Below are 55321 nucleotides of genomic sequence, written 5' to 3'. Positions count from 1 at the left end.
GACAGCCTCGGCCATGCCGCCGGCGACCTGCTGCTGCAGCAGGTCGCGGAGCGCCTGGTGGCCTGCGTGCGGGCGGAGGACACGGTGGCGCGCGTCGGCGGGGACGAGTTCGCCGTGGTGCTGGCCAAGCTGGCGCTGCCGGGGGACTGCGAGGTGGTGGCCGCCAAGATCATCGGCGCGCTGGCCATCCCGTTCGACCTGGAGGGCACGCCGGTGGAGGTCTCCGCCAGCGTGGGCGCCGCGGTGTACCCCGCGCATGGCGACACGCCCGGGACCCTGGTGGCCCATGCCGACGCCGCCATGTATGCCGCCAAGACCGCCGGCAAGAACCGATTCAGCTGGGAGATTCCTCGCGCCGATGTTCCAGGCGGGAGCGTTGCCTAGGCCCTACCCCGGTTCGGCGGTCGGGCTGGGGGCGCCCGGCTCGGCGCGCTGGCGAGCCGCCGCCATTTCGGCGTAGATGCGGTCGATCAACCCGCGCAGCACCACGATGTCCTCGTTGCGGTCGTGCATGCGCGTGCTCATGATGATCGGCGACACGGCCTGCGGGTCGCTCAGGGGGCGGTAGACCACCTCGTCAGGCCGCAGCCGGCTCACGCCGGTGGGCACCACGCAGATGCCCATGCCCGCCGCCACCAGGCCCAGCGCGGTCTGGATTTCCTGGACCTCATGCACGTTGGCGGGTTGAAGGCCCTGGTCGCGGAACAGCGACAGCACCTGGTCCGCGTAGCTCGGACGCGGTCGCTTCGGGTAAACCAGGATGTCGTAATTCTCGAGCGCGGCGAGAATGACCGGCTTTTCTGAAATCGCGAGACTATGCTCCAAGGGTATCGCCACCACCAGGCGTTCCTCGCGCAGCACCTCCCGCTGGATGCTCGGATCGTCCAGCCGGACGCGTCCGAATCCCACGTCGATGCGCCCGGCCTTCAGGGCCTCCGTCTGGTCCAGCGTCGACATCTCCTCCAGCGCGATTTCCACCTGCGGCAGTTCGGCCCGGAACAGCCGCACCAGCCGCGGCAGCGCGCCGTACATCGTCGACGCGACGAAGCCGATCACCAGCCTGCGCTCCATTCGCGCCACGCGGCGCGTGGCCCGCGCGGCCTGGGCCGCCTGCTCCAGCAGGCGCGTGGCATGGCTGTAGAAGAAGCGCCCCGGCTCCGTCAGTTTCAGCGGGCGTGAGCCGCGCTCGAACAGCGGCGTCCCCAGTTCCTCTTCCAGATCCTGGATCTGCCGGCTCAGCGGGGGCTGCGAGATGTGCAGCCGCCCGGCGGCTCGCGTGAAGCTCTGCTCGTCGGCGACGGCAACGAAGTAGCGCAGGTGTCGCAGTTCCATTCCATACCTTAAGAGTATGTATACAGTCTAAAAGCATCTTGGACTTGGCACCAGCAAATTCCTAGGATTCGGTCCATTCCTTCCCACCCCCCCCTGAGGAGACAACCCATGGATACGAAGACCATCGACCAGCTGCTGGACCGTTTCGAGAAGACCGGCGTCGTCGGCGAGGGCGATGCCCGCATCAAGCAGATCGTCCATCGCCTGGTGCGTGACCTGATGGTCGCCATCGAAGAGCTGGACATCACCCCCGAGGAGTTCTGGTCGGGCCTGAATTTCTTCGCGGAAGCCGGCCGCAACGGCGAACTGGGGCTGATCGCCCCCGGCATCGGCCTGGAGCACTTCCTGGACCTGCGCATGGACGAGGCAGAAGCCCGTGCCGGCCTGAAGGGCGGCACGCCCCGCACCATCGAAGGCCCGCTGTACGTGGCGGGCGCTCCCGTGGCGCAAGGCGAGGCGCGCCTGGACGACGGCCAGACCGCTGGCGAAGTGGTGGTGATGCAGGGCGTGGTGCGCGGCATCGACGGCCAGCCCATCCCCAACGCCCAGGTCGAGGTGTGGCATGCCAATGACAAGGGCAACTACTCCTATTTCGACCCGACCCAGAGCGCCTTCAACCTGCGTCGCACCCTCATCGCCGACGCGCAGGGCCGCTACAAGTTCCGCAGCGTGATGCCGGTGGGCTACAGCTGCCCTCCGGGCGGCGCCACCGACCGCCTGCTGCAGAAGCTCGGCCGCCACGGCCATCGCCCGGCGCACATCCACTTCTTCGTGTCGGCGCCCGGCCACCGCAAGCTGACCACGCAGATCAACATCGAGAACGACCCGCATCTCTGGGACGACTTCGCCTTCGGCACGCGTGAAGGCCTGGTGCCCAAGGTCTACACGAACAACGACCGCGCAGCGATGAACGCGCTGAACGTCGACAAGCCGTTCTACGAAATCAAGTTCGACTTCACGCTGCATGCCGAGCAGCCCAGCGCGCCGACCGCGGACATCGCCCGTCCCCGCGCGGCCGCCTGATACGGCGACCCGGGCGCCGCCGGCGGCGGCGCCCATCCCCCCGCAAGCACCTTCTCCTCCCGGCGCACGCCCGTGCCCGGGTCGGGCGAAGCCTTGACTGAATCAGCCCGCATGACAGGGCATGGAGACAAGCATGAACACTTCCGCATCCCTTGAAGGCGTCAAGCAGCGCCTGGCCGGCATGTTGGTGGAGGACACCGACCGGCACGTCTACCGCCTGCATCGCAGCGCCTTCACCGACGAGGCCCTGTTCGACCTGGAGATGAAGCACATCTTCGAGGGCAACTGGATCTACCTGGCCCACGAGAGCCAGATCCCCAACCCGAACGACTACCTCACCACCTACATCGGCCGCCAGCCCATCGTCATCACCCGCAACAAGGGCGGTGAGCTGAACGCGATCATCAACGCCTGCTCGCACCGGGGCGCCACGCTGTGCCGCCACAAGAAGGGCAACAAGGCCAGCTTCACCTGCACCTTCCATGGCTGGACCTTCAACAACTCCGGCAAGCTGCTCAAGGTGAAGGACGCCAACGGCGCCGGCTACCCCGACACCTTCAACCAGGACGGCAGCCACGACCTGAAGAAGGTCGCCCGCTTCGAGAGCTACCGCGGCTTCCTGTTCGGCAGCCTGAATCCCGATGTGGCGCCGCTGACCGAGTTCCTCGGCGAGTCCACCAAGATCATCGACATGATCGTGGACCAGTCGCCGGAGGGCCTGGAGGTGCTGCGCGGCTCGTCGACCTACACCTTCGACGGCAACTGGAAGCTGCAGGCCGAGAACGGCGCCGACGGCTACCACGTGAGCTCGGTGCACTGGAACTACGCAGCCACCACCAACCAGCGCAAGCAGGCGGCCGCGGGCGACACCATCAAGGCGATGGATGCCGGCAGCTGGGCCAAGCAGGGCGGCGGCTTCTATTCGTTCGAGCACGGCCACATGCTGCTGTGGACGAAGTGGGCCAACCCGGAAGACCGGCCCGCCTACCCGATCCGCGACCAGCTCGTGGCGCAGTTCGGCCAGGCCCGCGCCGACTGGATGATCGGGCACTCGCGCAACCTGTGCCTGTACCCGAACGTCTACCTGATGGACCAGTTCAGCTCGCAGCTCCGCGTGCTGCGCCCGATCAGCGTCGACAAGACCGAGGTCACCATCTACTGCATCGCGCCCAAGGGCGAGGCGGCCGAGGCGCGCGCCCGGCGCATCCGCCAGTACGAGGACTTCTTCAACGCCACCGGCATGGCCACCCCCGACGACCTCGAGGAGTTCCGGGCCTGCCAGCAGGGCTACGCCGGCATCGCGCTGGAGTGGAATGACATGTGCCGCGGCTCGACCCAGTGGGTGGCCGGCCCCGACGCCGCCGCCAAGGAAATCGGCCTGAACCCGACGCTGTCGGGCGTGAAGACCGAGGACGAGGGCCTCTACACCGTGCAGCACCGCTACTGGCTGGAGACGATGCAGCGCGCCGTCGCCAAAGAAGAAGCCCGCCAGGCCACCGGCGCGCAGCACCCCGTGTGCGAGCACAGCCATGCCTGTGACCACGCCTGAAGGAGACACACCATGATGACGATCGAACAGGTGCAGGCCTTCCTGTACCGCGAGGCCCGGCTGCTGGATGACCGCCAGTGGGACGAGTGGCTGGCCTGCTACCACCCGGCTGCCGAGTTCTGGATGCCCTCGTGGGACGACGACGGCCAGCTGACCACCGACCCGCAGCGCGAGATCTCGCTGATCTATTACCCGAACAAGGGCGGGCTGGAAGACCGGGTGTTCCGCATCAAGACCGAACGCTCGGCGGCCAGCATGCCCGAGCCGCGCACGGGCCACAACATCCACAACGTCGAGATCGTGTCGGCGAAGGGCGAGCAGGTCGAGGTGCGCTTCAACTGGCACACCCTGAGCTACCGCTACCAGACGGTGGACAGCTACTTCGGCACCAGCCACTACACGCTGGACCTGAGCAGCGGCCAGCCGCTCATTCGGCGCAAGTACGTGGTGCTGAAGAACGACTACATCCACCACGTGCTGGACGTCTATCACATCTGACGCTGCCGACGCCGGCGGCCTGCAGGCGCAGGCGCCGGCCATGACGAGGAGACAAGCCATGCCCCACCAGATTGCCCTTTGCTTCGAGGACGGTGTCACCCGCTTCATCGAGGCCAACCCGACCGAGACGGTGGCCGACGCCGCCTACCGCCAGGGCGTGAACATCCCGCTGGACTGCCGCGACGGCGCCTGCGGCACCTGCAAGTGCCTGGCGGAGTCCGGCCGTTTCGAGATGGGCGAGTACATCGAGGACGCGCTCAGCGAGGAGGAGGCGGCCCGTGGCTACGTGCTGACCTGCCAGATGCGGGCCCAGGGCGACTGCGTGGTGCAGGTGCCGGCCTCCTCGTCGGTGTGCCGCACGCCGCAGGCGGCGGTGTCCGCCGCCATACGCGAGGTGCGCCAGCTGTCGCCGAGCACGGTGTCCCTGACGCTGCAGGATCCGTCGCTCGACAAGCTGGCCTTCCTGCCGGGCCAGTACGTGAACCTGCAGGTGCCGGGCACCGACCAGACGCGGGCCTACTCGTTCAGCTCGCTGGTGAAGGACGGCACCGTGTCGTTCCTGATCCGCAACGTGCCGGGCGGCCTCATGAGCGCCTACCTCACCGGCGCCGCGAAACCGGGCGACCGCATGACGCTGACCGGCCCGCTGGGCACGTTCTACCTGCGCGCCATCCAGCGCCCGCTGCTGCTCCTGGCCGGCGGCACCGGCCTGGCGCCCTTCACCGCCATGCTGGACAAGATCGCCGCCGAAGGCAGCGCCCACCCGCTGCACCTGGTCTACGGCGTCACGCACGACACCGACCTGGTGGAGATGGACCGGCTGGCCGAGTACGCGCAGCGCATCCCGAACTTCAGCTACACCGCCTGCGTCGCCAGCCCCGAGAGCACGTACCCGAACAAGGGCTACGTCACCCACCACATCACGCCGGCGCAGCTGAACGACGGCGAGGTCGATGTCTACCTGTGCGGCCCGCCGCCGATGGTGGAGGCGGTCAGCCAGTTCATCCGCGAATGCGGCGTCCAACCGGCCAGCTTCCACTACGAGAAGTTCGCGGCCAGCGCCTGAGGACCCTGCCATGCATCCCCGTTTCAACGACAAGGTCGCCGTCATCACCGGCGCCGCGCAGGGCATCGGCCGGCGCGTGGTCGAGCGCATGCTCGAAGAGGGCGGTCGCGTGGCGGCCGTCGACCGCTCCGAGCTGGTCCACGAGCTGCGCAGCCTGCCGGGCGCCGCCGACCGGCTGCTGACGCTGACGGCCGACCTGGAGCGCAACGCCGACGCCGAGCGCGTGATGGCCGAGACGACCGGGCGATTCGGCCGCCTGGACATCCTCGTGAACAACGTCGGCGGCACGATCTGGGCCAAGCCCTTCGAGCACTACCGCGAGCACGAGATCGAAGCCGAGGTGCGCCGCTCGCTGTTCCCCACGCTGTGGTGCTGCCATGCCGCGCTGCCGGCCATGCTGGCGCAGGGCAGCGGCGCCATCGTCAACGTCTCGTCGATCGCCACCCGTGGCGTCAACCGCGTTCCCTATGGAGCGGCCAAGGGCGGCGTCAATGCGCTCACCGCCTGCCTGGCCTTCGAGAACGCCGGGCGCGGCATCCGCGTCAACGCCACCGCCCCCGGCGGCACCGAGGCGCCGCCGCGGCGCATCCCGCGCAACACCGAGCAGCCCACCGAGCAGGAGAAGGCCTGGTACCAGCAGATCGTCGACCAGACGGTGGAGTCCAGCCTGATGAAGCGCTACGGGACCATCGACGAGCAGGTCGGCGCGATCCTCTTCCTCGCCTCCGACGAGGCCAGCTACATCACCGGCGTCACGCTGCCGGTGGGCGGCGGCGACCTGGGCTGAAGGGCCCGGTCTTTCCTCCCCACACAAGAAATCATTCAGGAGACAAGCATGAGACACATCGACGTTCACAAGGTCGCCGACGAGGCGCGATTCAACCGCTTCCACGGCATGGTGCTGTTCTGGTGCGCGCTGATCATCATCTTCGACGGCTATGACCTGGCCGTGGCCGGCATCGCGCTGCCGTCGATCATGAAGCAGATGGGGGTCCAGGCCACCCAGGCCGGCTTCATGGTGAGTTCGGCGCTGTTCGGGATGATGTTCGGGGCCATCTTCATGGGCACGATCGCCGACCGCATCGGCCGCCGATGGGCCATCGTCGCCTGCATCGTGCTGTTCAGCCTCTTCACGGCGGCGGCGGGCCTGACGGACGACCCGGTGATGTTCAGCGTCACCCGCTTCCTGGCCGGCCTGGGCATCGGTGGCGTCATGCCCAACGTGGTGGCGCAGATGACCGAGTACTCGCCGCGCAAGGTGCGCTCGACCATGGTCACGCTGATGTTCAGCGGCTATGCGGTGGGCGGCATGCTGGCTGCGGTGCTGGGCAAGGGCCTGATCGAGAGCCACGGCTGGCAGTCGGTCTTCCTGGCCGCCGCCGCGCCGGTGGTGCTCATCCCGTTCATTCTCAAATCGCTGCCGGAATCGATGCCCTTCCTGCTGAAGAAGGGGCGGCATGACGAGCTCAAGGCCATCATCGCCCGGCTCGACCCGGCCTTCAAGCCGACCGCCGAGGACCGTTTTGCGCTGCCCGCCGTCGACAAGGCCACGGACGCGCCGGTGAGCCAGCTGTTCCAGGACGGCCGCGGCTTCAGCACGGTGATGTTCTGGACCGCGTTCTTCATGTGCCTGTTCATGGTCTACGCGCTCAGCTCCTGGCTGACCAAGCTGATGGCTGGTGCCGGCTACAGCCTGGGCTCGGCGCTGACCTTCGTGCTGACGCTGAACTTCGGCGCCATGGTCGGCGCGATCGGCGGCGGCTGGCTGGCCGACCGCTTCAACATCAAGTGGGTGCTGGTCTCGATGTACGTGCTGGCTGCGGTGTCGATCACGCTGCTGGGCGTGCCGATGGCCACCGGGGCGCTGTTCGTCGTGGTCGGCCTGGCCGGTGCGTCGACGATCGGCACGCAGATCGTGACCTATGCCTATGCCGGCCAGTTCTATCCCATGGCGATCCGCTCCACCGGCATCGGCTTCGCCTCCGGCATGGGCCGCAGCGGCGCCATCCTGGCCCCGATCGTGATCGGCTCGCTGGTGGCGATGGCCCTGCCGCTGCAGCAGAACTTCATCGCCATCGCGATCCCCGCGGTGATCGCCGCAGTCGCCGTGGCCATGATCAACCATGGTCGCTCGGCCTCGGCCCGGGCGCAGGCCGCGTCGCCCGCAGTCGCCATGACCGCCTCCCAGTGAGCCGGTTCCAGGCGCATCCCATGATCCCACCGGCAGGGCGCGGCGCGCCGGCCGGTGTCCCACGCAGACACGCTCCATGACCACCCCCTGCATCATCACCGTCGCGATCACGGGCTCGCTGCCCCAGAAGCGCGACAACCCGGCCGTGCCCATCACCGTCCAGGAGCAGATCGAATCCACCCACGAGGCCTTCGAGGCCGGCGCTTCCCTGGTGCACCTGCATGTGCGCAACGACGACGGGACCGCGACCTCGTCGCCCGAGCGCTTCGCGCAGGTCATGGACGGGATCCGCAAGCACTGCCCGGACATGATCATCCAGTTCTCGACGGGCGGCCGCTCCGGCGCCGGCCGCGAGCGCGGCGCGCACCTGGCCCTCAAGCCCGACATGGGCTCGCTGGCCACCGGCTCGGTGAACTTCCCGACCCGGGTCTACGACAACAGCCCGGACCTGGTGGAGTGGCTGGCCACCGAGATGCGCGAGCACGGCATCAAGCCGGAGATCGAGGCCTTCGACCTGTCGATGATCTTCCAGGCCGCGAACCTGCAGCAGCGGGGCCTCATCCAGGGCCCCCTGCATGTGCAGTTCGTGATGGGCATCCGCAACGCGATGCCGGTCGACCGCGAGGTGCTGGAGTTCTACGTGCGCACCCTGCAGCGCGTGGCCCCGGGCGCCACCTGGACCGGCGCCGGCATCGGCCGCGACCAGATGACGATGGCGCGCTGGTCGCTGGAGCTGGGTGGCCACTGCCGCACGGGCATGGAAGACAACGTGCGCCTCGACAAGGACACGCTGGCACCGTCCAACGCGGCGCTGGTGCGTGCCGTGGTCCGGCTGTGCGAGGCGCACGGCCGCCCCGTCGCCAGCGCCCGGCAGGCCCGCCAGCTGCTCGGCCTGCACTGAACCGGGCGCCCTTGCGAGGTCAGGCCGGCGGCCATGACCTCGCGGCGGTTCAGTTTGCGGTGATGTTGGCGGCCTTGATCACGGCGCCCCAGCGGGCCGTCTCGGCCTCGATCAGCGCGCCCAGCTCCTCGGGCGTGGAACTGACGGCGGCCATCCCCATCTCGACGAACTTCGCCTTGACTTCCGGCTTGGCCATGATGCGCGCGATCTCGGTGTGGAGCCGCTCGACGATCGGCCTGGGCGTCCCGGCCTTCACCACGATCGCGTCCCAGCTGCTGGTGTCGAGCTTGCCCATGCCCTGCTCCGACAGCGTGGGAACGCTGGGCAGGATCGGCAGGCGGTTCGGGCCCACGATGCCCAGCGCCCGCACCTTGCCGGTGTTGACCAGCGGAGCGGCCACGCTGCTGGTCATGAACATGAACTGCACGCGATTGCTCAGGAGGTCGGGCACCGACTGGGAGAACGACTGGTAGGGCACATGCGAGGCCTGGACCTTCTCCTGGTTCTTGAACAGCTCACCCGCCAGGTGGGCCGGAGTCCCGTTGCCGGTAGAGGCGAAGTTCAGCTGGTTGGGTTTCGCGCGCAGCAAGGCCACGAACGACTTCATGTCGGTGGCCGGCAGGTCGTTGTTGACGACCAGGACGGTACCGATGCGGCTGATCTGCGAGACCGGCTGCAGCTCCTTGGCCAGATCGACCTTCTGGGCCGGCAGCAGCGCCGACGCCGTCGTCACCGGCGTGAGGAGGCAGTAGAGCGTGTAGCCGTCCGCGGGTTGCCGCAGGAGCTCCTGGAGCGCCACCAGGCCGATGGCGCCCGGCTTGTTCTCGACCACGACCGGCTGCTGCAGGGCCGTGGCGAGGTAGGTGGCCACGACGCGCGAGGACAGGTCCGGTGGCGAGCCGGCGGTGTAGGGCACGAGCAGCCGCAGCGGCTTGACGGGCCAGGCCTGGGCCAGGCTGGCGCCGGCCAGGCTCGCGCCCAGCGCAAGGACCGTCATGCCGCGCAGCACGCTGCGCCGTTGGCTCGAGTGAGAAGGGGTCATGGCTTGTCTCCTTGTTGTCATCATGAAATTGCGGGTCCGGGGGCCTGGCGCACGGCGCGCTCAAGGCATGTCTTTCTTCGTGTAGACCAGCGTGACCGAGGCGTCCTCCGGGATGGGGGGCAGCGAGCGGTCCCACTGCTCGAAGCTGTCACGCATCTCGGCCAGCTTGTCCGGGTGGCGGTGCATCTGGTTGGCGCGCTCCCGCGCGTCGGCGGCGAGGTCGAACAGGTACTCGTGTCCCTCCACGCGCAGGTACTTCCAGTTGCCGCGGCGCAGTGCCCGCTGCTGGCGGTAATTCATGCGCCAGCACAACTGGCGCTCCTGCACCCGTGCGGCATCGCGCAGGTGGGGCAGGATGGACAGGCCGTCGAACGGGTGGTCCAGCTGCGGCCGGGCCTGGGCGGCTTCCAGCAGGGTGGGCACCCAGTCCATGGTGATGATCATTTGCTCGCTCACACCGCCAGCCGGGATCACGGCCGGCCACCGGACGATGTAGGGAACCCGGATGCCGCCTTCGGTCAGGTCCATCTTTCCACCCACCAGGGGCCAGCTGTCGCTGAAACGCTCACCGCCGTTGTCGCTGGTGAAGACCACCAGCGTGTTCTCGTCCAGCCCGAGGCGCTTGAGCTCGGCCATGATCTTGCCGATGCCTTCGTCCATGTGGTGGATCATGCGGTGGTAGGTCTGCACCGAGCCGCCATCGAGGTGGAAGGTCTTGCCCACCAGGGTCTTGGCCAGCGCGTGGTCCTCCCGGGTTTCCCAGGGCCAGTGCGGGGCCGTGTAGTGCAGCGACAGGAAGAACGGCTGGTCCTGGCCGGCGCAGCGCTGGATGAACTCCACGCTGCGGTCCGACAGCAGGTCGGTCAGGTAGGTGTCGTCGTCCACCGGCACGCCGTTGTGCCAGAGGTCCTTCTTGCCGTTCGGCGCCGTGTGGGTGAAGTAATCGATGCCCCCCGACATGAGCCCGAAGTGCTCGTCATAGCCGCTCTTCAGCGGCCCGAAATGCGGCTCGTGGCCCAGGTGCCATTTGCCGACCAGGGCGGTCCGGTAGCCGGCTTCGCGCAGCAGGGACGGCAGCGTCTGGTGCGACGGCGGCAGGCCGTGCGTGCTGCGCGTGGCGTTGGGGCCATGCAGGGGTTCGTCCTGCGCGCCGCGGAAGTGGTACTGGTAGCGGCCGGTCATGAGCGCGAACCGCGTGGGCGAGCAGACGGGCGAGTTGGCATAGCCCTGGGTGAAGCGGATGCCTTCGCTGGCCATCCGGTCGAGATGGGGCGAGACGGGCTCGCGTCCGCCGTAGCAGCCGAGGTCGGCATAACCGAGGTCGTCGGCCAGGATGAAGATGATGTTGGGCTTTCCGGTCACTGCAAGGTCTCGCGATTCGGTGATCAAGGCGGGCTGACAAGCCCTGCGCCGGGCGGCAGTGTCCCCGGAAAGGGCATGCAAGAATAGGTTGAAAATCGTCTTACCCATAACCAATGAACATGGATTGACCATGCAGCTGTACCAACTGCGTGCACTGGTCGCGGTCGCCGATGCCGGCAGCGTCAGCGCGGCGGCCCGCAGCCTGGGCGTGTCCCAGCCCGCCGTCACGCGGGCACTCAAGCAACTGGAGATCGACGTCAGGGCCACCCTGCTGTACCGCCACAGCGCGGGCGTTGCCCTGACCGACTACGGCACCGCCTTGCTGGCCCATGCCCGCCTGATCGTCAAGGCGGCGGACAAGGCGGACCAGCACATCTCGCAGATGGTCGATGCGCGTGGCGGCACCTTGTCCGTGGCTTCTTCCGCCACGCCCTTCATGCTGGTGCTCCCGAGCGCGCTGGAGCTCGTCCGGCGACAGTTCCCGGGGCTCGACGTGCGCCTGCAGGAGGCTGTCTACCCCACGGTCCTGGGCCTGTTTCGCGACGGATCGATCGACTTCGCGATCGGGCCGGTGCCCGCGGAGGGCCTGGGCGCCGAGTTCACCTGCCAGCCGCTGTTCGAGGTCGCGCTGACCGTGGTCCTGCGGCGGGGGCATCCGCTGGCCAGGCGGAAGTCGCTTCAGGCCCTGACCGACCTGCAGTGGATCCTCAGTGGCCCGAAGAACGGCCCCGGGGCCATTCACGACCGGGCCTTCCGGGACGCCGGCCTGGAGCCGCCCGTGTGCCGCACGCACTGCGAGTCGGTCGCTGCGGCCGTGCACTTCGTTGCCCACAGCGATGCCGCCAGCTTCGTGCCACGCCCCATCGCCGAAGCGTTCGAGCAAAGCCGGCTCGTCACCCTCGTGGACATCGCGGAGCCCACCCCGCCGATGCGGATTTCCCTGGTGCAGCCCAGCCAGTCGATCCTCACGCCGGCAGGCCAGGCGCTGTACTCGGCGATCCGTACGGTCAGCCGGTCGCTGCCGGGCGCGAAGCCCCTCTGAGTCCCCACCGGGGAGTCGCCGGTCTGATCGATTCAGTCGATCGGTCCATCCGAAACACGTCATTGGACGAGCGAGACGGGGCTGCTTAGGATCCATGCGCCTGGGCCGGGCACATGCCAGCCAGGCCACCGGGGCACGGCCACACGCGGCCCTGGCGCCCGGCGATCGCCCACGCTTTCCTTCAACACGACCGATACCGATGCTTCCCTTGAATACCGTGCGACAGGGCCAGGGCCCGCTGGTGATCCTCAGCCATGCCTTGGGCTGCGACCTGACGATGTGGGACGGTGTCGCCGACGCCCTGCAGGACCGCTACACCGTGCTGCGCTATGACCACCGGGGCCACGGACGCTCGCCCGCCACCGGCGAGGCCTACACCATGGCCGACCTGGCCGATGACGCCGCGGCATTGATCCGGGCCCAGGGCGAGCCGGCGCATTTCGTCGGGCTGTCCATGGGCGGCATGACGGCCCAGGCCCTGGGCGCGCGCCACCCCGGGTTGGCCCGCAGCCTGGTGATCGCGAACTCGGCCAGTGCCTATGACGAGGCCGCGCGCGCCCTGTGGCAGGCACGGATCGACACCGTCAAGGCGCAGGGGATGGCCGCGATCGCCGAGGGTGCGATGCAGCGCTGGTTCACCCCCGAATTCCGGGCGGACCAGGCGCAGGGCGGCGCCGCGCGCGTGGCCGCCTTGCGCGCTGTCCTCGAGGCGACCGCCCCGGGGCCGTACGCGGCGGCCTGCGACGCGGTGGCCCGCATCGAGCTGGACGCCGGCAATGCGACCATCGACTGCCCGACCCTGGTCATCGCCGGCAGCCGTGATGAGGCGACGCCGCCGGCCCTGTCGGAGCGCATCGCCCAGGCCATCCCGGGGGCTCGGCTGTGCAGCATCGACGCGGCCCACCTGAGCGCCGTCGAGAAGCCGCAGGTCTTTGCCGACTTGCTCGATGAGTTCTGGCGCAGCCTGGCGGCCTGACGCGGCGCCGGCGGGCCGGCTGGACAGGGCAGGGCGCGGCCTACGGCCGTTGCCAATCCAGTTCGCGCAGGCGACGCGCGAACTCCTGCGCGGCCGCGCTGCGTGAGGCGCCGCGGCGCCACAGCAGGCCCGCACTGCGCACCATGCCCGGCGCGTCCAGCGCGAGGGCGCGCAGGTCGGGGTACTGCCAGGTGGCCCGCTCGGGCACGAGGGTCGCCAGGTCCCGGCTCCACCGGCACACGCCCAGCAGGGCCTCCACCGACTCCATCTCCACCGGCACCGTGGGCGTCACCCCCGCGAGGCGGAATTGCTCGTCGATCTGGCGCCGGGTGGCATAGCTGCGCGACAGCAGCGCCAGCGGCACACCCGCCAGCGCCTGCAGCGGGTGCGTCGCTCGCGTGGCCAGGGGGTGCTGCGGGTGGACGGCCAGCATGAGTCGCTCATCGAACAGCGGCTCGGTCTCGATGTCCTCGTGCACCGTCGGATGGAAGCCGATCCCCAGGTCGATCTCCCCGCGCAGCAGCTGCTCCTCGATGGGCCCGGCGCGCAAGGCCCTCACGACCACGGACACGCGCGGGTAGTCGTGGTGAAAGGCGGCCAGGGTGGTCGGCACCACCGTGTTGAGGAAGGTCGGGAAGATGCCCATCGTGAGCTGGCCGGACTGCAGCCCGGTCAGGTCGGCCAGCGCCATCCGCCCGGCTTCCAGCTCCTTCAGGGCCCGCAGCGCGTAGTCCCGGAACTGCGCTCCGGCCTGTGACAGGCGCAGGCCCCGGCCCAGGCGGTCGAACAGGGCCACGTCCAGCTCCTGCTCCAGCTGCCGCAGGCCATGCGAGAGCGTGGACTGCGTGACGAACAGGTTCTGGGCGGACTGCGTGAGGTGCTCGGTCTCCGCGATGTCCAGGAAGTAGCGCAGCTGACGGATTTCCATGGCCGGGATGGTAGCCCGATCGTTCGACTGAGGCGAACGCTCCATCGGAAATTAATCATTGGATTCATTCTTTGGGCCCACTTACGCTCCCTCGTCATCGAGCCCCAGGGCTCCCTCACACCCGCAGATTCCCCATCCACCATCACAAGGAGAGACAAGTGAGCAAGAACGAATTCACCGTGGCGCAGCTTCTGGACCGCGTCAACACCGTGCACATCGCCGAAGGCAATCCGCGGGTCCGGGCCCTGGTGGCCAGCATCGTGAGCGACCTGTTCAAGACCATCGACAGGATGAACGTCACTCCCGACGAGTTCTGGGCTGCGACCGACTGGCTCAGCCGCCTGGGCGCCTCCGGCCAGATGGGCCTGATCACCGCCGGCCTGGGCTTCGACCGCCTGCTGGACATCAAGCTGGACGAGGCGGATGCCCAGGCCGGCCGCGCCGCCGGCACGCCCCGCGCCATCGAGGGCCCGCTGTATGTGCCCGGCGCACCGCTGTCCAAGGGCGAAGCCTGGCTCAGCGAGGACAGCCCCTCCAAGGGCGAGGTGTTCGTGATGGAGGGCCGTGTGCTCGACACCGACGGCAAGCCGGTGGCGAATGCCCTGATGGACGTCTGGCACGCCAACGAGGTGGGCGGCTACTCCCACTTCTTCCCGGGCCTCAAGGAGTTCGAGCTGCGCCGCAAGATCGAGACCGACGCCCAGGGCCGCTACCGCTTCCGCTCCGTCCTGCCCCCGGGCTATGCGATTCCCCCCAACAGCCCGACCTCGGAGCTGTTCGACGCGCTGGGCCGCCACGGCCATCGCCCGGCGCACGTTCACTTCTTCATCGTGGCCCCGGGCCTGCGCACCCTGACCACGCAGATCAACGTGCCGGGCGACACTTACCTGGACGACGACTTCGCCTTCGCCACCCGTGACGGCCTGGTGATCGACCTGCAGCGCGTCGCCGCGCCCGCCGGCTACGAATCCCTGGGCATCGCCGCCGGCACGCCGGTCGCCCTGTCGAAGTTCGATTTCGTGATGCAGAAGGCCCGCGACGAGGACGAGGCCAGCCCGCTCACCCGCATGGCCCGCGTGGCTGCGGCCTGACCGGCGCGGACCCCGGACAAGGAAAGGCACATTCGCATGGATCGTCGCTCCCTCCTCAAGACCGGCGGCATCGCCGGTGTCCTGGCCGCCGGCGTCGCGCCCGCGGTGCACGCGCAGGCCACGGTGCGCTGGCGCCTGGCCTCGAGCTTTCCCAAGTCGCTGGACACCATCTTCGGCGGCGCTGAAGTCTTCGCACAGAAGGTGCGCCAGATGTCGGGCGGCAAGTTCGAGGTGTCGGTGCACCCGGCGGGCGAGCTGATGCCCGCCCTGAGCGTGCTCGATGGCGTGCAGAACGGCACGGTCGAGGCCTGCCACACGGCCTCGCTGTACTTCTTCGGCAAGAACGAGGCGTTTGCCATCGGCACCAATGTCCCCTTCGGCATGAACACCCGGCAGATGACCGCCTGGATGCTCGATGGCAACGGCATGAAGCTGATGCGCGAACTCTTCGCCAAGTACAACATCGTCAACTTCCTGGGCGGCAACACCTGCGCGCAGATGGGGGGCTGGTTCCGCAAGGAGATCAAGTCGGCGGCCGACTTCAAGGGCCTGAAGTTCCGCGTGGGCGGCTTCAACGGCAAGATCCTCGAGCGCATGGGCGTGGTCCCGCAGAACATCCCCGGGGGCGACGTGTACGCCTCCCTGGAGAAGGGCACCATCGACGCCGCCGAATTCGTGGGCCCCTATGACGACCAGAAGCTGGGCTTCCACAAGGTGGCGCCCAACTACTACTACCCGGGCTACTGGGAAGGCACGGGCCAGGTCGACTTCCTGATCAACCAGAAGGCGTTCGAGGCGCTGTCCCCCGAGAACAAGGCCATCGTCGAAAGCGCGTCGCTGGCGGCGCACCAGACCATGATCTCGCGGTACGACAGCCGGAACCCGACCGCGCTCAAGCAGCTGGTCGCCAGTGGCGCCAAGCTGCGGCCCTTCCCGCAGGACGTCGTCGCCGGCGCGCACAAGCACGCGCTGGCGCTGTTCGACCAGCTGAGCGACACCAATCCCGACTGGAAGAAGATCTACACCGACTACACCCGGTTCGCGGCCGACGCGCACATGTGGTTCCGCTTCACCGAGACCCCGTTCGACCGCTACATGCAGTCGGTGAAGTCTCCGGCCTGACGACGCCCGGCGCCACGGGCCACCACGGCGCCCCGCCGGCGGCATGCCGCCGGCGGGGCGCCTCTCGTTTCAGCTGGCCTGGGCCGCCGAAGCCGTCGCCGTGATCGGCAGGCGACTTCCGGCCGGCTTCGCGCCCTGCGCCACCAGCTCCCCCAGGAGATCGGCGGTCGCTGCGCTCAGCGTCCATCCCAGGTGGCCATGCCCGGTGTTGTAGAACACGTTGGCCTGCCGGCCCCGGCCGACGCGGGGCATCATGTCCGGCATCATCGGCCGCAGGCCAGCCCAGGGCACCACCTGGCGCGTGCTGACCCCGGGGAAGCATTGCTGCACCCACTCGACCAGCGGCCTGATGCGGTCGGCCCGGATGTCGCGATTGAAGCCGTTGAACTCAGCGGTTCCCGCCACCCGGAAGCGGTCGGCCCCGAGGCGGCTGGTGACCAGCTTGGTCTCATCGTCCAGCAGGCTCACGGTGGGCGCCGCCGCCTGGCTGGCGTCGTCCAGCAGGTTCACCGTGATCGAGTAGCCCTTGACCGGATAGACGTTGATGCGGTCGCCCAGCTGCGCCGCCAGCGCCCGGCTGCCCACGCCGGCGCACACCACGACGGCGTCGAAGGATTCGGTCCGCGAGCCCGTGCCGTCGTCCAGGTCCACGCGCGCGCGGCGGCCGTCGCAATCGAGTGACAGCACGTCCTCGCCGTAGAGGAATTTCACGCCCATTCGCGCGCAGGCCGCGGCCAGGCCCTGCGTGAACTTGTGGATGTCCCCGGTGGAATCGCTCTCGGTGTAGTAGCCGCCGTAGTAGTCGCCCGCCAGCGTCGGCTCGATGGCGCGCATTTCCTGGGGCGTGACGGCCCGGCGCTGCAGGCCGCCGGCGGCCAGCAGCTGCGAGACCTTCCCCGCATGCTCGAAGCCCTTGCGGTCCCGGTAGATGTGGAGGATGCCTTCGCGGCGATGGTCGAAGTCGATGCCTTCGGCCGCGGCCCAGGAAAACAGGTGGTCCCGCGCGACGATCGCCAGGCGCGCCGTCTCGATGGTGTTGGACTCGTACTTGGGGATGCTGGCGATGAACTCGGCGAACCACGAGATCTTGTGCCAGGAGGGTTTGGGGTTGACCAGCAGCGGCGCATCCTGGCGCAGCATCCACTTGAGGCCCTTGAGGAGGGTGGACGGATGGGTCCAGGTCTCGGCGTTGGACGCCGAGAGCTGGCCGCCGTTGGCGAACGAGGTCTCCATGGCGGCATAGCGGTGCCGCTCGATGACGGTGACGCCGTATCCGCGTTGGGCCAGGGCGTAGGCGGTGGTCACGCCGGTGATGCCGCCACCGATCACTGCAAAGGTCTTCATCAGGTTGCTCCAGACGTCGAGAAGGGAGTCCGCCGCGCCAGTCGCGCGTCGAACGCCCCCTCTGTTCGGAACCTGAGAGATTCACCTGCGGTCGCGAGGCGCCGCGGGCTTGCTCCTTCGGTGCGCCGGCGGACGAGGCCAGCGGCTCTTCAGAGTATTCGGGTGCGCGGGCCGGTCCTGGGTACCTGAGAGTTTCCGGGGCGGTTGCTCCTTCGGCGCCGCGCCGTGACGCGGTCTCTCCCGGCTCGCGCAGTGGTGGAGGGGTCAGGCGCCAGCGGGCTCCTTCAGGTATCGGGCCACCAGGCCCGCCCAGAAGCGCGCGCCCGGCTCGATGATCTCGTCGTTGAAGTCGTAGCCCGGGTTGTGGACCATGCAGGCGCCCGGGGTCCCCGGGCCGCCGTTGCCGACATAGACATAGCTGCCAGGCACCTTTTCCAGCATGAAAGCGAAGTCCTCGCTGGCGGTCAGCGGCTGGCCCTCGGGATTCACCCGGTCCGGCCCGAACAGGTCCAGCGCCACCTGGGTCGCCAGGCGGGTTTCGTCCGGCGTGTTCACCAGCACGGCGTAGCCGTCACGCCAGTCGATGTCGGCCTTCACCTTGAAGCTGGCGGCCTGCAGGTTCACCAGGTCGCAGATGCGCTCCTTGAGCAGCGTGCGCACCTGCGGGTCCAGGGCGCGCACGCTCAATTCGAGCGTGGCGAGGTCCGGGATGATGTTGTTGGCCGTTCCGGCATGCATGGCGCCGACGGTGACCACCGCGGATTTCAAGGGGTCCACGTTGCGCGACACCACGGTCTGGAGCGCCGTGACGATGGCCGCCGTGGCGACCACGGTGTCGGCGGTGGTCTGCGGCATGGCCCCGTGGCCGCCCACGCCGCGCAGCGTGATGGTGACGTTGTCGCTGGACGCCATGGTCGGCCCCACCCGGAAGTGGAAGGACCCGGCCTCCAGGCCCGGCATGTTGTGGAGCGCGAACACCGCGTCGCAGGGGAAGCGCTCGAACAGGCCGTCCTCCATCATGCGCAAGGCGCCACCGGCGCCTTCTTCCGCGGGCTGGAAGATCAGGTTCAGGGTGCCGTCGAAGTCCACGTCCTCCGCGATCAGGCGGGCCGCCGCCAGGAGGGTGGCGGTGTGGCCGTCATGCCCGCAGGCATGCATCACGCCGGCATGGCGGCTGCTCCATTCGCGCCCGTTGTCCTCGGTGATGGGAAGCGCGTCCATGTCGGCCCGCAGGCCCAGGGCCCGGGAACCGGCGCCGCGCTGCAGGCGGCCCACCACGCCCGTGCCGCCGATGCCCGTCGTGACCTCGTAGCCCCAGCCGGCCAGCTTGGCCGCCACCAGGGCCGCCGTGCGGTGCTCCTGGAAAGCCATCTCGGGATGGGCGTGGATGTCGCGGCGGATCTGGATGAACTCGCCGACGCGCTGCGACAGCGAGTGCCCCAGGTAGGTCTCCTTCATGGCCGCACTCACTGGGGCTGCAGGTTCATCGAGCGGGCGATGGCGCGGTACTTGTCGGTGTTGTCGGCGTAGACCTTGCCCATCGCCGCCAGCGGCTGCGGTCGCGGCACGATCATGGCCTGCGCCTCCAGGGCCGAGCGGACGCCGGGGTCGTTGGCCACTTCGCTCAGGGCCCTGTGCAGGGCCTGCACGATGGGCTCGGGCGTGTCCTTGCGCACGAAGTAGCCCGACCAGGTGTCGAAGACGAAGGTCTTGAGCGGCGCGGCATCGTGCAGCGGCGGGGCCTTCTTCAGAGGCTCCTGGCGATCGGCCGACAGCACTGCCACCGCCTTGAGCTTGCCCTCGTCGACGAGCGCGATCTGGCCCTTGCCGTAGGGGGAGATGAACACGTCCACCAGCCCGGCCATCAGGTCCTGGAAGGCCGGGGCCGCGCCCTTGTACGGCACGTGGGTCATCGGGATGCCGGTCTGCCTGGACATGTGCTCGCCCAGGAGGTGGTACATGGAGCCGGGGCCCACGCTGGCATAGGTCAGGGGCTTGCCGTCGGCCGCGCCCTTGCGGGCATAGGCCAGCAGCTCGTCCCCGTTGCTGGCGGGCAGGTCCCTGCGCGCGAACATCGCCATCGGGTTGATGGTGATCATCTGGACCAGGCGGAAGTCCTCGGGCTTGTACTTGATGGCGGCGTTCGACAGGGGCGCCAGGATCAGCTCGTTGGGCGAGCCCTGGAAGATGACATGGCCGTCGGCCGGGCTGGCCAGCACCTTCTGCGCCGCGATGCCGCCGCTGGCGCCGCCCAGGTTCTCCACGATCACCGGCTGGCCCAGGTGCTTGCCCAGGGTGGTGCTCAGGGTGCGGGCGACCACGTCGGACACGCCGCCCGCCGGGTAGGGAACCATCAGCGTCACCGGCTTGGACGGGAAGGTCTGCGCGGCGGCGGCGCCGGCCAGCGACAGGCCGGCGAGGGTGGCCGCGGCGCGGCGGAGGAAGTGGCGTTTGCTGGCGGTCATGGAGCGGGTCTCGTGTGCGGGGGTTGCCTGCCGGATCAGCAGGTAAGACCCATGCTAGGGAGGGGAAAACGATGTGTCCAATGCATTATTTTCCTGTTCATCATTCGGGGAGCGCATCTTTCTTGCTTTAGCGTGACATGAACATCCGCCACCTCGAACACTTCCTGGCTGTCGCCGAAACCGGGTCCTTCAGCCGCGCGGCGGAGAAGCTGCACCTGACCCAGTCGGCACTGAGCCGCAGCATCCAGGCGCTGGAGTCCGAGGTCGGCGGGCTGCTGCTGGACCGCGTCGGCAAGCGCAACGAGCTGTCGGTGCTGGGCCGCCAGCTGCTGCAGCGGGCGCGGCGCATCGTCCTGGAGGCCTCCGAGCTCAAACGCGGTGCCGAGTTGATGCGCGAGTCCCATGCCGGCGTGATGCGGGTGGGCCTGGGCTCCGGGCCCGGCGCCATCCTGATGACGCCGCTGATGTGCCACATGGCGCTGGCGCATCCCCAGGTGAGGGTCAAGGTGGTGCGGGGGCCGACGCAATTGCAGCTGATCCAGCTGCGGGACCGCCAGCTGGATGCGCTGGTGGTGGACATGCGTCTGGTTCCGCCGGCGGAAGACCTGAACATCGAGCCGGTCGCCGAGATGGCCGGCGGCTGGATGGTGCGCAACGGGCACCCCCTGCTGAGGGAGAAGGTGGTGACGCTGGATGACCTGCTGGCCTATCCCATCGCCTCCACGCCCCTGTCCGATGAGGTGGCCCGGCTCCTGGTCGGCCAGTACGGCCCCAAAGCCAATCCGGCGCAGTTCCGGACGCTGGAGTGCGATGACATCGAAAGCCTGATCGACGTGACCGAGCGCACCGATGCGGTGCTGCTGGGCGTGCTGGCGACCGCGCGGGAGCGGATCGAGGCGGGCTCCCTGGCCGTGCTGCCGGTGCGGCCCGTCCTGAAGGCGACCGCACGGTTCGTCTACGTGACCCTGGCCGGGCGCAGCGAAGCGCCGGTGATGTCGCTGCTGCGCCAGTTCGTGGCGCAGCGCATGGTGGATTGACGCCTGGGCGAGAGGCCGGACTGCGCGTCGAATGGCGGGCCAAAAAAAAGTCCTTGGCATGCAAGGACTTTTTCGAATGTGTGGTGGAGAGGAGGAGGATCGAACTCCCGACCTTCGCATTGCGAACGCGACGCTCTCCCAGCTGAGCTACCCCCCCACGGAGAGCTTCATTGTAACCCCAAGTCCGGCGGCGGATCGGCCTGCGCGCCTTTTTGCGCGCGCGTTGCGAACTGTTGAGTCCTTTGGTGTTCATGGTTAGGATGCGCAGGACAGACCCGTTGTCCACAGGGCCAGCAACTCCAGGGAGAGTCCCGGGCGGCCCGTCAGGCCGCCGCAGCGCATGCTGCGAAGGAGTCCCTCATGGACGGCGACCGCAAGATTTCCCCCAGCGTCCCGGGGCTGTCCCCGCCCTCCGCCGGGCGCATGCGCAGCTTCTCCGACCCCACCCACGACCGCGGCACGCCCGCCGAGGCCGACCTGTTCGGCCCCGCCATCGGCGAATCGCCGGGCGCCGTGGCCGTGGCGATCGCCGGCCAGTTCCCGCGTGAGGCCGACGCGCCAGCGCGGGCCGAGATCGCCGCGCGCGTGGCCGTGCGGCTGGTGGCCGCGGCCTCGCACCTGACCGCGGCCCAGCGCACCGCCGCGATGCAGGCCCTGGTGGCCGGCGCCGGCGGCTGGCGCGAGGCCTTCGAGGCCCTGGCGCGGGCCGGCGAGTCGCTGTCCCCGCCCGTGATCCGCGACCTCATGGCCGGCGTGGCCGAGGGCCTGGGCGGCCGCCACCTGGCCGCCGCGACCCGCAGCGAACTCGTCGCCACCGTGGTGCGAGCCACCGCGCTGGACGCCAGCCCCGGCCTGGCGCCGGTCCCGGCGGCGGCCTGCGTGGAGGCGGTCCTGTCCACCTTCGGCCTGGCCAGCGCCGGCCCGGCCCTGCGCCAGGCCTGCCTGGACGACGTGCTCGAGGCCTTCGCCAGCGTCCCGCGCGGCGACATAGAGGACGGCACGCTCACCGCCCTGGTGGAGGCCTATGGCCTGGCGCTGGAGCTGGACGGCCAGGGGCGCGACCTGCGGGGTTGGCTATTCGATGCCCTGGCCGAGGCGGCCTCGGCCGGCCGGCTCGACGCCGACGGCTTGGGCGAGGCCATCGAGGGCCTGTCCGAAGCCGCCGCCGGCGGCGACGCGGGCAGCGGCCTCGGCCCCTGGCTGCTGGCCCGCACCCTCGAGGCCCGCGCGCAGGTGCAGGGTGACCGCTTCGTGGCGATGGTCGCGGCCTGCGTCCTGGCGCAGGCCCGGCCCACGCTGCAGGTGGAGATGGCGCACGCCCTGTGCGGCCAGGCGCTGGCCGCCGCGCCGCAGCTCGAGGCCCAGGCGCTGCACGACGCGCTGCGGGGCCTGGCCGAAGGCATCTGCGACGCCACCCAGGCCGACTTCGACGCGCCTGTCCAATTGGCCGCCCCGCACCCCTTCGAGCGGGCCGTGCTCGGGCGCGTGCTGATGCACCTGCCGATGCTCGCACCGCCGCAGCGCGAGGCCGCCCTGGCCGGCGTCCTGGCCGGCTTCCAGGGCAGCGAGCCGGACGAGGCGCAGGCCGGGGCCGCCCGCCAGGCCCTGGTGGACGTGCTCGCGCGCCACCTGCCGGGCCTGTCCGCCGAGCCGGCCGCCGCCGTGGTCCGCACCGCGCTGCAGGTGCTGGGCATCGAGGCCGGCGACGGGCCGGCGACGGCGCGCTTCGCGCAGGAGGTGCTGGCCCTGTCGCTGTCCCGCGCGCCGCACCTGGTGCTGGTCTCGATCGACCGCCTGGTGGCCGCCCTGGGCGGCGCGCCCGTGCCGCCGGACGTGGGCGGGGCCCTGCTCCAGGTGGTGCTCGCGCCGCAGGCTCCCCTCGCGGCGGAGCCGCGCGCCGAGGCGGTCCAGGCGGTCGTCGAGGCCGTCGGCGGCGTGGACCTGACGCTGCCCGCGCTCGGCATGCTGGTGCAGCGCCTGGCCGGTGCCGCCCCGGCGCTCGGGGACGAGGCTTGCCTGGCGGCGATGCAGGGCCTGGGCCTGGGCCTGGCGGGGCCGGCCATGCCGCTGCCCCTGCGGGAACGGCTGGTCACCTGGCTGGCCACCCTGCCGGCCACGACCGAACGGGCCACGGTGACCCTGCTGATGGAGGGCCTGGCCACCAGCCTCGACGCGGCCGACAGCCCCCACCTGCAGGCGTGGCTCGCCGCGCGCCTGCCGCTGGCCGGCGGCGGGGCGCAGGGCCTGCGGCGGCTCGACCTGGCCATCGGCCTGGACCGCGCGATCCATCCCTTCGAGGACGACGCCGTGGCCCACCGCCGGCGCGTGGACCTGCTCATGGACATGGGCGAGGGCGCCGAAGACGCCGACGATGCCGGTGCCGCGGGCGGCGCGCCCGGCCGGCCCGGCCGCGAGCCGGGCGCCGGCACGCAGGACCGCAAGCACCCGCGCCGCCCGGGCGCCTGAGTCGTCCCGCGGCGCGCTATAAAGCCGGGGTTCGAGGAGACCCCGCATGAAGTACGACGACACCGAGTGGCTGGAGCAGCAGTACAACAACCGCGCCCGCGTGCCCGAGCACGGCGAGCACCTCGCCCGCTGGGCGCGTGACTCGCAGCGGGTGCGCGCCAGCGCGCCCTGCACGCTCGACATCGCCTACGGCCCCACGCCCGGCCAGGCACTCGACGTGTTCCCCGCGCAGCGCGCCCGCGCGCCGGTGGTGGTCTTCATCCACGGCGGCTACTGGCGTTCGCTGGACAAGGCCGACCACTCCTTCATCGCGCCCGCGTTCACCCAGGCCGGCGCCTGCGTGGTGGTGCCCAACTACGACCTGTGCCCGGCGGTCACCCTGCCCGAGATCACGATGCAGATGGTGCGGGCGCTGGCCTGGACCTGGAAGCACATCGCCGATTTCGGCGGCGACCCGCGCCGCATCACCCTGGCGGGCCACTCGGCCGGCGGCCACCTGGCGGCCATGATGCTGGCCTGCTACTTCAACGACTTCGACCGCTCGCTGCCCTCCGACCTGGTGACGCGCGCGCTGTCGATCTCCGGCCTGTTCGACCTGGAGCCGCTGCGCCACACGCCCTCGCTGCAGGCGGCGCTGCGCCTCACGCCCGAGGACGCCCTGCGCGCCAGCCCCGCGCTGCTGCCGGCGCCGCGCCTGGGCTCGCTCTACGCGGTCGCCGGCGGCAAGGAGAGCATGGAGTTCCTGCGGCACAACGAGTTGATCCGCCAGGCCTGGGGCGCGGCGCGGGTGCCGGTGGTGGAGGCCCTGCCGGGCCTGAACCACTTCAGCATCCTCGACTCGCTGGTGGAGCCGGGCAGCCGCCTCAACCAGCTCGCGCTGTCGCTGCTTTGAGCTCCAGCCGCAGGGGCACCTGCGGCTGCCCGCCGGCGGGGCCGCCCCCGGCCGGCGCCGGCTCGGCCACCTCGATGCGCTGCGCCGCCAGGCGGCCGGCCTGCTCCAGGTGCGCGCGCACGGCCTCGCCGCGCTGGCGGGCCAGGCCGGCGAGCTGCGCGGGCGTCACCGGGTAGGTGGGCCGCAGCTGCTCCAGCAGCTTCGCGTAGCGCGCCGCGTCCTCCGGCTTCGCGCTGCGCAGCGCATCCTTCACGTCGTCCAGCAGCTTGAGGCTGAAGCCGCCGCCCGTGCGGGCCTTGAGCTGGCGCTCGATGGCGGACTGCACCTTCGTGTTGAACAGGTCCAGCGGGCCCGGCTGCTCGTTCGGCCCGAGGCGGACGCCGGCCTCGGCCAGCACCGCACGGCGCATGGCCTGCTCCTGCAGCGCGGTGCTGTCCCGCGCGGGGTCGTAGTTGGGGACGATGGCCAGGCGCAGGCCCGGCCGCCGCTCCAGCGCGCGGGCCACCGTGACCAGCTTCTCCTGCTCCTGCGGCGCGAGGGCGGCGCTCGCCGGGTCGAAGGCCACCGCCTGCAGCGTGTCCGACTCCACTCCCAGCAGCCGCCCCAGCGCGCGGAACGGCGCGGTCACCAGGCGCGTGAGCACGTTGGTGAAGGCCCGCCAGATCACGCGCCCGTAGCTGAATTGCGGGTCGTCCAGGTTGCCGGTGACGGGCAGGTCCAGGTCGATCACGCCATCGCTGTCCTGGAGGATGGCGATGGCCAGGTCCAGCGGCAGGTTCACCGCGTCGGGGCTGTCCACCCGCTCGCCGAGCTTGATGCGCTCGATCACGAAGCGGTTCTCGCCCGCGAGCTGGCGGTCCTTGACTTTGTAGGCGAGGTCCACCGAGAGCCGGCCTGCGTCGATGCGCCGGCCGGCGAACTTGCCGGAGTAGGGCGTGAGGCTGGCCATCTCCAGGTTGCGGAACGACAGCCGCAGGTCGGTGGACTCGGTGGCGCGGAACGGCTGCACCGTGCCGCGCACGCGCGCCGAGCCGAACTCCTCGACCCGGCCGTCGAGCTCCACCTGCGCGGTGGTGGCCGGGTCGTTCGACAGCCCGTTGATGACGCCCGACAGCGCGTCGATGTGCGTGCCGAACTGCGGGCGCAGGGACAGGTCCGCGAACTCCAGGCTGGCGTTGTCCACGTGGACGCGGTCCACCGCGACGGCGAAGGGCGCGGCCGGCGCGGCGGCGGGGGCCTGCGGCTTCGGCGCCTGGCCCGCCGGCTGCGGCCGCAGCAGGTGCGTGGCGTTGAGGGTGCCGTCCGCGTCGACGAGGAACTTGCCCACCGGCCGCACCAGCCGCAGGCTGTCGACCTGCAGCCGCCGCGGCGCGAGGTCCAGGCGCACGGTGTCGCTGGAGACCTCCTGCCAGGCGAGGAAGGAGGCGCGCGTGGCCTCCTCCGAGATGGCCAGCTGGCGCACCGCGACGCGGCCGCGGAAGCCGCCGGCCAGGGCGTCCCCGGCCTGGCCCGGCGCGAGGGTGACGCGGCCGCGGACGTCGAGGGTGCCGCCGTCCAGCCGCAGCAGTGCGAATTGCGAGAGGTAGGGGCCCAGCGGGCGCAGGTCCACGCCGTTCGCGCGCAGTTGCAGGTCGGCCCGCAGGGGCTGCGGGCTCCAGCGGCCGGAGGCTTCCAGCGTCCCGCCCGATGCCAGGGGCAGCCGCGCGTTCACCGCCACCGGGCGCTCGCCGGCCAGGGAGAGTTCACGCAGCTCGAGCCGGCCACCGCGCAACTCCAGCGAGGCCGGTGTGGCCAGGCCGCGGTCCTCGAGGCGCAGGCCGGCGTCCTCGAGGGCGAGGCGGCCGAGGCTGGCCGTCCAGCCCGGCCCGCCGGAGGCCGCGGCCTGCGGGGCCGCGCCACGCCGGGCGGACGCGGCGCGTGGCGCCGCCGGGGTGCGCGGCTCCAGCAGGGCCTGCCAGTTCAGGGGCTGGTCGACGCCGGGGCGCAGCACCCGCGAGCGCAGGCCCGAAAGCACCAGGCTGTCCAGCCGCGCCGTGCGTGCCGCCAGGCTGGCGCGACCGCCCTCGAGGCGCAGGCGGGCCAGGGTCGCCGCGGGCTGCGGCTCGAGCGCCGACTTCAGCGAAACGCCGGTCACGTCGCCGGCCAGCCCTGTGAGCGCGATCCCGCCGTCCGCCTCGCCGATGCCGAAGGCCAGGTCGATGCCGCTGACGGCGATGTCCAGCGGCGCCTTGAAGGCGTCGTCGCGGTGCTGCGCCTGCCAGCGCTCCAGGCGCACCCGCTCCACGGCGATGCGCAGGGGGCCGGCCTGGGCCGCCGCCGGGGCCGAGGGGGCGGCGCGGGGGGGCTGCCCGGGGGCGGCCAGGGCCTCGGCCAGCGCCTGCCAGTCCAGGGCGCCGGAGGCATCCCGCCGCGACTGCACGCGCCCCTCCTGCAGCACGACGTCGGCCGCCCGCAGGCGGCGCGACGCGAGATCGAAGGCCACGCCGGCGGCCTGGCCCTGCGCGAGGCTGAACAGGTCGCGCCCCTGCCGCGACAGCCGCACGTCGCGCAGCGCCAGGGCGAGGTCCTGGACGGCGAACGCCGCCGGCTCGCGCAGGTCCAGCGCGACGCGCGGGGCGCGCACCTGCACCTGATGCGCCTGCACGCGGGCCGGCGCGGATGGCGGTGCCTGCAGGTCGGCGCCGGGGCCTTCCAGCGTGAGCGTGAGGTCCTGGAGGCGCGCCTGCAGGTAGGGCGCCGGCGTGCCCTGCACGAGGTCCACCCGGTAGCCGAAACGCGCGCCGGCCTCGCCGGAGACGCCGGCCACCGGCAGGCCGGGCGCCTTCACCAGTTCCAGCAGGCGGGCCAGTTGCAGGCCCTGCAGATCGACCTCGCCCTGCGAGGCCGGCGGGTTCAGCGCGAAGTCGCCCTTCCAGCGCAGGCTGCCGCCCTGCTGCGGCAGCCTGGCCTGCAGCAGGTGGTGGCCGCGGTCGTCGGGCAGGGTGGAGAGTTCCTCGAGCGTGAGGTCCAGCGGCTGCAGCGCGGCGCGCAGGGGCGATGCGGGTCGCGCCTGCACGTAGTCGATGCCGCCGCCGGTGAGTTCGAGGCGGTCCACCCGCAGGCGGGGCAGGGTGGTGGCGGGCGGCGGCGGCGGGCCGTCGCCGGCCAGGGCGGCGAGCAGGCCGGCCCAGTTCAGGCGGCCCTCGCCATCGGTTTCCAGGTGCACCCGCGGCCCGGCCAGGCGGATCTCGCGGAAGTGCCAGGCCCAGCGCAGGAGGCTGTCGGCCTGGAAGTCGGCTTCGAGCCGGTCGAAGCCCGCCAGCGGCCCGCCGTCGGGGCGCGTGAGCCGCAGGCCCTCGACGGTGAGGCGCAGCCGCCACGGGTCCAGCGCCACCCGGCCGACCTCGGCGCGGCTCGCGAGCTTCTCCTGGGCGAGGCGGGGCAGGGAGGCGCGCACCAGCGGCTCGAAGGCCAGGTAGGCGAAGCCGGCATGCAGGGCCAGCAGCAGGCCCAGCGCCAGCAGGAGACGCCCGCTCCAGCCGAGCCGGGCGCCGTGGCGGCCGGGAGGCCTGGGAGCCGCCGGGGTGGCGGTGGCGGGGCCGGGCGCCGCGTCGGCGGCCGGTGCGGGGCTCGGCGTGAGGCTCATGGACGAAGTATGGCCTCCAGCGCCGCGCCGGCGCGTTGCGCTACATCAGCACGTCACATCAGCAGGTGCTCGCCCGCGTTGTCGCCGCCGAGGATCACGTAGTTCACCTTGCGGATGTCCATCAGCTTCGTGCCGCCGGCGTAGCTGATCGAGCTTTGCACGTCCTCGCGCATCTCGCGCAGGGTGTCGGCCAGCTTGCCCTTGACCGGCTCGAGGATGCGCTTGCCCTCGACGTGCTTGTACTCGCCCTTGTTGAAGTCCGAGGCGCTGCCGTAGTACTCCTTGTACAGGCGGCCGTCGACTTCCACCGTCTGCCCCGGGGACTCCTCGTGGCCGGCCAGCATGGAGCCGATCATGACCATGGTGGCGCCGAAGCGGATGCTCTTGGCGATGTCGCCGTGCTCGCGGATGCCGCCGTCGGCGATGATGGGCTTGGTCGCCACGCGGGCGCACCACTTCAGCGCCGAGAGCTGCCAGCCGCCGGTGCCGAAGCCGGTCTTCAGGCGGGTGATGCAGACCTTGCCCGGGCCGATGCCGACCTTGGTGGCGTCGGCGCCCCAGTTCTCCAGGTCGATGATGGCCTCGGGCGTGCCCACGTTGCCGGCGATGACGAAGCTGGCCGGCAGCTTCTGCTTCAGGTAGCCGATCATGCGCTGCACCGTGTCGGCATGGCCGTGGGCGATGTCGATGGTGATGTACTCGGGCACCAGGCCCTCGGCCACCAGCTTGTCCACGGTCTCGTAGTCGGCGGCCTTCACGCCCAGCGAGATCGAGGCGAAGGCGCCCTGGGCATGCATGGCGCGCACGAAGGCCACGTTGTCCAGGTCGAAGCGGTGCATCACGTAGAAGTAGCCGTTCTGCGCCATCCACAGGCAGATCTTCTCGTCCACCACCGTCTTCATGTTGGCGGGGACGACGGGGATGCGGAAGCTGCGCCCGCCGAGGGTGACGCTGGCGTCGCACTCGGAGCGGCTTTCCACGCGGCACTTGCGCGGCAGCAGCAGGATGTTGTCGTAGTCGAAGATTTCCATGACCAGGGCTCCAGGAAGCTGTTGAAGAACAGGGAGAGCGCTTGGATGTCGACCCGGCCGGCGCGGCGCGGGCAAGCCGGCGCGCCAAAAGAAAACCGGGCCAAGATGCTTGGGCCCGGTGATTGATTCTACGGCCAGCCCCCGGGGCGGCGGCATCCGCCGGACGTTATGGGCCTCATACGGCCGCGGGCATTCCTACAATGCCGCATGTTTCCAGATGACGACCCGTTCTCCTCGCCCGCTTCCCTCGACTCCCCCCTGCTGCGAGGCCTGAACGAGGAACAGCGCGCCGCCGTCAGCCTGCCCGCCGAGCACGCCCTGATCCTGGCCGGCGCCGGCTCGGGCAAGACGCGGGTGCTGACCACCCGCATCGCCTGGCTGCTGTCCACCGGCCAGGTCTCGCCCGGCGGCGTGATGGCGGTGACCTTCACCAACAAGGCCGCCAAGGAGATGATGACCCGCCTGGGCGCCATGCTGCCGGTGAACGTGCGCGGCATGTGGATCGGCACCTTCCACGGCCTGTGCAACCGCTTCCTGCGCGCCCACCACAAGCTGGCCCGCCTGCCGGCCACCTTCCAGATCCTGGACACGCAGGACCAGCTCTCCGCGATCAAGCGCCTGATGAAGCAGCACGGGGTGGACGACGAGCGCTTCCCCGCCAAGGAGCTGCAGTGGTTCATCAGCGGCTGCAAGGAGGACGGCCAGCGCCCCGGCGACGTGACCGTGCGCACCGCCGAGGACCGCCACCGCGTGGAGTTCTACCAGCTGTACGAGGAGCAGTGCCAGCGCGAGGGCGTGGTCGACTTCGGCGAGCTGATGCTTCGCAGCTACGAGCTGATGCGGGACCAGCCCGCGGTGCGCGAGCACTACCAGCGCCGCTTCCGCCACATCCTGGTGGACGAATTCCAGGACACCAACCGCCTGCAGTACGCCTGGCTCAAGGTGTTCAGCGGCGGCGGCAACGCCGTGTTCGCGGTGGGCGACGACGACCAGAGCATCTACGCCTTCCGCGGCGCGCGCGTGGGTAACATGGCCGACTTCGTGCGCGAGTTCTCGGTGAAGCACCAGATCAAGCTGGAGCAGAACTACCGCAGCTACAGCAACATCCTGGATTCGGCCAACGAGCTGATCTCCCACAACCGCGGCCGCCTCGGCAAGAACCTGCGCACCGACCAGGGCCCGGGCGAGCCGGTGCGCGTCTACGAGGCGCCCACGGACCTGGCCGAGGCGCAGTGGATCGTGGAGGAGGCGCGCCAGCTCGAACGCGGCGAGGGCTTCGAGCGCAAGGAGATCGCCATCCTCTATCGCAGCAACGCGCAGAGCCGGGTGATCGAGACCGCGCTGTTCAACGCCGGCGTGCCGTACCGCGTGTACGGCGGCCTGCGCTTCTTCGAGCGCGCCGAGATCAAGCACGCGCTGGCCTACCTGCGCCTGCTGGAGAACCCGAACGACGACACCTCCTTCCTGCGCGTGGTCAACTTCCCGCCGCGCGGCATCGGCGCGCGCAGCGTGGAGCAACTGCAGGACGCGGCGCGCGCCGCCGGCTGCTCGCTGCACGACGCGGTGAGCGCCACCACCGGGCGGGCCGGCGCCAGCCTGGGCGGCTTCGTGGCCAGGCTCGATGTCCTGCGCGAGCAGACCCAGGGCCGCACCCTGCGCGAGATCATCGAGCTGGTGCTGGAGCACTCGGGCCTCGTCGAGCATTACCGCGCCGACCGCGAGGGCGCCGACCGCATCGAGAACCTGGAGGAACTGGCCTCCGCCGCAGAGAGCTTCGTCACCCAGGAAGGCTTCGGCCGCGACGCGGTGGCCCTGCCGGTCGACGAGCTCTCGCAGTCCCCCGTGAGCCAGGGGCTGGACCCGGACCTGCCGGTGCAGGACCCGCAGGGCCTGCCCGCCCCCGACCTCGAGACCGGCGAGACGCTCTCGCCCCTGGCCGCCTTCCTCACCCACGCGGCGCTGGAGTCCGGCGACAACCAGGCCCAGGCGGGCCAGGACGCGGTGCAGCTGATGACGGTGCATGCCGCCAAGGGCCTGGAGTTCGACGGCGTCTTCGTCACCGGCCTGGAGGAGGGCCTGTTCCCCAGCGAGCGCTCGATGGCCGACCACGACGGCCTGGAGGAGGAGCGCCGGCTGATGTACGTGGCCATCACCCGCGCGCGCAAGCGCCTGTACCTGAGCCACTCGCAGACCCGCCTGCTGCATGGCCAGACCCGCTACAACATCCGCAGCCGCTTCTTCGACGAGCTGCCCGAGCACTGCCTGAAGTGGCTCACGCCGAAGAACCAGGGCTTCGCCTCACCCGGCTTCGGCGGCGGCTTCAGCGGCGGCAACCGCTGGGGCAGCAGTGGCGGCGGCAGCAGCGGCGGCCGCGGCGGCTGGGGCGGCGGCTCCTCGCGCGAGCCGGCCTCCACCCAGTTCGCCAGCCCGCCGGTGCCGCCGCAGAAGGCCGCGCCCGCGCACGGCCTGAAGGCGAACATGAAGGTCTTCCACACCAAGTTCGGCGAGGGCGTGGTGCTCACGCTGGAGGGCACCGGCGACGACGCCCGCGCCCAGGTGAAGTTCAACCGCCATGGCGTGAAGTGGCTGGCCCTGAGCGTGGCCAAGCTCACGCCGGTGACCTGAGCTTCCGCGGCGCCGCGAACCCTCCGGGGCGGCGCCTCACCGCCGCTGCCGCCGCGGCACCACGTCGCGCGGCAGCGGCTGTGTCGGCGGGAAGTCCGGCTCGCCGGCGCCGTGCAGGCGCTGGAACTCGGCCCACACCTGCTCGCAGTCGGTCTCGGTGACGTCCGGCACCGGCAGGCGCTCGTCGTGCAGGGGGGAGATGGCGTGGGCAGGCTGGGCCCGGTGGCGCGGAAGGCGGCTGGACATGGCGTGGGCGGGCGAGTGGACGGTGCCCGAGCATGCGGCCGGCCGCGCCGGCCTGTCCGTGAAGGAATGCGCGCCGGCCCCGCCGGGGCCGACGGTCAGGCGCCGCCGGTCGAGGTTTCGGGCGGCGTACCGGGCGGCAGGTCCGGCGCCTCGAAGCAGTCGCGGAAGCTGAACCAGATCGAGGTGGAGAACATCGCGGCCAGCAGCAGCGCCACCGGCATCATCACCGCGCGGGCCAGCGAGGGGCCGCCGACCAGGCCGCCCAGCACGCCGAAGACGGTGCCGGTGCCCAGGAACACGGCGAGCCAGCCCAGGCCGTAGACCATGTGCGCGCCGAAGTTGCGCAGCACGGCGACCACGCTGAAGAACAGGCTCTTGACCGGGCTCACGCCGTGCCAGTGCACCAGCGCCGGCGCATGCCAGAAGGCCAGGAACAGCGGCAGGTGCAGGGCCAGCGCCAGCATCAGCGAGGCGTCGAGCTCGCCGGGGCGGGGCTCGGCCGGGGGGCCGGCCAGCAGGCCGGCCAGGCCCGAGGCCAGCACCGAGCCGGCAGCGTAGATCGCGCCGAGCACGAGCATCGCGCGCAGTTCCTGGCGGCCGGCGCGGAACGCGCTCAGGAGCACCGAGGGCATGGGAAAACGGCCCTTGTTGGCCTCGGCGCTCGCGGCCATCAGGCCCAGGGTCGCGGCGGGCACCAGCATGCCGCCCACCACCGGCCCGATCACGGGCAGGACCGACAGCAGCATCACCGCGGCCATGTACATGAAGAACAGGCCCGACATGGCCAGCGGCTGGCGCATGAAGGTGCGCATGCCGGCGCGGACCCAGGCCAGGCCGTTGCGGGGCGGGACGACGTTCAGTTTCATCGTTCGGTTCCAGCGCGCGAGCTTCTCAGGGGTGGACCGGGTTGTCCAGGCGCTGGCGCAACACGCGCTCGAAGTGCGCCGGGTCGTGCGGCTTGAGCATGCTGGCCTCGCGCGGCAGGTGGAAGTCCCACAGGCGCGAGAGCCAGAAGCGCAGGGCGCCGGCGCGCAGCATCGCCGGCAGCAGGCGGTGCTCCACTGGCAGGAAGGCGCGCTCGGCCTGGTAGGCCGAGAGGAAGGCGCTGGCGCGGGCCTCGTCGTGCGCGCCGGTGGCCAGGTCGATGCACCAGTCGTTCAGGCACACCGCCACGTCGAACAGCCAGGTGTCGACACCGGCGAAGTAGAAGTCGAAGAAGCCGGACAGCGCCGGCCCGTCGGGACCCTGGTCGAACATCACGTTGTCGCGGAACAGGTCGGCATGCACCGGGCCGCGCGGCAGGGCGGTGTAGGCCGGGCTCTCGGCCACGTGGTTCTGGTAGGCCAGCTCGCTGCGAAGCAGGTCGGCCTGGGCGGCGTCGATGTAGGGCAGCACCACCGGCACGGTCTCGTTCCACCAGGCCAGGCCGCGCAGGTTCGGCTGGCTGCGCGGGTAGTCGCGGCCGGCCAGGTGCATGCGCGCCAGCATCGCGCCCACCTGGGCGCAGTGCACCGGCGCGGGGGCCAGCTCGCTGCGGCCACGCAGGCGGTCCACCAGGGCGGCGGGCTTGCCGCAGACGCTGTGAAGGATGTCGCCGTCGGCATTGCCCTGCGGGTCGGGAACCGGGATGCCGCGCTGGGCCAGGTGCTTCATCAGGTACAGATAGAACGGCAGCTGCTCGCGGGTCAGGCGCTCGAACAGGGTCAGCACCCATTCGCGGGCCTGGCCGTCCTTCTCGCTGGTGACGAAGTAGTTGGTGTTCTCGATGCCGCCCTGGATGCCGCGCAGCTCGCGCAGCTCGCCCAGGTCCAGATCGCGCAGCAGGGCGCTCGCCGCGTCGGCGGAGACTTCGGTAAAGACGGCCATGGTGGGGGGATCAGCTTCTCAGAAATTCAGCACGTTCCATCGGCGCTGGCCGCCGGGGGCGGGCGTGTCCCGGGTGTCGGCGGGGCGGCTGCGGCCGGTGGCATCGGGGGCGACCTCGTAGGCCGGCATCCCGCCCTTGGGCTGCACCGTGATCCGCTCGGTCTGGCCGCCGTAGCGGCGCTCCTCGATGCGGCTGCCGGCGTCCTCGTGGACGATGCGCTCGACCTTCTGGTTCTGGCGCGGGTCCAGCGGCTCGCGCGCGAGCGCCTGGCCGGGTTGGGCCTGGGCTTGGACGGCGGCCAGCATCAGGCCGCCAAGGAGGAAGGGAAGGCGCATCCACCGGATTGTAGGAGGCCCCCGGCGGGCACAATCGGGCCCCATGAACGACAGCGCCCCGAACGACAGCGCCCCCACCGAGCCGCGCACCGAACCCCGCACCCTGTTGCTGGTCGACGGCTCCAGCTACCTGTACCGCGCCTTCCACGCCATGCCCGACCTGCGGGCCGACCCGGGCGATCCCACCAGCCCGGCCACCGGCGCGATCCGCGGGATGATCAACATGATGCAGAAGCTGCGCAAGGACGTGCGGGCCGACTACGCCGTCTGCGTGTTCGACGCGCCGGGCAAGACCTTCCGCGACGACCTGTACCCGCAGTACAAGGCCAACCGCTCGCCCATGCCCGACGACCTGCGCGCGCAGATCCCGCCGATCCACGAGGTGGTGCGGCTCCTGGGCTGGAAGGTGCTGGACGTGCCCGGCGTGGAGGCCGACGACGTCATCGCCACCCTGTCCTGCCTGGCCACCGCGCAGGGCGTGAACACCGTGATCTCCTCGGGCGACAAGGACCTGAGCCAGCTGGTCAACGCGCAGGTCATGGTCATCGACACCATGAACGACCGCAAGCGCGACGTCGCCGGCGTGCTGGCCGAATTCGGCGTGCCGCCCGAGCGCATGGTGGACTACCAGGCCCTGGTCGGCGACACCGTGGACAACGTGCCCGGCGTGAACAAGGTCGGCCCCAAGACCGCGGTGAAGCTGCTCACCGAGTACGGCTCGCTGGACGCGCTGATCGCCCGCGCCGCCGAGGTCAAGGGCGCGGTGGGCGAGCACCTGCGCGCCGCGCTGGACTGGCTGCCCACCGGCCGCGCGCTGGTCACCATGCGCACCGACTGCGACCTGCGCGAGTACATCCCCGGCCTGCCCGCCTTCGACGACATCGCCCTGGGCGAGCAGGACACCGACAGGCTGCGCGAGTTCTACGAGCGCTACGGCTTCAAGAGCCTGGCCAGGCAGGTGGGCGCGCCCGAGGCGGCTGCCGAGGCGCGGGGCCGCGGCCGCGCCGCCGCGCCATCCCCCGGCCAGGGCGGCCTGTTCGACGAGCCGGCCGGCGATACGCCGGCGGCCGCTAGCCAGGTGCGGTACGACACCGTCTTCACCTGGGCGCAGTTCGACCACTGGCTGGCGAAGATCCAGGCCGCCGACCTGGTGGCCCTGGACACCGAGACCACCTCGCTGGACGAGATGGTGGCGCAGATCGTCGGCCTGTCCTTCAGCGTGGTGCCGGGCGAGGCCTGCTACATCCCCCTGGGCCATGCCTATCCCGATGCCCCCGCGCAGCTGCCGCTCGACGAGGTGCTGGCGCGCCTCAAGCCCTGGCTGGAGGACGCCTCGCGCGCCAAGCTGGGCCAGCACGTGAAGTACGACCGCCATGTCTTCGCCAACCACGGCATCGAGGTGCGCGGCTACCGCCACGACACGATGCTCGAAAGCTACGTGCTCGAGGTCCACAAGCCCCACAGCCTGGCCAGCCTGGCCGAGCGCCACCTGGGACGCACCGGCATCTCCTACGAGGACGTGGCGGGCAAGGGCGCGCACCAGATCCCGTTCTCCCAGGTGGCCGTCGACAAGGCCGCCGAGTACTCCAGCGAGGACTCCGACCAGACCCTGGACGTGCACCGCGTGCTGTGGCCCAAGCTGGAGGCCGACGCCAAGCTGCGCTTCATCTACGAGCTGGAAATCGCCACCAGCGAGGCGCTGTACCGCATCGAGCGCAATGGCGTGCTGATCGACGGCCCCACGCTGGCCCGCCAGAGCGCCGAGCTGGGCGCGCGCATCGTGCAGCTGGAGCAGGAGGCGCATGAACTCGCCGGCCAGCCCTTCAACCTGGGCAGCCCCAAGCAGATCGGCGAGATCTTCTTCGGCAAGCTGGGCCTGCCGGTGGTCAAGAAGACCGCCACCGGCGCGCCCTCCACCGACGAGGAGGTGCTGGAGAAGCTGGCCGAGGACTACCCCCTGCCGGCCAAGCTGCTCGAATGGCGCGGCCTGTCCAAGCTCAAGGGCACCTACACCGACAAGCTGGCGCAGCTGGCCCACCCGCGCACCGGCCGGGTCCACACGCATTACGCGCAGGCGGTGGCGGTCACCGGGCGCCTCTCCAGCAACGACCCGAACCTGCAGAACATCCCGATCCGCACGCCCGAGGGCCGGCGCGTGCGCGAGGCCTTCGTGGCCCCGCCGGGCCATGTGATCGCCAGCGCGGACTACAGCCAGATCGAGCTGCGCATCATGGCCCACCTCAGCGAGGACGAGGCCCTGCTGCGCGCCTTCAACGAGGGCCAGGACGTGCACCGCGCCACCGCCGCCGAGGTCTTCGGCGTGACGCCGCAGCAGGTCTCCACCGAGCAGCGCCGCTATGCCAAGGTGATCAACTTCGGACTGATCTACGGCATGAGCAGCTACGGCCTGGCCAAGAACCTGGGCATCGACAACACCGCGGCCAAGAACTACATCGACCGCTACTTCCAGCGCTACCCCGGCGTGAAGCGCTACATGGACGAGACCCGCCTGATGGCGAAGAGCCAGGGCTACGTGGAGACCGTGTTCGGCCGGCGCCTGTACCTGCCCGAGATCAACTCGCCCAACGGCCCGCGCCGCGCCGGCGCCGAGCGCGCCGCGATCAACGCGCCGATGCAGGGCACGGCGGCCGACCTGATCAAGCTTTCCATGGTGAAGGTGCAGGAGGCGCTGGACACGCTGGGCAAGAAGACCAGGGTCATCATGCAGGTGCATGACGAGTTGGTGTTCGAGGTGCCCGAGGGCGAGGTCGACTGGCTGCGCGTGGAGATCCCGCGCCTGATGGCCCAGGTGGCGCAGCTGCGGGTGCCGCTGCTGGCGGAGGTGGGCGTGGGCCCGAACTGGGACCAGGCCCACTGACCTCCGGCCTACCGACGCCGCGGCTCAACCCGTCCCCGTGATCTTCGGCAGCACCGTCCGGATGATCTGGATGATGGCCGGCCCCAGGATCACCATGATCACCGAGGGAAAGATGAACACCACCAGCGGGAACAGCAGCTTGGTGGGGATCTTGGCGGCCGCCTCCTCGGCGCGCGCCTCGCGCTTGTGGCGCAGGTCGTCCGAGAACACGCGCAGCGAGTCGCCCAGGCTGGTGCCGAAGCGGTCGGCCTGCGTGAGCATGGCGGCGAAGGTGGCCACCTCGTCGACGCCGGTGCGCAGCGCCAGGTTCTTCAGCGTCATCGCGCGGGTGGCGCCGGCGCGCAGCTCCAGGTTGGCCAGGTGCAGTTCGCCGGCAAGCACCGGGCTGCGCGTGGCCATCTCGTCGGTCACCCGGACCAGCGCCGCGTCCAGGCCCAGGCCCGCCTCGACGCACACCAGCAGCAGGTCGGCCGCGTCCGGGAAGCTCTCGAAGATCTCCCGCTGTCGCGAGCGGCGCAGCGCGCGCACCACCGCGTTGGGCAGGTAGACGCCGGCGAGCGCCGCGCAGGCCACGGCGAACAGCTGCTTCGTCGCATTCAGGTCGCCGTGCGCCTGCACCAGCCCCAGCGCCGCCGCCCCCAGGAGCACCGGCAGCGCGGTCTTGGCCGCCAGGTACCACAGGCGCGCGCTGTCGCTGCGCAGGCCGGCCTGCAGCAGCTGCAGCCGCAGGTGCGACTGGTCCCAGTCGCCCGAGGGCAGGGACAGCCGCGCCAGCGGGCCCGCCAGGCGTTGCGCGGTCTCGTGCCAGGAGGTCGCGGGTGGCGCCGCCTCCGGCGCCAGCTGGCGGATCCGCTCCTGCGCGCGGCTGGGGGCGAGGAACAGGTACAGGCTGGCCGCCGCCAGCGTGACGGCCACGAACACGAGGATGGAAAGAACCAGCATGGCTTGCCTCCTACACGCGGATCTTGATGATTCGGCGCATGACCACGCCGCCGACGGCCATCATCAGGAGCAGCACCTGGATCATGGAGCGGCCGATCGGGTCCTGCCACAGCGGGCTCATGAACTGCGGGTTGATCAGGTACAGCAGGCCCGCCAGCGCGAACGGCAGGACCACCAGGATCCACGCTGACAGGCGACCTTCCGCGGACAGCACATGGATCCGGTCCAGGAGCTTCACCCGCTGGCGCAGCAGGCGGCTGAGGCCGCCGAGGATCTCGGTGAGGTTGCCGCCGGCGGTGCGCTGGATCAGGACCGCCACGGTGAAGTAGCGCACCGATGTCAGCGGCACCCGCTCGCACAGGTGCTCCAGGGCCTGCTCCAGCGGCACGCCGTAGTTGGTCTCCTCGTGCACCTGGGCCAGCTCCGCGCCCATAGGCTCGACCGCCTCGTCGGCGGTGATCTTCAGCGCCGAGCCGAAGGCATGGCCGGCGCGCAGCGCGCGCGTGAGCAGGTCCAGCGCGTCGGGCAGCTGCCGCTCCAGCCGCTGCAGGCGGCGCGCGCGCACCACGGCGATGTAGCCCGCCAGCGCCGCCGGCGCGGCGGCCACGGCCGCCACCGGCGCCAGGGCGTGCAGCCCCGCGGCGAGCTGTCCGAGGACCGCGCCCGCCAGCGCCAGGCCCGTCATCGCCAGCGCCACCCGCCCGAGCGACCAGGGCAGGCCGGATTGCACCAGTAACCGGTCGAGGGCGCGCAGGCGCGGCATGCGTTCCAGCCAGGCGCGCATCCAGGGCAGCTCGCGGGCCAGGCGCGGCTTGATCGCGCCGCCGCCGGATTCCTCGCCGGGCGAGGCGATCGCCTCCAGCCGCCTGCGCAGGCGGCGGGCCTCGGGCCCATGGTGGTTGCGCCACAGCAGGTACAGGCCCTCCACGCCCAGCATCAGGGCGATGAAGACCATGAGTCCCAGCAGCCACTGGGACTGGCTCAGGTTCGTTGCGTCCATGGTGAGGGCTCCTCGGGACCGGCCGGTCCTAGTGGATGCGCCGCTGCGGGTCGAACATGTCCTCCGGCAGCTGCACGCCAAAGGCCTGCAGGCGCTCGGAGAACCGCGGCCGCACGCCGCTGGCCTGGAAGTGACCCACCACCTGGCCGCCGGCCTCCACGCCGGTCTGGCGGAAGGCGAACAGCTCCTGCATGGTGACGACCTCGCCCTCCATGCCGGTGACCTCCTGGATGCTGGTCACGCGCCGGCGCCCGTCGATCAGGCGCAGCACCTGCACCACCACCGTGATCGCCGAGGCGATCTGCTGGCGCGCGGCGCGGTGCGGCAGGTTCAGGTTGGCCATGCCGATCATGTTCTCCAGCCGCGCCAGCGCGTCGCGCGGCGTATTGGCGTGGATGGTGGTCAGCGAGCCCTCGTGGCCGGTGTTCATCGCCTGCAGCATGTCGAAGGCCTCGGCGCCGCGCACCTCGCCGATGACGATGCGGTCCGGCCGCATCCGCAGCGCGTTGCGCACCAGCGCGCGCTGGCTGATCTCGCCCAGGCCCTCGAGGTTGGCGGGCCGCGTCTCCAGGCGCACCACGTGGGGCTGCTGCATCTGCAGTTCGGCCGCGTCCTCGATGGTCACCACCCGCTCGTTCTCCGGGATGAACCCGGAGAGGATGTTCAGCAGCGTGGTCTTGCCGGCGCCGGTGCCGCCGGAGATCAGCATGTTCACCTTGGCCTTGACCAGGCCCTCGAGCAGGCGCGCCATCTCGGGGGTGAGCGTCTTGAGCCCCTCGCCGGTGAGGTTGTCCATGCGCAGGGGCACGCGCGAGAAGCGGCGGATCGAGACCATCGGCCCGTCCAGGGCCACCGGCGGGATCACCGCGTTCACCCGCGAGCCATCGGGCAGGCGCGCGTCCACCATGGGGCTGGACTCGTCGATGCGCCGGCCGACGCGCGAGACGATCTTGTCGATGATGCGTCGCAGGTGCATCTCGTCGGTGAAGGTCACGTCGGTCGGCTCCAGCCTGCCGCGCCGCTCCACGTAGACCTGGTGCCAGGAGTTGACCAGGATGTCGGAGACCGCCGGGTCCGCCATCAGCAGCTCCAGCGGGCCGAACCCCAGCATCTCGTGCTGGATGTCGCGGATCAGGGTGGCGCGCTCGGCCACGTTGAGGGCGACCGCCTCCTCCGCCAGCAGCTGCTCCACCGCCGTCGCCAGTTCCTGGCGCAGGGCCTCCGGCGTCATCGCCTCCAGGGCGGGCAGGTCGAGCCGATCGAGCAGCTTCAGGTGGATGCGGCCCTTGACCTGGAGGTAGGGGTCGGCGGCCGCGGCGCGCGCGCCCAGCGACGCCGGGTTCGCCGCGGGCGGGGCGCCGCCACCGGGGCCGGCGTCGTCCCGCCCGGCCTCCGGGTCGAGGGTGGGGAACGGGCCGGGCATGGAGCCGGCCAGCGCGCCCAGGCTCAGGCGCAGCGAGGGGGCGCCCGGGTCTGTGCCCGCAGGGGACGGTGTGGGGTGGTACATGGTCAGGCCTTGCGGAAGAACTTGTCGATCAGGCTGCGGGGCGCTTCGTGCCGGGGGTCGATCGAGTGCGCGAAGTCGTGCAGCTGGCGCGCCACGCCGCTGCCCCGGGCGTTGCGCGCCAGCGGCGCGCCCGTGGTGATGGCGGCATGCACGTCGCGCCAGTCGTTGGCCACCTGGTGCACCTTGACCGGGCCGAGCGCGCGTCTGAGCTCGGACACGCCGATGTCCTGCCCGCGGTGGCAGCGATTGAGGATGAACTCGATTCGGTCGTCCGGGTAGCCCAGCGAACGGAAGGTCGCCGCCAGGCGCGTGGCGTGGCGCAGCTCGGGGATGCCGGCCTGCAGCACGGGGTAGATGCGCCAGGCCCGGTCGAGCACCGCGATGCCGATGCCGTCGAGGTCGCGCGGCAGGTCCACCACCACGTAGTCGTAGTGGGTGACGGCCACCGCCAGCAGGGCCGAGACCACCTCGGGCCGGACCTCGGCGGCGTCGCGCAGGTCGTCCGGCGCGGGCAGCACGTGGTAGCCGGGGCTGACCTTGACCGTGCTGCTGGCGAGCAGCGCGGTGTCGAGCCGGCGGATCTCGCGGGCCACGTCGGCGATGGAGGTGCGGGCCGGCCCGTCATGCACGAAGGACAGCGCGTCGCCGAACTGCAGGTTCAGGTCCAGCAGCAGCACCTGGTGGGTCTCGGCCAGCTCGCTGCCCAGGTTGGTCGCCAGGAAGGTCGCGCCGCTGCCGCCCTTGCAGGCCATGAAGGCCAGCACGCGCCCGCCCTGGCGCGCCTTGCCGGGGCGGCGCTTGGCCTCGAGGCGCTCCACCGTCGCCAGCAGCGCCTGGGACGTCGGGGGCGAGGGCAGGATCTCGCGCACGCCGGCGCGCATCGCCTGCAGCAGGAAGTCCTGCGAGTGGGTGGGGCAGGTCAGGACCACCGTCAGCTGCGGGTCGCTCGCGGTGGCCTGTTCCACCGCGGCCAGCTCGCAGACGTCGAGGCACAGGCCGTCCACCAGCGCCAGCTCGGGCTGGAAGCGTTCGACGATTTCCGGCAGGCGGCTCTTGCCGCCCTCGAAGGTGCTGACCTCGTGGGAGGCGTCCTGCAGCGCCTGCGCCATCTGGGCCAGGTGCTGGGGGTTGGGCGAGATGAGGGCGATCTTCATGGCGCGGCCTTCAGGGGTTGCACAGGGTGCTGCTGTGGGTGTCCTGCCGCATGGACTCGCGCGGCAGGGTCGTGTCGAAGCGGGGCATGGCCAGGGCCGCGACCGAGGCCAGGCCGGGGACCGGGGCCATCCAGCGGTATTGCAGGTCGGTGATGCCGACCCGCACCCGCTCGCAGGTGGCGGGCGAGCAGCCGGCGGGCTCCCAGCTCACGTCCACCGACTGCACCTGCGGCAGCAGTCCCTGCATGCGCGCCAGCACCGGCGCGGTGTCGCCGGAGGTGTCCATGCACGCTGCCGCGTAGCGGGCGCCCGCGCGCGCGGCCTGCGCGGCGCCGCTCCAGGTGAACAGCATCCGGGCGAAGTCCAGCACGCCGAGCAGGAACATCAGGAACACGAGCAGCACCAGGGCGAACTCGATGGCGGTGGCGCCGAGCTGCCGCCGCTTCACAGGTAGCTCCTCATCGACGCGCTGATCGCGGGGAACTCGAGCACGCCGAAGTCCTGACCGAAGGCCGTGGTGAACAGGGACTGGAACTGGTAGCCGGCCACGCGGACCCGGACGATGCGGATCGCCGGGCTGCTGCCCGTGGGGGGCAGCCACTCGCTTTGCACCAGGCCGGTGGACAGGCCGCGCGCCAGCGGCCGGCCGGTCCCGGCGGCGTTGCCATAGACGGCGATGTTGGCGGCCTGGGCCTGGTGGCTGTTCGGCGTGACCATGGACAGGTAGCGCGCCGCGTCGCGCACCGATTGCGTGACCACGCTGTACTCGTAGACGGCGCGGCCGAATTCGGTGGTGATGAACGTCAGCACCAGCAGCATCGGCAGGATCAGCGCGAACTCGATCAGCGCCACGCCGCGCTGCGGGAGGCGGCGGTGCGCAGGGCGGGGCGTAGTGGCCATGGCGGTCTCCTAACGCACCAGCACCGGCACCTGCGGCCCGGCGGTGCCGCCGGGGATGCCGTTGGTGGTGCAGGGGCTGTCGATCGCGCCGGCGTTGCCGATGAACTCCAGTGCCACGTCCGTCATCGGAATGGTCATGGGCTGCAGCATCAGCATGCAGGCGTAGTCCTCCACCTTGCCGGGGTAGGTGGTGCTCACGGGAACGATCACCAGGCGCTTGTTCACGCCGTACTTCCAGTGCCCGTCGGCGCCGGCGCCGGGCTCGGCCAACTTGTTGAAGCCGCCGCCGATGGGGCGCTGCGAGATGGTGCTGCAGCTGTTGGCGCCGGTCACCTGGGTGCCGGTGTCGGCGCAGGACGCGAAGCTGGCGCGCTTGGTCTCGAAGTTCGCCGCCGTCGGGTGCGCGCCGGGCGGTACCGGGCCGTCGTAGGCGGCGCGCCCGCTGGGCCAGTTCGCGGTGCTGTAGGCATAGCCGGTCATGTCCGGCTGCATGAAGGGCTGCGAGGGCGAGCCCTGGTTGCGGTAGATGCCGAAGCGGGCGTTCCAGGCGTCGGCGATGGCGTTCTGCACGCCGGGGGTGCCCAGGGGAACGTCCAGGCGGACGTCGCAGTAGCCGCGCAGCAGCTCGCTCTCGGTCGAACTGGCGCTGCTGGTGCCGTCGAGGTTGGCCCAGCCCACGAAGTTGCTGGTCGCGCCCGCGGGGTCGGCCAGCAGCTTGACCCAGTCACCGCGGGTGTAGCCGTAGTCCGGCGCGCCGGCGCCCGTGACCTTGGGCCGCAGCATCAGCGGCACCGGGCAGGTGGTCTGCGCGCTGGTGCGCGTGGCCACCGCGCGGGCGCCGACGTTCTGCGTCGCCGGGCCGGCCTGCGCCTCGCCCAGGAAGGCGTTCATCGCCTGCAGCAGCCACAGGCGCACCGCGGGCTGGGTGTGGCTGCACTCGACGTAGCGCGCCAGGTCCGGCGTGGTAGTGGGGGTCAGGCTGGCGTCGAAGAACTGGAACGAGGCGGCGGTCAGCTGCCCCTTGCCGTCCCAGTTGGCGGACTGCAGGTTCACCCGGTTGGCGTTGCCGGCGGACTGGCCGGCCGACACCGCGCGCGCGATGGCGGTGGGCTGGCCGTCCAGCTCCTGGGCCGCGGCGAGGGCGCAGCTGTCCAGGGCGGTCTGCAACTCGTGCTTGACGATGAACAGCCGGCCCAGGTCCAGCGCGAAACCCATGAAGCCGAGGAGGAACACCAGCGTCAGGCAGACGGTGATGATCACGGCGCCGCGCTGGCGACCGGTCCGGCAGGCAGGAGGCTTCATGGTATGGGAAGGTGGAGGCCGGGGCGGGCCCGGCCCGGGTTGGAAAGGGCAGCGTTCGATCAGGCTGCGGCGCGGGGCTCAGGGGCAGGTCCCGGTGGTCAGGCAGGTGCCGACGTTGGCGACGAAGGTGGCGAAATTGCCGCCGACGCCGTCGAGCGCGACGACCAGTCCGATGGAGACGACGGCGATGATCAACGCGTACTCGATGACCTGCGCGCCGTCGTCCTCGACGGCCAGGTTGCGCAGGAAGGTGATGATGTGGTTCATGGTCTCGGTCCTCGATAGGGGTTCTGTGAAGGCTTTCTCGATGGTTGCGAGGGGTGGGGCGGGCGCAGCTAGGTCATGGCGGCTCTCCTTCCTGGGGGCGCGGCCTCAGCGGCCGCCTGCCTCCGTGTTGCCGATGTGGATCACGTTGGCCACCGGCGGCGGCGACTTGAAGGACTCCTGGTAGCGACCCATGGCCTCGCGCGCGGCGCGGCCGTCCAGGCCCTGCGCGGGCGCTGCCGCCGGCGCGGGGTTGAGGGTCTGCGCGGCGCGCGCCTCGCGCACCGACAGGCCGAAGCGGGCGTCGTAGTTCGGGGTCACCGAGGTGGCGCAGCCGGCGCTGGCGGCGGCCGCGGCCAGCAGGAGGATCGAAGCGGTCTTCATGGCGGTTCTCCTAGGCTCAGGGCTTGGCGGGGCTGTCCTGCGCGGGGGCGGCCGGCGCGGCGGGGGCCTCGCCGGCGTTGCCGAAGATGGCCTGGTGGCGGTCCGGCGCCTGGTGGCGGTCGGTGGGCAGGGCCGTGGGCGCCGGCAGCGGGCGTACCAGGCGCGGGGTCACCACGAACATCAGTTCGGTCTGGTCGGTCTGGAATTCGTTGGAGCGGAACAGGGCACCGAGCACCGGCACCTCGCCCAGGCCGGGGACGCGCTTGAGGGTCTCGTTCAGGTTGTTCTTCACCAGCCCGGCGACCACGAAGCTCTGGCCGTCGCCCAGTTGCACCGTGGTGTCGACGCGGCGCGTGGTCATCGAGGGCAGGATCGCCGTGGCGTTGCCCACGGTGGTGAAGGGTGAGCCGGTCTGCGACAGCTCCGAGGCCTCGGATACCAGCTTGAGGTTGATGCGCCCGCCATCCAGGACGGTGGGCGTGAACTTCAGGCCCACGCCGAATTCCTTCTCCGCCAGCGTGATCGTGGCCAGGCCCAGCGAGTTGTTCTGGGCCACCGGGATGAAGATCTTGCCGCCGGACAGGAAGCTGGCGGTCTGGCCGCTGACGGCGAGGATGTTGGGCTCGGCCAGCACGCGCACGATGCCGTCCTGCTTCTGCAGGTCCAGCCCCAGCAGGGTGGCGCCGCGCGAGGTGGTGGCCACGCCCGCGGAGGCGCCGCCGATGCCGCCGGTGACCGAGGCGCCGGCCGAGCCGCTGATGGCGCCGCCGCCGGTCAGCGGGCTGAAGCGGCCGAAGGCACCGGGCGTCGCGCCCACGATGCCGGAGATGACGTTGGTCGCATTGCCGCTGCTGAAGGCGCGGCTGTAGTCCAGGCCGAAGCGGTCGATGATGTTCTTGCTGACCTCGGCGATCTTCACCTCCAGCATCACCTGGCTGGGGCTGCTCACGCGCATCAGGTTGACCACCTTCTTGCCGTCGCCGTAGGCGGTGGCGACGGTGACGGCCTGGTCCATCGCCATCGCGTCGCTGGCGGTGCCGGTCAGCACGATGGCGTTGTCGGCGCCGCTGACGCGGATCTCGCGCTCGGCGGGCATCAGCTCGCCCAGCTTGGCCTGCAGCGCGGCGGGGTCGATGGTGACGACGATGTCGCGCACCGTGCAGCGGCCCTCGCGGTCCTGCACGATCACGTTGGCCGTGCCGGGGCGGCGGCCCACCACCAGCAGCTCGGTGGGGGACAGCAGGGTGATCTCGGTGTCGGCCACGCCGTCGCTGGTGGCCGGCAGGGGGCGCTCGGTATTGGCGCGGCCGCGGGCGGGCGCCTGCTCCTCCACTTCCACCGGCTGGCCGATCCAGCTGGTCGGGCGGCCCGCGCCGATCAGGCGGGCCGCCGGCGCGCCCAGCGCGATCACCTGCGACTTGCCCAGGGGCACCTGGGCGGCGGGGCCCTGGACCAGGCTGGTGCAGGCGGTGCGCGAGGGCGCCGGGGATGCGGTGGCGGTGGTGGGGGCGGTGCGCGGCCCGGCTGCTGCGGCGCGTGCCGGCGCGGGGGATGCCGCGGGAGCCGGTGCAGGCGCGGGGGCCTGCGCCAGGGCCTGGACGCACCACAGGGCGGGCAGGGCGCCGAGCGCGGCGAGCGCACGGCGGGCGGGAGTCTGCAGGCGTCGCGCAGCGGGATGTGTCATGGTCGTCCTGTCCTTGTCGTTGTTGCCAGGGGTCAGAAGCACGACTGGGTGCGGGTGCCGTGCGAGATCACCTCCACGCAGTCCCGGGCTTCGGCGGCGGGGGCGGGGACCGGCGCGGCGGCGACCCGGGCCGGCGCCGCGGGGCGGGGCCGTGCCGGCGCGGCGGGCGCCGCGGCTGCAGCCACCGGGCGCTGCACGACCTGCTTCAGCGAGAGCAGCTGGTCCCGCGTGATGCCCTGGGTGGCGACCGACTCCTTGTCCAGCTGGTTGCGCAGGACCAGGGACAGCGTGCCCACGCTGCGCGCCAGGTCCAGCTTCTCGGCGTCCTGCGGCGACAGCTCCAGGGTCACGGCACTCACGACCTTGGGCTTGAGGTCGTCGCGGCTGGCCTCCTGGGCCACGGCGAGCACCAGCACCTGCTCGAGAACGGTCAGGCTGATCTGGCTGTCCTTGCCGCCCTGGCGGTCCTGCGGCATGTTGACCATCACGTCCACGTAGTTGCCGGGGAGGGCGAAGCCGGCCACGCCGACCACGTCGTTGACCCGCACGGTCATCGCACGCTTGCCCTCGGCGATCACCGCCGACAGGCCGCCCTGCGTCCCGGCGGGCGCGAGCTTGCGCTCGAGGATCGCGTCGCCGCGGGGGATGGCCACCTTGACCACGCGCTCGCGCAGCTTGGACAGGTCGGCGAATGTGCCGGTGGGCACGGCGCTGGCGGGCCAGGCCACCGTGGTGAGCATCTGCGGGTTGATGCGGCTGCCCAGCTCGATGTCGACCGCGGCCACCACCACCTGCACGGTCTGCGTGCTGCCTCGCTGCGAGATCCAGCGCGAGGCGTAGGCCGCCGCGGCCAGGGCGGTGAGCACCGCCAGCACCAGCAGGGAGAGGGCCTTGATGTTCCGGATGATCATGTTGCCTCCTGGGAGCGTGTTTCACCGCTGCGCCAGCTGGCGCAGCACGAGGAAGGCCAGGGTGCCGGCGAAGATGCTGGCGCCGTAGCGGATGCGGCCGAGGGATGCGGGCGCCGGCGTTGCGGGCCCGGCCTGCGGGCGGGCGGCCGCCTGGCGTGCGGCGGCCCGCAGGGCCAGGTGCAGCAACGCCATCACGCCGCCCGCGATGAACACGAACAGCGTCGTGACCAGCATCGGCTGCGTGCCGAGGAAGGCGCCGGTCATGGCCATCAGCTTCACGTCGCCGGCCCCTGTGGCGCGCAGCAGGTACAGGGGCAGCATCACCGCCAGGCCGGTGGCCAGTCCCGCCAGGCCGGTAGCCAGGCCGGCGCCCGTGCCCAGGCCCTGGCTGGCGCTGAACGCCAGCCCCCAGCCCATGCCGGTGACGGTGAGCCAGTTGGGGATGCGCCCGCTGCGCAGGTCGATCACCGCGGCGAGGGCCAGCAGCGCGATCAGGCCGCCCCATCCCGGGCTGCTGGCCAGGGGCCACAGCGTGGTGGATACGAAGTCGGGCAGGAGGGACATGGCGGTGCGCGGTGAAGGGTCGTTGCGATGGCATTGACTCTAGGAAGCGCCCGCGGCGGCGGCATCAGTCGATCGTCCCGATCGCGATGGGTGGCTTGTCATGGGATGTCATGCCCCGGATCGTCCAGGCAGGGAAGGACATGCGCAGGAGGGCATGCGCAGGCCGCTGCGCCTCGCCCGGCGAGGGCGACGCGATTCACTACTTCGGAAATTTCTTAGAGGTCAGCGGCGACGCGCGCGGCGGCGCGAGGCCACCGGCGTCAGCTCCAGGTCGCGAAGCCGCAGCGCCATGCCGGTGCGCAGCTGGCCCGGCTCGATGCGGACCACCTCGGCATACGCCCGAGCGCCCAGGCCGGCCGCGCCGAATTCGACCTCGAACACCAGAGGCCCCACGAAGCGCAGGCCATTGGGCACATACACGTACAGCCCGCCGGGGCTGACGTCCCGGGTGACCGCCGTGCCCACGCCCTCCACCTCCAGCGGCAGGCGCAGGAAGGTCCTGGGTTCGACGCGGCGTTCGGTCATCGTGCAAGTCTGGTCGGGCCGGGCACGCGTCGACAGGGAGGACGCACCCAGCCGGGGCAGGCTTGTTGTCATAGGTCATTCCGCCGCGAATGCAAGGCGCCAGAAAAATTGCAACAGGCTGTTGACTCGCTCTTCAATATGAATAGCATGAATAGCCCGATCGCTATTGCCAGGTGGGTACGACGATGAGAGAGCTAGCCGGACACCCGTTTCGCGTCATCCTCGTTGCGCCCCAGCTCACATGCTGGGGGCTGGAGCGGCTCATCGAATCGGGCGCGCCCGCCTTCGAGCACCTGGCTTCGGTGGCCCGGCCCGCCGACCTGGAGGACCTGGCGGTCCTGCCCGACGCCGATGCGCTGGTGATGGACCTCGACGGCGTGCCGCCCGAGGGCCTCATCGACCGGATCGCCCGCTGGACCCCGGCGCGCGTGGTGCTGGTCACCGGCTGCCAGGACGAGGCCACGCTGGACCATGCGGTGATCTCGGGCGTGCACGGCATCGTCGGCCGCGACGACGCGCCGCAGGTGCTGCTCAAGGCCCTCGACCGCGTGTGCAGCGGCGAGCTGTGGATCGATCGCGGCGCCACCAGCCGCATCTTCATGGACCTGATGCGCCGCAAGGCGCACGAGAAGAGCGACCCGGAGCTGGCCCGCATCCGCTCGCTCACGCTGCGCGAGCGCGAGATGATCCGCGCCGTCGCCCGGGAAACCGGCGCCCCGGGCAAGGTGATCGCGCAGCACCTGTGCATCAGCGAGCACACCCTGCGCAACCACCTCAGCTCCATCTACGGCAAGCTGGGCCTGAGCAACCGGCTCGAGCTGTTCGCCTTCGCCACCCGCCACCGGCAGGACCTGCTGGACGCGCGCGGCTCGCAGTTCTGAACGCCGGACGCCGGGCGCCGCGGCGTTCAGCCGCAGCTCACCTCGGCGACGCGCCCCTGCGCATCGAGCAGCACCGACAGGCGCGAGTCATTGAATTCCTGGGTGACCATCTGGTCGTGGCCGATCACGCGCAGGATGCGCGCGCCGGCCCGGGCGCGGGCCTGCTCCAGCAGCTCGCGCGTGGCGCGCTGGCCGACGATGGCCTTGACCGCCGGCCCCGCCTCGCAGCGGTTCGGCGGCGTGGCCGCGTGCACGGTCTGGCCGGTGAGCGAGGCCGGTTGCGGCCCGGACGAGGGCGCCTGGGCACAGGCCGGCAGCGCCAGCGCCAGGCCCCAGGCGACGAGGTTCAGGACTTGTCGACCCACAGCTCGCCCCCGGTGGCCCAGTCGTGGCGCTTGATGTCGAACATGAGGATATCGACCGACTCGGGCTTGCTGCCCAGGGTCTCGACCACGGCCTGCGTGAGCGCCTGCGCCAGGGCGCGTTTCTGTTCGACGGTGCGGCCTTCCATGAGTTCGACGCGGAGGGTGGGCATTCGGGGATCCTTTCGGTGCGGGGTTGAGGGAGTCTGCGCGGGGATTATCCGGCGGGCGCCGCGTCCCGGTGTCGGCGGGGCGCCCGACCCGGTTGCTAAGATCGCACCCGGCCCCGCCGACTCACGACAAGAACAACGATGCAATTGATCGCCATCCTCGCCGCCACCCTGTCCGCCGGCATCGGCAGCGTCTGGCTGGCCGCGCTGATGATGCGCCTGGGCGTGCGCAGCGCCGACGATGGCCAGGCCGGCGTCGGCGCCCAGCACCTCCTGAGCCTGGCGGCCGGCGCGCTGCTGGCCACCGCCTTCATGCACCTGCTGCCCGAGGCCTTCGAGGGCGCGGTCGAGGCCCATGTGCTGTTCCCCGTGCTGCTGGTCGGGCTGGTGTTCTTCTTCCTCCTGGACAAGGCCGAACTCTGGCACCACGGCCACGAGCACCACCAAGGCCACGAGGCGCCGTCCCAGGCCCGCGACCATGCCCACGGCGGCCATGGCCACGCCCACCACCACGGTCATGGCCATGACCATGGCGCCCGCTCCGGCGGCTGGACCCTGCTCACGGGCGACAGCGTGCACTGCTTCGGCGACGGCATCCTCATCGCCTCGGCCTTCATGGCCGACCTGCGCCTGGGCGTGGTCGCGGCGCTGTCGGTGCTGGCGCACGAGGTGCCGCACCACATCGGCGACCTGATCGTGCTGGCCCGCACCGGCGGCAGCCGCCGCGCCGCGCTGGTGAAGGTCTCGCTGGCGGGCGCGGTCACGCCGCTGGGCGGCCTGGCCGGCTGGTGGCTGGTGGAGCACCTCCAGGCCTACCTGCCGTTCTTCCTCACGGTCGCCAGCAGCAGCTTCATCTACGTGGCCCTGGCCGACCTGATCCCGCAGCTGCAAAAGCGCCTGGGTGCGCGCGCCACGGTGCTCCAGGTGGCCTGGCTGCTGGCGGGCATCGGCCTCGTCGCGCTGGCCAGCCGCCTCGCCCATTTCCATTGAGGCCGGCGGGCACGCCCTGAGCGGCCCGGCCGAGGCCGGCGCCGGCGCCCGCGCGCGCCGGCTGGCTCGCTTTTCCTACGCCGGGCCCGCCCGCGTCCGACAGGCCCGCCTTGCGGCCGCTGCCTAAGGTGGCGGCTTTCCAAGGAGAGCTTGAATGGCATCACGCGAGTTCGAGGACCGCGAGCGGCACGCGCAGGCCGGTCGCTGGGAGGAGCCCTCACCTGGCCAGGGCCAGGGCCCGGGCCGCGGTCCGGGCGGCTGGAGCGGCGAGCAGCGCCCGGAGGGCCGCCGCGAGGGCGGGCAGGCGCAGGGCGGCATGGGCGCGCCGGGCTCCGGGCGCGGCGGCGAGTTCGGCTCGCCCTCGTCCGGCGGCTACGGCGGTTACGGCGGCGAGGCGCATGGCTATGGCCGCGGCGGCCCCGAGCATGGCGGCGCCGGGCCGGGCCGCGGCGAGTGGGGCGGCGAGCCGGGCCGCGGCGGCGGCTGGGGCAGCACCCAGGGAGCCGGCCTGGGCGGCGGCTACGGCGGCAGCCTGCAGGGCGCGGCCTACGGCAGCGGCCAGCAAGGCAGCTGGGGCGGGGCCCAGGGGCAGCAGGGCGGGCCGGCCTGGGGCGGCTCGCCGGCCGGCGGTGGTCAGGCCGGCCCGGGGGCGGGCGGCTACGGCGGCAGCCACGGCGGGTCGGCGCAGTCCGGCACCTCCACCTACGTCCCGTCCGGCGGTTTGCACGGCGGGCCGGGCGCGGGCCAGGTCGCGCCGCCGCAGGGCGGCATGCCGGGCTACGCGCCGGGACCGGGCCCAGGCCAGGGGCAGGCCCCCTACCTGCACGACCACGACTACCACCAGTGGCGCGAGGAGCAGCTTCGCAACCTCGATGCCGACTACCACCAGTGGCGGCAGGACCGCTATCGCAAGTTCTCCGACGAGTTCAGCACCTGGCGTGCCGCGCGCCAGTCCGGCACGCCCTCGTCCAGCACCGGCGGCAACTTCGGCAGCGCCTCGGCGTCGTCCGGTGCCACGCCGGGCAGCGAGCCTGGCGCCGCGGGCAGCGGCGCCTCCGCCAGCGCGAACCCGGCCTCGAACCCGGCCGGCAAGTCCAAGTGACCCCCACCCCCCTGCCAGGAGATCCCATGAACCGACGCATCACACGAACCTTCTCGGCTGGCGTGCTGGCCCTCGCGCTGGGCGCGGCCTGGGCGCAGTCCGGCTACGGCTCGGGCACCGGCGCCACGGGCGCGGGCAGCACCGGTACCGGTACCGGGGCCGGCGCGGCTGCGCCGACCCCGCCGGCCGTCCAGCCCGGCACGGGCACGCGCAACACGCCGAAGACCGACGCGAAGCTCTCGCGCGGCGACCGCAAGTTCATCGAGGACGCGGCCGCCAGCGGCCAGTTCGAGGTGCAGGCCGCGCAACTCGCCAGCACCCGGGCCACCGACCCCGCGGTGAAGGCGCTGGCCAGCAAGATGGCCGACCACCACGCGAGCGCCAACGGCGAGTTGAACCAGCTCGCCAACAGCCTCGGCCTGGAGCTGCCGCCCGCGCCCAAGCGCGCGATGCGCAACGAGATCGAGAAGCTGGGCAAGAAGACCGGCGCCGATTTCGACCGCGAGTTCGTCCGCGAGGTCGGCGTGAAGGAGCACGAGAAGGACATCAAGGCCTTCCAGAAGGCCGCCAAGGACGTCAAGGATCCCCAGCTCAAGGCCTGGATCGACAAGCAGCTGCCGATGCTGCAGCAGCACCTCGCGGCGGCCCAGAACCTGCCGCAGGCCGGCGCCAAGGCGGCCGACTCGGCCCGCTCGGGCGGGGCCACGCGCAGCATGGGCGGGCCCGGCGGCACGGGGGGCGGCAACGGCGCCAACCGCGGCGGCAGCTGAGGCGATGCGCCAGGGCCTGTCAGCGAATTTCTCGCGGGCCCGGGGAATTTGCTGACAGGCCCTAGGCGCGGCCGGGCCCGGCCGCCGCCGCGCCGCGGTCCGCGTGGCCCGGGTGTCCTGCAGAACTCGCGGCACCCGCGGGGTTCGGCGCCTGCGCTGCCTGCGCTGCCTGCGCAGCGTCCAGCAGCGCCCGCATCTCGCGGGCGCAGACCTGCCCCTGGTCCTCCATGTTGTTGTTGAACAGGACATGGGCGCGCCGCGCCAGCGCCGCCACCTCGCGCAGGGGCGGCACCAGCCCGGCCAGCTCCTCGTGCGAGTACAGGTAGTTGAAGCGGTCCGAGGCCGCGCTGGCGCCCTGGACGTTCCAGGTCGCGGCATTGCGGCCATGCAGGCGCAGCAGCGCCAGGCGCGGGTCGGTCACCGCCCACACCGGGGGCACGCTGTTGTCGAAGCCCTGCGGCGCGTCGACGATGGTGTGGGCCACCTGCAGCGAGCGTTCGAAGTCCAGCGTGGCCTCGTACTGCGCGCCCTCGAACCAGCTGCGGTGGCGGAACTCCACCGACACCAGCTGCCCGCCCATGCGCTCGACGCAGTGGGCCACCTGGGCGCGGCCCTCGCGGGTGTTGCGCACCCAGGGCGCGAACTGGAAGTGCACCGCCACCAGCTTGCCGGCCGCCTGCAGCGGCGCCAGCGCCTCGTGGAAGCGCCGCCACAGCTCGTCGCGGAGCTCGGGCGGCAGCTGACGGTAGTACAGGACCTGCGGTACGCGCGGCCCCAGCGCCTGCCGGATGTCCTTGTGCAGGACCACCGGGGGCGTCTGGTGGCCGGTGAAGAGGCGGAAGGCCTTGACGTTGAACTCGAAGCCCGGCGGGGTGCGCTCGGCCCACAGGCGGGCGTTGGCGGGCGAGGGGATGGCGTAGTAGCTCGAGTCGACCTCCACCAGCGGGAAGCGCGAGGCGTAGAACCGCAGGCGCTCCTCGGCGCTGAGGGTCTTGCGCGGGTAGAAGCGGCCGCAGTCGATGAGGCTCTTGTCCGTCCACGAGGCGGTGCCGACGCGGATGTTGTCCATGGCGCCATTAGAGCGCAAGGCGTGCGTGGGGCGCAGGGGCGGCGGCCGCAACGCGGGCGACACGGGCCGGCCGTGCGGCTGGCCCACAATGGTCCCCATGACCGCCGCGCGTGCCTCCACCCGTTCGCCCACCAACTTCCGTGACCTCAGCGACGCCGTGCACCCGCGCGTGCCGCTGCGCCGCGACACCCTGTTCCGCTCTGACCACCTCGGCCGCCTCACCCCGGGCGACATCGAGCGGCTGCAGGCGCTGCGCCTGGTCCGGGTGATCGACTTCCGCGGCGAGCGCGAGCGCGAGGCCGCCGCCTGCGCGGTGCCGGGCGTGACGGTGCACTCGCTGGCGATCGAGCCCACCATCGTGCAGGTGCTGGCCGACCTGTCCGCGGCCGGCCACCGCCTCACCCCGGCCGACGTGGTGCACCACATGCAGGACACCTACCGGGGCTTCGTGCAGCACAACTCGGCGCGCTTCGCCGAGTTCTTCGGGCTGCTGCTGGCCTCGGGCGAGCCCACGGTGTTCCACTGCACCGCGGGCAAGGACCGCACCGGCTTCGCCGCGGCGCTGCTGCTGCATGCGCTGGGCGCCAGCCGCGAGGAGATCCTGGCCGACTACCTCCTGACCAACCAGCGCCTGCGCCCGCCGCCGGGCATCGGCGGGACGCTCGCGCCCGAGGTCGCGGCGGTGCTGTGGGGCGTGCAGCCGGAGTTCCTGACCGCCGCCTTCGAGGCCGTCGAGGCCGACCACGGCAGCCTCGACGCCTACCTGCGCGAGGCGCTCGGCCTGGGGCCCCGGGAGCACGAGCGCCTGCGCGCGCTGTACCTGCAAGGCTGACGCCTACGCCCTGGCGCGCGGCCGGCCGACGCCGCGCGCTTGCTGCGCGGCGAGCATCGGCAGTCCGGATCGACGAGGAGCGCGCCATGCACCAGCCGCAGGACAACGTCCACGGACAGCCCCATCCCCAGGCGAACGGCCCGGGCGCGGCTCGCGACGACAGCGCCAAGACCACGCCCGCCGCCGACATGCAGCCCGAGGACGCCAGCAGCGTCGATGCGCCCGACGACGAGCCCCGCGCGTCCCCGTCTCCGCCCCCGGCCGCCGCCCCGTCATCGGGGGCGGCGCCGCCGCGCGAAGGTCCTGGCCGCGAGCGCGAGCGGCGCTGATGCGGCGGCCGGGCGCGTGCCGCGGGGCAGCCGAGGGCGCAACGCTCCTACACCGCCCCGCAGCCCGTGCCGACACGGCCGCGGCCGACCTCGACCTACGGTGCCGCGGTCGCCGTCGCGAGGGCGAGGGCGTCGCCTCACCACCATGACCCAAGGAGTGTCCCGATGAAGCAATCCCCCGTCACCCGCGGCGCCGCGCTGGCCGCCGTCCTGGGCGCCTGCCTCGTGCTGTCCGCCTGCAACCGCGGCGGCTCCGACACCACCACCGGCGGCTCGGGCACCCCGGGAGGGGGCACCGCCGGCAGCACCGCCACCTCCCCCGGCAGCACGGGCAGCACGGGCAGCACGGGCAGCACGGGCAGCACGGGCAGCACGGGCAGCACGGGCAGCACGGGCAGCACGGGCAGCACGGGCACGGCAGGTACCTCGGGCGCGGGCGGCACGGCCGGGACTTCGGGCACCACGGGAACGACCCCCGGCGGCGCCACGATGGGCGGCGCCTCGGCCCCCGGCACCTCGATGCCCTCCACTGCCACGGGCACGACCGGCACCACGGGCACCCCGCCGGTGCGCTGAGATGCGCGCGCCTGCCGCCGGCCCGGCCTGGCCGGCCGTGGTCCTGCCCTGCGCGGTGGCAGTCCTCGCGCTGGCGGGCTGCGGCCGCGGCGGCGAGGGCCGCGGGCCGCCCGCCTCCGGCGCCCGCGAGACCGCCGCGCCGCAGCAGCCCGATGCGCGCGCCGGCGAA

The 55321-nt window shown here is 71.5% G+C and carries 53 protein-coding genes, 1 tRNA gene and 1 riboswitch (1 of these 55 cut by a window edge); of the genes, 24 read left to right on the top strand and 30 right to left on the bottom strand.

What is annotated here, in order from left to right; genetic code table 11:
- Positions 1-384, top strand: the end of a protein-coding gene (locus ACT80S_RS18135) for a sensor domain-containing diguanylate cyclase (RefSeq protein ID WP_377418583.1). The gene continues 1548 nt to the left of window position 1, outside the view; the window shows 384 of its 1932 coding nt (coding positions 1549-1932); its start codon lies off the left edge, out of view; the stop codon is at positions 382-384.
- Positions 385-387: 3 nt separating this feature from the next.
- On the opposite strand, the gene ACT80S_RS18130 is transcribed toward ACT80S_RS18135, so the two are convergent.
- Complete coding sequence (locus ACT80S_RS18130; protein WP_377418580.1) at positions 388-1332, bottom strand: LysR family transcriptional regulator; 945 nt, start codon at positions 1330-1332, stop codon at positions 388-390.
- Positions 1333-1440: 108 nt separating this feature from the next.
- On the opposite strand from ACT80S_RS18130, the gene catA reads away from it, so the two are divergent.
- The 7 genes from catA to ACT80S_RS18095 all read left to right on the top strand — a co-directional run bounded on the left by catA (position 1441) and on the right by ACT80S_RS18095 (position 8560).
- Complete coding sequence (gene catA, locus ACT80S_RS18125) at positions 1441-2355, top strand: catechol 1,2-dioxygenase (RefSeq protein WP_377418577.1); 915 nt, start codon at positions 1441-1443, stop codon at positions 2353-2355.
- Between the two features lie 133 nt (positions 2356-2488).
- Positions 2489-3904, top strand: coding sequence for a benzoate 1,2-dioxygenase large subunit (gene benA, locus ACT80S_RS18120; RefSeq protein WP_377418574.1), 1416 nt, complete (start codon positions 2489-2491; stop codon positions 3902-3904).
- A 12-nt stretch (positions 3905-3916) separates the two neighbouring features.
- The gene (gene benB / locus ACT80S_RS18115; protein ID WP_377418571.1) at positions 3917-4402 is read left to right on the top strand and encodes a benzoate 1,2-dioxygenase small subunit; all 486 of its coding nucleotides are present in this window, start codon (positions 3917-3919) and stop codon (positions 4400-4402) included.
- A 58-nt stretch (positions 4403-4460) separates the two neighbouring features.
- Positions 4461-5468 carry a benzoate 1,2-dioxygenase electron transfer component BenC gene (benC, locus tag ACT80S_RS18110; RefSeq protein ID WP_377418568.1) on the top strand — a complete coding sequence of 336 codons (1008 nt, stop codon included), beginning with the start codon at positions 4461-4463 and terminating at the stop codon, positions 5466-5468.
- Positions 5469-5478: 10 nt separating this feature from the next.
- On the top strand, positions 5479-6255 hold the full coding sequence (locus ACT80S_RS18105) for a 1,6-dihydroxycyclohexa-2,4-diene-1-carboxylate dehydrogenase (protein ID WP_377418564.1): 777 nt from the start codon (positions 5479-5481) through the stop codon (positions 6253-6255).
- A 48-nt stretch (positions 6256-6303) separates the two neighbouring features.
- On the top strand, positions 6304-7659 hold the full coding sequence (locus ACT80S_RS18100) for an MFS transporter (RefSeq protein WP_377418561.1): 1356 nt from the start codon (positions 6304-6306) through the stop codon (positions 7657-7659).
- 76 nt (positions 7660-7735) lie between these two features.
- Entirely contained in the window at positions 7736-8560 is an 825-nt protein-coding gene (locus ACT80S_RS18095) for a BKACE family enzyme (protein ID WP_377418558.1), read from the top strand.
- A gap of 49 nt (positions 8561-8609) precedes the next feature.
- On the opposite strand, the gene ACT80S_RS18090 is transcribed toward ACT80S_RS18095, so the two are convergent.
- Both ACT80S_RS18090 and ACT80S_RS18085 read right to left on the bottom strand, forming a co-directional pair.
- Positions 8610-9602 (bottom strand): Bug family tripartite tricarboxylate transporter substrate binding protein, encoded by a 993-nt coding sequence (locus tag ACT80S_RS18090; RefSeq protein ID WP_377418555.1) that lies wholly within the window; start codon positions 9600-9602, stop codon positions 8610-8612.
- A gap of 60 nt (positions 9603-9662) precedes the next feature.
- Positions 9663-10964, bottom strand: a complete 1302-nt coding sequence (locus ACT80S_RS18085; RefSeq protein WP_377418552.1) for a sulfatase-like hydrolase/transferase — start codon at positions 10962-10964, stop codon at positions 9663-9665.
- Between the two features lie 130 nt (positions 10965-11094).
- On the opposite strand from ACT80S_RS18085, the gene ACT80S_RS18080 reads away from it, so the two are divergent.
- Both ACT80S_RS18080 and ACT80S_RS18075 read left to right on the top strand, forming a co-directional pair.
- Positions 11095-12006: a LysR family transcriptional regulator gene (locus tag ACT80S_RS18080; protein ID WP_377418549.1), complete on the top strand. Its 912-nt coding sequence runs from the start codon at positions 11095-11097 to the stop codon at positions 12004-12006.
- A gap of 199 nt (positions 12007-12205) precedes the next feature.
- Positions 12206-12982 (top strand): alpha/beta fold hydrolase, encoded by a 777-nt coding sequence (locus ACT80S_RS18075; protein ID WP_377418546.1) that lies wholly within the window; start codon positions 12206-12208, stop codon positions 12980-12982.
- A gap of 40 nt (positions 12983-13022) precedes the next feature.
- On the opposite strand, the gene ACT80S_RS18070 is transcribed toward ACT80S_RS18075, so the two are convergent.
- Positions 13023-13910 (bottom strand): LysR substrate-binding domain-containing protein, encoded by an 888-nt coding sequence (locus ACT80S_RS18070; RefSeq protein ID WP_377418543.1) that lies wholly within the window; start codon positions 13908-13910, stop codon positions 13023-13025.
- Between the two features lie 158 nt (positions 13911-14068).
- Between ACT80S_RS18070 and ACT80S_RS18065 the strand changes: the two genes are divergently transcribed.
- Positions 14069-15001, top strand: a complete 933-nt coding sequence (locus ACT80S_RS18065; protein ID WP_377418540.1) for a dioxygenase family protein — start codon at positions 14069-14071, stop codon at positions 14999-15001.
- 36 nt (positions 15002-15037) lie between these two features.
- Complete coding sequence (locus ACT80S_RS18060) at positions 15038-16123, top strand: TRAP transporter substrate-binding protein (protein ID WP_377418537.1); 1086 nt, start codon at positions 15038-15040, stop codon at positions 16121-16123.
- A gap of 69 nt (positions 16124-16192) precedes the next feature.
- Here the strand turns inward: ACT80S_RS18060 and ACT80S_RS18055 are convergent, their stop codons facing one another.
- The 3 genes from ACT80S_RS18055 to ACT80S_RS18045 all read right to left on the bottom strand — a co-directional run bounded on the left by ACT80S_RS18055 (position 16193) and on the right by ACT80S_RS18045 (position 19932).
- Positions 16193-17467: a D-amino acid dehydrogenase gene (locus tag ACT80S_RS18055; RefSeq protein WP_377418534.1), complete on the bottom strand. Its 1275-nt coding sequence runs from the start codon at positions 17465-17467 to the stop codon at positions 16193-16195.
- Positions 17468-17629: 162 nt separating this feature from the next.
- A riboswitch (glycine riboswitch) is annotated at positions 17630-17720 on the bottom strand.
- 11 nt (positions 17721-17731) lie between these two features.
- Complete coding sequence (locus tag ACT80S_RS18050; protein ID WP_377418531.1) at positions 17732-18925, bottom strand: M20 aminoacylase family protein; 1194 nt, start codon at positions 18923-18925, stop codon at positions 17732-17734.
- Between the two features lie 8 nt (positions 18926-18933).
- Positions 18934-19932: a Bug family tripartite tricarboxylate transporter substrate binding protein gene (locus tag ACT80S_RS18045; RefSeq protein ID WP_377418528.1), complete on the bottom strand. Its 999-nt coding sequence runs from the start codon at positions 19930-19932 to the stop codon at positions 18934-18936.
- A gap of 137 nt (positions 19933-20069) precedes the next feature.
- Between ACT80S_RS18045 and ACT80S_RS18040 the strand changes: the two genes are divergently transcribed.
- Positions 20070-20969, top strand: coding sequence for a LysR family transcriptional regulator (locus ACT80S_RS18040; protein ID WP_377418525.1), 900 nt, complete (start codon positions 20070-20072; stop codon positions 20967-20969).
- A gap of 81 nt (positions 20970-21050) precedes the next feature.
- On the opposite strand, the gene ACT80S_RS18035 is transcribed toward ACT80S_RS18040, so the two are convergent.
- Positions 21051-21126, bottom strand: a tRNA-Ala gene (locus ACT80S_RS18035).
- A 203-nt stretch (positions 21127-21329) separates the two neighbouring features.
- On the opposite strand from ACT80S_RS18035, the gene ACT80S_RS18030 reads away from it, so the two are divergent.
- Positions 21330-23435 carry a hypothetical protein gene (locus ACT80S_RS18030; RefSeq protein WP_377418522.1) on the top strand — a complete coding sequence of 702 codons (2106 nt, stop codon included), beginning with the start codon at positions 21330-21332 and terminating at the stop codon, positions 23433-23435.
- A gap of 46 nt (positions 23436-23481) precedes the next feature.
- Entirely contained in the window at positions 23482-24327 is an 846-nt protein-coding gene (locus ACT80S_RS18025; RefSeq protein WP_377418519.1) for an alpha/beta hydrolase, read from the top strand.
- On the opposite strand, the gene ACT80S_RS18020 is transcribed toward ACT80S_RS18025, so the two are convergent.
- Together ACT80S_RS18020 and ACT80S_RS18015 are read right to left on the bottom strand one after the other, a co-directional pair.
- Entirely contained in the window at positions 24299-27952 is a 3654-nt protein-coding gene (locus tag ACT80S_RS18020) for a DUF748 domain-containing protein (protein WP_377418516.1), read from the bottom strand. The two genes, ACT80S_RS18025 and ACT80S_RS18020, sit on opposite strands and share 29 nt — an antisense overlap.
- Before the next feature lie 53 nt (positions 27953-28005).
- Positions 28006-28983: a GMP reductase gene (locus ACT80S_RS18015; protein WP_377418513.1), complete on the bottom strand. Its 978-nt coding sequence runs from the start codon at positions 28981-28983 to the stop codon at positions 28006-28008.
- A gap of 207 nt (positions 28984-29190) precedes the next feature.
- On the opposite strand from ACT80S_RS18015, the gene ACT80S_RS18010 reads away from it, so the two are divergent.
- Positions 29191-31608, top strand: a complete 2418-nt coding sequence (locus ACT80S_RS18010) for a UvrD-helicase domain-containing protein (protein WP_377418510.1) — start codon at positions 29191-29193, stop codon at positions 31606-31608.
- A 36-nt stretch (positions 31609-31644) separates the two neighbouring features.
- On the opposite strand, the gene ACT80S_RS18005 is transcribed toward ACT80S_RS18010, so the two are convergent.
- From ACT80S_RS18005 to ACT80S_RS17990, 4 genes are all read right to left on the bottom strand, one after another.
- Entirely contained in the window at positions 31645-31854 is a 210-nt protein-coding gene (locus tag ACT80S_RS18005) for a hypothetical protein (protein ID WP_377418507.1), read from the bottom strand.
- Between the two features lie 95 nt (positions 31855-31949).
- Positions 31950-32720, bottom strand: coding sequence for a BPSS1780 family membrane protein (locus ACT80S_RS18000; RefSeq protein ID WP_377418504.1), 771 nt, complete (start codon positions 32718-32720; stop codon positions 31950-31952).
- A 25-nt stretch (positions 32721-32745) separates the two neighbouring features.
- Positions 32746-33720 carry a homoserine kinase gene (locus ACT80S_RS17995; RefSeq protein ID WP_377418501.1) on the bottom strand — a complete coding sequence of 325 codons (975 nt, stop codon included), beginning with the start codon at positions 33718-33720 and terminating at the stop codon, positions 32746-32748.
- Positions 33721-33738: 18 nt separating this feature from the next.
- The gene (locus tag ACT80S_RS17990) at positions 33739-34056 is read right to left on the bottom strand and encodes a hypothetical protein (protein ID WP_377418498.1); all 318 of its coding nucleotides are present in this window, start codon (positions 34054-34056) and stop codon (positions 33739-33741) included.
- 43 nt (positions 34057-34099) lie between these two features.
- Here ACT80S_RS17990 and polA point away from each other — a divergent pair, with 43 nt between their 5' ends.
- Positions 34100-36934 (top strand): DNA polymerase I, encoded by a 2835-nt coding sequence (polA, locus tag ACT80S_RS17985; RefSeq protein ID WP_377418496.1) that lies wholly within the window; start codon positions 34100-34102, stop codon positions 36932-36934.
- Between the two features lie 24 nt (positions 36935-36958).
- On the opposite strand, the gene ACT80S_RS17980 is transcribed toward polA, so the two are convergent.
- The 13 genes from ACT80S_RS17980 to ACT80S_RS17920 all read right to left on the bottom strand — a co-directional run bounded on the left by ACT80S_RS17980 (position 36959) and on the right by ACT80S_RS17920 (position 48071).
- Positions 36959-37876, bottom strand: a complete 918-nt coding sequence (locus ACT80S_RS17980) for a type II secretion system F family protein (protein WP_377418493.1) — start codon at positions 37874-37876, stop codon at positions 36959-36961.
- A gap of 10 nt (positions 37877-37886) precedes the next feature.
- On the bottom strand, positions 37887-38876 hold the full coding sequence (locus ACT80S_RS17975) for a type II secretion system F family protein (RefSeq protein WP_377418490.1): 990 nt from the start codon (positions 38874-38876) through the stop codon (positions 37887-37889).
- 28 nt (positions 38877-38904) lie between these two features.
- Entirely contained in the window at positions 38905-40299 is a 1395-nt protein-coding gene (locus ACT80S_RS17970; RefSeq protein ID WP_377418635.1) for a CpaF family protein, read from the bottom strand.
- Between the two features lie 86 nt (positions 40300-40385).
- Entirely contained in the window at positions 40386-41537 is a 1152-nt protein-coding gene (locus ACT80S_RS17965) for an AAA family ATPase (RefSeq protein ID WP_377418487.1), read from the bottom strand.
- Positions 41538-41547: 10 nt separating this feature from the next.
- Positions 41548-41985, bottom strand: a complete 438-nt coding sequence (locus tag ACT80S_RS17960) for a TadE/TadG family type IV pilus assembly protein (RefSeq protein ID WP_377418484.1) — start codon at positions 41983-41985, stop codon at positions 41548-41550.
- Entirely contained in the window at positions 41982-42437 is a 456-nt protein-coding gene (locus ACT80S_RS17955) for a TadE/TadG family type IV pilus assembly protein (RefSeq protein WP_377418481.1), read from the bottom strand. Before ACT80S_RS17955 ends, ACT80S_RS17960 begins: the two co-directional genes overlap by 4 nt.
- 9 nt (positions 42438-42446) lie before the next feature.
- The gene (locus ACT80S_RS17950) at positions 42447-43739 is read right to left on the bottom strand and encodes a pilus assembly protein TadG-related protein (protein ID WP_377418478.1); all 1293 of its coding nucleotides are present in this window, start codon (positions 43737-43739) and stop codon (positions 42447-42449) included.
- Between the two features lie 78 nt (positions 43740-43817).
- The gene (locus ACT80S_RS17945; protein WP_377418475.1) at positions 43818-44006 is read right to left on the bottom strand and encodes a Flp family type IVb pilin; all 189 of its coding nucleotides are present in this window, start codon (positions 44004-44006) and stop codon (positions 43818-43820) included.
- Between the two features lie 105 nt (positions 44007-44111).
- The gene (locus tag ACT80S_RS17940) at positions 44112-44387 is read right to left on the bottom strand and encodes a hypothetical protein (protein ID WP_377418472.1); all 276 of its coding nucleotides are present in this window, start codon (positions 44385-44387) and stop codon (positions 44112-44114) included.
- 16 nt (positions 44388-44403) lie between these two features.
- Positions 44404-46071: a type II and III secretion system protein family protein gene (locus tag ACT80S_RS17935; RefSeq protein ID WP_377418469.1), complete on the bottom strand. Its 1668-nt coding sequence runs from the start codon at positions 46069-46071 to the stop codon at positions 44404-44406.
- Positions 46072-46103: 32 nt separating this feature from the next.
- Positions 46104-46976: a Flp pilus assembly protein CpaB gene (gene cpaB, locus ACT80S_RS17930; protein ID WP_377418632.1), complete on the bottom strand. Its 873-nt coding sequence runs from the start codon at positions 46974-46976 to the stop codon at positions 46104-46106.
- A gap of 27 nt (positions 46977-47003) precedes the next feature.
- Positions 47004-47546 carry an A24 family peptidase gene (locus ACT80S_RS17925; protein WP_377418466.1) on the bottom strand — a complete coding sequence of 181 codons (543 nt, stop codon included), beginning with the start codon at positions 47544-47546 and terminating at the stop codon, positions 47004-47006.
- Between the two features lie 222 nt (positions 47547-47768).
- Positions 47769-48071: a PilZ domain-containing protein gene (locus ACT80S_RS17920; RefSeq protein WP_377418463.1), complete on the bottom strand. Its 303-nt coding sequence runs from the start codon at positions 48069-48071 to the stop codon at positions 47769-47771.
- 185 nt (positions 48072-48256) lie between these two features.
- On the opposite strand from ACT80S_RS17920, the gene ACT80S_RS17915 reads away from it, so the two are divergent.
- Complete coding sequence (locus tag ACT80S_RS17915) at positions 48257-48952, top strand: LuxR C-terminal-related transcriptional regulator (protein WP_377418461.1); 696 nt, start codon at positions 48257-48259, stop codon at positions 48950-48952.
- A 26-nt stretch (positions 48953-48978) separates the two neighbouring features.
- Here ACT80S_RS17915 and ACT80S_RS17910 read toward each other — a convergent pair whose 3' ends face one another.
- Positions 48979-49317, bottom strand: coding sequence for an I78 family peptidase inhibitor (locus ACT80S_RS17910; RefSeq protein ID WP_377418458.1), 339 nt, complete (start codon positions 49315-49317; stop codon positions 48979-48981).
- Positions 49299-49487 carry a 4-oxalocrotonate tautomerase gene (locus ACT80S_RS17905; RefSeq protein WP_377418455.1) on the bottom strand — a complete coding sequence of 63 codons (189 nt, stop codon included), beginning with the start codon at positions 49485-49487 and terminating at the stop codon, positions 49299-49301. Before ACT80S_RS17905 ends, ACT80S_RS17910 begins: the two co-directional genes overlap by 19 nt.
- A gap of 138 nt (positions 49488-49625) precedes the next feature.
- On the opposite strand from ACT80S_RS17905, the gene ACT80S_RS17900 reads away from it, so the two are divergent.
- From ACT80S_RS17900 to ACT80S_RS17890, 3 genes are all read left to right on the top strand, one after another.
- A complete protein-coding gene (locus ACT80S_RS17900) occupies positions 49626-50474 on the top strand; it encodes a ZIP family metal transporter (protein ID WP_377418452.1) in 849 nt (282 codons plus the stop codon).
- A 154-nt stretch (positions 50475-50628) separates the two neighbouring features.
- Entirely contained in the window at positions 50629-51576 is a 948-nt protein-coding gene (locus tag ACT80S_RS17895) for a hypothetical protein (RefSeq protein WP_377418450.1), read from the top strand.
- Positions 51577-51602: 26 nt separating this feature from the next.
- Complete coding sequence (locus ACT80S_RS17890; RefSeq protein ID WP_377418447.1) at positions 51603-52346, top strand: DUF4142 domain-containing protein; 744 nt, start codon at positions 51603-51605, stop codon at positions 52344-52346.
- A 61-nt stretch (positions 52347-52407) separates the two neighbouring features.
- On the opposite strand, the gene ACT80S_RS17885 is transcribed toward ACT80S_RS17890, so the two are convergent.
- The gene (locus ACT80S_RS17885) at positions 52408-53415 is read right to left on the bottom strand and encodes a DUF72 domain-containing protein (protein WP_377418444.1); all 1008 of its coding nucleotides are present in this window, start codon (positions 53413-53415) and stop codon (positions 52408-52410) included.
- A 97-nt stretch (positions 53416-53512) separates the two neighbouring features.
- Between ACT80S_RS17885 and ACT80S_RS17880 the strand changes: the two genes are divergently transcribed.
- From ACT80S_RS17880 to ACT80S_RS17870, 3 genes are all read left to right on the top strand, one after another.
- Positions 53513-54247: a tyrosine-protein phosphatase gene (locus tag ACT80S_RS17880; RefSeq protein ID WP_377418441.1), complete on the top strand. Its 735-nt coding sequence runs from the start codon at positions 53513-53515 to the stop codon at positions 54245-54247.
- An 86-nt stretch (positions 54248-54333) separates the two neighbouring features.
- Positions 54334-54576 carry a hypothetical protein gene (locus ACT80S_RS17875; protein WP_377418438.1) on the top strand — a complete coding sequence of 81 codons (243 nt, stop codon included), beginning with the start codon at positions 54334-54336 and terminating at the stop codon, positions 54574-54576.
- A gap of 165 nt (positions 54577-54741) precedes the next feature.
- The gene (locus ACT80S_RS17870; protein ID WP_377418435.1) at positions 54742-55152 is read left to right on the top strand and encodes a hypothetical protein; all 411 of its coding nucleotides are present in this window, start codon (positions 54742-54744) and stop codon (positions 55150-55152) included.
- Positions 55153-55321 lie beyond the last annotated feature (169 nt).

The organism is Ramlibacter sp. MAHUQ-53 (assembly GCF_052600055.1).
This window is presented reverse-complemented; position numbering and strand designations above follow the sequence as displayed.

Coding starts and splice junctions, on each gene's coding strand:
- ACT80S_RS18130 (WP_377418580.1), bottom strand. CDS start 1,332: ATGGAACTGCGACACCTGCGCTACTTCGTTGCCGTCGCCGACGAGCAG.
- catA (WP_377418577.1), top strand. CDS start 1,441: ATGGATACGAAGACCATCGACCAGCTGCTGGACCGTTTCGAGAAGACC.
- benA (WP_377418574.1), top strand. CDS start 2,489: ATGAACACTTCCGCATCCCTTGAAGGCGTCAAGCAGCGCCTGGCCGGC.
- benB (WP_377418571.1), top strand. CDS start 3,917: ATGATGACGATCGAACAGGTGCAGGCCTTCCTGTACCGCGAGGCCCGG.
- benC (WP_377418568.1), top strand. CDS start 4,461: ATGCCCCACCAGATTGCCCTTTGCTTCGAGGACGGTGTCACCCGCTTC.
- ACT80S_RS18105 (WP_377418564.1), top strand. CDS start 5,479: ATGCATCCCCGTTTCAACGACAAGGTCGCCGTCATCACCGGCGCCGCG.
- ACT80S_RS18100 (WP_377418561.1), top strand. CDS start 6,304: ATGAGACACATCGACGTTCACAAGGTCGCCGACGAGGCGCGATTCAAC.
- ACT80S_RS18095 (WP_377418558.1), top strand. CDS start 7,736: ATGACCACCCCCTGCATCATCACCGTCGCGATCACGGGCTCGCTGCCC.
- ACT80S_RS18090 (WP_377418555.1), bottom strand. CDS start 9,602: ATGACCCCTTCTCACTCGAGCCAACGGCGCAGCGTGCTGCGCGGCATG.
- ACT80S_RS18080 (WP_377418549.1), top strand. CDS start 11,095: ATGCAGCTGTACCAACTGCGTGCACTGGTCGCGGTCGCCGATGCCGGC.
- ACT80S_RS18075 (WP_377418546.1), top strand. CDS start 12,206: ATGCTTCCCTTGAATACCGTGCGACAGGGCCAGGGCCCGCTGGTGATC.
- ACT80S_RS18070 (WP_377418543.1), bottom strand. CDS start 13,910: ATGGAAATCCGTCAGCTGCGCTACTTCCTGGACATCGCGGAGACCGAG.
- ACT80S_RS18060 (WP_377418537.1), top strand. CDS start 15,038: ATGGATCGTCGCTCCCTCCTCAAGACCGGCGGCATCGCCGGTGTCCTG.
- ACT80S_RS18055 (WP_377418534.1), bottom strand. CDS start 17,467: ATGAAGACCTTTGCAGTGATCGGTGGCGGCATCACCGGCGTGACCACC.
- ACT80S_RS18050 (WP_377418531.1), bottom strand. CDS start 18,925: ATGAAGGAGACCTACCTGGGGCACTCGCTGTCGCAGCGCGTCGGCGAG.
- ACT80S_RS18045 (WP_377418528.1), bottom strand. CDS start 19,932: ATGACCGCCAGCAAACGCCACTTCCTCCGCCGCGCCGCGGCCACCCTC.
- ACT80S_RS18040 (WP_377418525.1), top strand. CDS start 20,070: ATGAACATCCGCCACCTCGAACACTTCCTGGCTGTCGCCGAAACCGGG.
- ACT80S_RS18030 (WP_377418522.1), top strand. CDS start 21,330: ATGGACGGCGACCGCAAGATTTCCCCCAGCGTCCCGGGGCTGTCCCCG.
- ACT80S_RS18025 (WP_377418519.1), top strand. CDS start 23,482: ATGAAGTACGACGACACCGAGTGGCTGGAGCAGCAGTACAACAACCGC.
- ACT80S_RS18020 (WP_377418516.1), bottom strand. CDS start 27,952: ATGAGCCTCACGCCGAGCCCCGCACCGGCCGCCGACGCGGCGCCCGGC.
- ACT80S_RS18015 (WP_377418513.1), bottom strand. CDS start 28,983: ATGGAAATCTTCGACTACGACAACATCCTGCTGCTGCCGCGCAAGTGC.
- ACT80S_RS18010 (WP_377418510.1), top strand. CDS start 29,191: ATGTTTCCAGATGACGACCCGTTCTCCTCGCCCGCTTCCCTCGACTCC.
- ACT80S_RS18005 (WP_377418507.1), bottom strand. CDS start 31,854: ATGTCCAGCCGCCTTCCGCGCCACCGGGCCCAGCCTGCCCACGCCATC.
- ACT80S_RS18000 (WP_377418504.1), bottom strand. CDS start 32,720: ATGAAACTGAACGTCGTCCCGCCCCGCAACGGCCTGGCCTGGGTCCGC.
- ACT80S_RS17995 (WP_377418501.1), bottom strand. CDS start 33,720: ATGGCCGTCTTTACCGAAGTCTCCGCCGACGCGGCGAGCGCCCTGCTG.
- ACT80S_RS17990 (WP_377418498.1), bottom strand. CDS start 34,056: ATGCGCCTTCCCTTCCTCCTTGGCGGCCTGATGCTGGCCGCCGTCCAA.
- polA (WP_377418496.1), top strand. CDS start 34,100: ATGAACGACAGCGCCCCGAACGACAGCGCCCCCACCGAGCCGCGCACC.
- ACT80S_RS17980 (WP_377418493.1), bottom strand. CDS start 37,876: ATGCTGGTTCTTTCCATCCTCGTGTTCGTGGCCGTCACGCTGGCGGCG.
- ACT80S_RS17975 (WP_377418490.1), bottom strand. CDS start 38,876: ATGGACGCAACGAACCTGAGCCAGTCCCAGTGGCTGCTGGGACTCATG.
- ACT80S_RS17970 (WP_377418635.1), bottom strand. CDS start 40,299: ATGCCCGGCCCGTTCCCCACCCTCGACCCGGAGGCCGGGCGGGACGAC.
- ACT80S_RS17965 (WP_377418487.1), bottom strand. CDS start 41,537: ATGAAGATCGCCCTCATCTCGCCCAACCCCCAGCACCTGGCCCAGATG.
- ACT80S_RS17955 (WP_377418481.1), bottom strand. CDS start 42,437: ATGGCCACTACGCCCCGCCCTGCGCACCGCCGCCTCCCGCAGCGCGGC.
- ACT80S_RS17950 (WP_377418478.1), bottom strand. CDS start 43,739: ATGAAGCCTCCTGCCTGCCGGACCGGTCGCCAGCGCGGCGCCGTGATC.
- ACT80S_RS17945 (WP_377418475.1), bottom strand. CDS start 44,006: ATGAACCACATCATCACCTTCCTGCGCAACCTGGCCGTCGAGGACGAC.
- ACT80S_RS17940 (WP_377418472.1), bottom strand. CDS start 44,387: ATGAAGACCGCTTCGATCCTCCTGCTGGCCGCGGCCGCCGCCAGCGCC.
- ACT80S_RS17935 (WP_377418469.1), bottom strand. CDS start 46,071: ATGACACATCCCGCTGCGCGACGCCTGCAGACTCCCGCCCGCCGTGCG.
- ACT80S_RS17925 (WP_377418466.1), bottom strand. CDS start 47,546: ATGTCCCTCCTGCCCGACTTCGTATCCACCACGCTGTGGCCCCTGGCC.
- ACT80S_RS17920 (WP_377418463.1), bottom strand. CDS start 48,071: ATGACCGAACGCCGCGTCGAACCCAGGACCTTCCTGCGCCTGCCGCTG.
- ACT80S_RS17915 (WP_377418461.1), top strand. CDS start 48,257: ATGAGAGAGCTAGCCGGACACCCGTTTCGCGTCATCCTCGTTGCGCCC.
- ACT80S_RS17905 (WP_377418455.1), bottom strand. CDS start 49,487: ATGCCCACCCTCCGCGTCGAACTCATGGAAGGCCGCACCGTCGAACAG.
- ACT80S_RS17900 (WP_377418452.1), top strand. CDS start 49,626: ATGCAATTGATCGCCATCCTCGCCGCCACCCTGTCCGCCGGCATCGGC.
- ACT80S_RS17895 (WP_377418450.1), top strand. CDS start 50,629: ATGGCATCACGCGAGTTCGAGGACCGCGAGCGGCACGCGCAGGCCGGT.
- ACT80S_RS17890 (WP_377418447.1), top strand. CDS start 51,603: ATGAACCGACGCATCACACGAACCTTCTCGGCTGGCGTGCTGGCCCTC.
- ACT80S_RS17885 (WP_377418444.1), bottom strand. CDS start 53,415: ATGGACAACATCCGCGTCGGCACCGCCTCGTGGACGGACAAGAGCCTC.
- ACT80S_RS17880 (WP_377418441.1), top strand. CDS start 53,513: ATGACCGCCGCGCGTGCCTCCACCCGTTCGCCCACCAACTTCCGTGAC.
- ACT80S_RS17875 (WP_377418438.1), top strand. CDS start 54,334: ATGCACCAGCCGCAGGACAACGTCCACGGACAGCCCCATCCCCAGGCG.
- ACT80S_RS17870 (WP_377418435.1), top strand. CDS start 54,742: ATGAAGCAATCCCCCGTCACCCGCGGCGCCGCGCTGGCCGCCGTCCTG.